The 57,671-nt window shown below is 43.3% G+C and carries 46 protein-coding genes, 1 pseudogene and 1 riboswitch (1 of these 48 running past the window's edge); of the genes and pseudogenes, 6 read left to right on the top strand and 41 right to left on the bottom strand.

Features of this window, described 5'->3' with window-relative positions:
* Nucleotides 1-256 precede the first annotated feature (256 nt).
* The 4 genes from AB5642_RS03950 to AB5642_RS03965 form a co-directional block, all read right to left on the bottom strand.
* Nucleotides 257-1,543, bottom strand: a complete 1,287-nt coding sequence (locus AB5642_RS03950; protein ID WP_173718129.1) for a diaminopimelate decarboxylase — start codon at nucleotides 1,541-1,543, stop codon at nucleotides 257-259.
* Between the two features lie 88 nt (nucleotides 1,544-1,631).
* On the bottom strand, nucleotides 1,632-3,065 hold the full coding sequence (gene pyk, locus AB5642_RS03955; RefSeq protein WP_148462834.1) for a pyruvate kinase: 1,434 nt from the start codon (nucleotides 3,063-3,065) through the stop codon (nucleotides 1,632-1,634).
* Nucleotides 3,066-3,163: 98 nt separating this feature from the next.
* Complete coding sequence (locus tag AB5642_RS03960) at nucleotides 3,164-4,021, bottom strand: rhomboid family intramembrane serine protease (RefSeq protein ID WP_148462835.1); 858 nt, start codon at nucleotides 4,019-4,021, stop codon at nucleotides 3,164-3,166.
* A 13-nt stretch (nucleotides 4,022-4,034) separates the two neighbouring features.
* A complete protein-coding gene (locus AB5642_RS03965) occupies nucleotides 4,035-4,976 on the bottom strand; it encodes a magnesium transporter CorA family protein (protein ID WP_148462836.1) in 942 nt (313 codons plus the stop codon).
* Nucleotides 4,977-5,239: 263 nt separating this feature from the next.
* On the opposite strand from AB5642_RS03965, the gene aroC reads away from it, so the two are divergent.
* Nucleotides 5,240-6,331 carry a chorismate synthase gene (gene aroC / locus AB5642_RS03970; protein ID WP_173718128.1) on the top strand — a complete coding sequence of 364 codons (1,092 nt, stop codon included), beginning with the start codon at nucleotides 5,240-5,242 and terminating at the stop codon, nucleotides 6,329-6,331.
* A gap of 119 nt (nucleotides 6,332-6,450) precedes the next feature.
* Here the strand turns inward: aroC and AB5642_RS03975 are convergent, their stop codons facing one another.
* From AB5642_RS03975 to AB5642_RS04060, 18 genes are all read right to left on the bottom strand, one after another.
* The gene (locus tag AB5642_RS03975; RefSeq protein ID WP_173718127.1) at nucleotides 6,451-7,539 is read right to left on the bottom strand and encodes a lactonase family protein; all 1,089 of its coding nucleotides are present in this window, start codon (nucleotides 7,537-7,539) and stop codon (nucleotides 6,451-6,453) included.
* A gap of 223 nt (nucleotides 7,540-7,762) precedes the next feature.
* Nucleotides 7,763-9,034 carry a glutamate-1-semialdehyde 2,1-aminomutase gene (hemL, locus tag AB5642_RS03980; protein ID WP_173718126.1) on the bottom strand — a complete coding sequence of 424 codons (1,272 nt, stop codon included), beginning with the start codon at nucleotides 9,032-9,034 and terminating at the stop codon, nucleotides 7,763-7,765.
* Complete coding sequence (hemB, locus tag AB5642_RS03985) at nucleotides 9,034-10,017, bottom strand: porphobilinogen synthase (RefSeq protein ID WP_173718125.1); 984 nt, start codon at nucleotides 10,015-10,017, stop codon at nucleotides 9,034-9,036. Before hemB ends, hemL begins: the two co-directional genes overlap by 1 nt.
* Nucleotides 10,008-12,446, bottom strand: coding sequence for a uroporphyrinogen-III C-methyltransferase (cobA, locus tag AB5642_RS03990; protein ID WP_118579976.1), 2,439 nt, complete (start codon nucleotides 12,444-12,446; stop codon nucleotides 10,008-10,010). The genes hemB and cobA overlap by 10 nt, the downstream gene beginning before the upstream one ends.
* Complete coding sequence (locus tag AB5642_RS03995; protein ID WP_148462846.1) at nucleotides 12,439-12,924, bottom strand: bifunctional precorrin-2 dehydrogenase/sirohydrochlorin ferrochelatase; 486 nt, start codon at nucleotides 12,922-12,924, stop codon at nucleotides 12,439-12,441. Before AB5642_RS03995 ends, cobA begins: the two co-directional genes overlap by 8 nt.
* Nucleotides 12,914-14,143 (bottom strand): glutamyl-tRNA reductase, encoded by a 1,230-nt coding sequence (hemA, locus tag AB5642_RS04000; protein ID WP_173718124.1) that lies wholly within the window; start codon nucleotides 14,141-14,143, stop codon nucleotides 12,914-12,916. The genes AB5642_RS03995 and hemA overlap by 11 nt, the downstream gene beginning before the upstream one ends.
* A 167-nt stretch (nucleotides 14,144-14,310) precedes the next feature.
* Nucleotides 14,311-14,667 (bottom strand): CGGC domain-containing protein, encoded by a 357-nt coding sequence (locus tag AB5642_RS04005; protein WP_148462848.1) that lies wholly within the window; start codon nucleotides 14,665-14,667, stop codon nucleotides 14,311-14,313.
* Entirely contained in the window at nucleotides 14,664-15,452 is a 789-nt protein-coding gene (locus AB5642_RS04010; protein ID WP_148462849.1) for a sirohydrochlorin cobaltochelatase, read from the bottom strand. The genes AB5642_RS04005 and AB5642_RS04010 overlap by 4 nt, the downstream gene beginning before the upstream one ends.
* A 22-nt stretch (nucleotides 15,453-15,474) precedes the next feature.
* Nucleotides 15,475-16,248, bottom strand: coding sequence for an ABC transporter ATP-binding protein (locus AB5642_RS04015; protein ID WP_019161065.1), 774 nt, complete (start codon nucleotides 16,246-16,248; stop codon nucleotides 15,475-15,477).
* A complete protein-coding gene (locus AB5642_RS04020) occupies nucleotides 16,245-17,330 on the bottom strand; it encodes an iron ABC transporter permease (protein ID WP_173716563.1) in 1,086 nt (361 codons plus the stop codon). Before AB5642_RS04020 ends, AB5642_RS04015 begins: the two co-directional genes overlap by 4 nt.
* 1 nt (nucleotide 17,331) lies before the next feature.
* On the bottom strand, nucleotides 17,332-18,324 hold the full coding sequence (locus AB5642_RS04025; protein WP_173718123.1) for an ABC transporter substrate-binding protein: 993 nt from the start codon (nucleotides 18,322-18,324) through the stop codon (nucleotides 17,332-17,334).
* 117 nt (nucleotides 18,325-18,441) lie between these two features.
* A riboswitch (cobalamin riboswitch) is annotated at nucleotides 18,442-18,639 on the bottom strand.
* 241 nt (nucleotides 18,640-18,880) lie between these two features.
* Nucleotides 18,881-21,934, bottom strand: coding sequence for a type III restriction-modification system endonuclease (locus tag AB5642_RS04030; protein WP_173718122.1), 3,054 nt, complete (start codon nucleotides 21,932-21,934; stop codon nucleotides 18,881-18,883).
* Entirely contained in the window at nucleotides 21,931-23,013 is a 1,083-nt protein-coding gene (locus AB5642_RS04035) for a YhcG family protein (RefSeq protein ID WP_173718121.1), read from the bottom strand. The genes AB5642_RS04030 and AB5642_RS04035 overlap by 4 nt, the downstream gene beginning before the upstream one ends.
* Nucleotides 23,014-23,027: 14 nt before the next feature.
* Nucleotides 23,028-24,962 carry a site-specific DNA-methyltransferase gene (locus AB5642_RS04040; protein ID WP_173718120.1) on the bottom strand — a complete coding sequence of 645 codons (1,935 nt, stop codon included), beginning with the start codon at nucleotides 24,960-24,962 and terminating at the stop codon, nucleotides 23,028-23,030.
* 16 nt (nucleotides 24,963-24,978) lie between these two features.
* On the bottom strand, nucleotides 24,979-28,620 hold the full coding sequence (locus tag AB5642_RS04045; RefSeq protein ID WP_173718119.1) for a hypothetical protein: 3,642 nt from the start codon (nucleotides 28,618-28,620) through the stop codon (nucleotides 24,979-24,981).
* 17 nt (nucleotides 28,621-28,637) lie between these two features.
* On the bottom strand, nucleotides 28,638-29,297 hold the full coding sequence (locus AB5642_RS04050) for a DUF4391 domain-containing protein (RefSeq protein WP_173718118.1): 660 nt from the start codon (nucleotides 29,295-29,297) through the stop codon (nucleotides 28,638-28,640).
* A 14-nt stretch (nucleotides 29,298-29,311) separates the two neighbouring features.
* Complete coding sequence (locus AB5642_RS04055; RefSeq protein WP_173718117.1) at nucleotides 29,312-32,542, bottom strand: helicase-related protein; 3,231 nt, start codon at nucleotides 32,540-32,542, stop codon at nucleotides 29,312-29,314.
* A gap of 25 nt (nucleotides 32,543-32,567) precedes the next feature.
* A complete protein-coding gene (locus tag AB5642_RS04060) occupies nucleotides 32,568-32,777 on the bottom strand; it encodes a helix-turn-helix domain-containing protein (RefSeq protein WP_173718116.1) in 210 nt (69 codons plus the stop codon).
* Between the two features lie 205 nt (nucleotides 32,778-32,982).
* Between AB5642_RS04060 and AB5642_RS04065 the strand changes: the two genes are divergently transcribed.
* Complete coding sequence (locus tag AB5642_RS04065; RefSeq protein WP_173718115.1) at nucleotides 32,983-33,753, top strand: inositol monophosphatase family protein; 771 nt, start codon at nucleotides 32,983-32,985, stop codon at nucleotides 33,751-33,753.
* 259 nt (nucleotides 33,754-34,012) lie between these two features.
* On the opposite strand, the gene AB5642_RS04070 is transcribed toward AB5642_RS04065, so the two are convergent.
* Both AB5642_RS04070 and AB5642_RS04075 read right to left on the bottom strand, forming a co-directional pair.
* On the bottom strand, nucleotides 34,013-34,654 hold the full coding sequence (locus AB5642_RS04070) for a TIGR04100 family radical SAM protein (protein WP_173718114.1): 642 nt from the start codon (nucleotides 34,652-34,654) through the stop codon (nucleotides 34,013-34,015).
* A gap of 151 nt (nucleotides 34,655-34,805) precedes the next feature.
* Nucleotides 34,806-35,675, bottom strand: coding sequence for a pyridoxamine kinase (locus AB5642_RS04075; protein ID WP_195391946.1), 870 nt, complete (start codon nucleotides 35,673-35,675; stop codon nucleotides 34,806-34,808).
* Between the two features lie 109 nt (nucleotides 35,676-35,784).
* Here AB5642_RS04075 and AB5642_RS04080 point away from each other — a divergent pair, with 109 nt between their 5' ends.
* Nucleotides 35,785-37,113 carry a PLP-dependent aminotransferase family protein gene (locus tag AB5642_RS04080; RefSeq protein ID WP_173718112.1) on the top strand — a complete coding sequence of 443 codons (1,329 nt, stop codon included), beginning with the start codon at nucleotides 35,785-35,787 and terminating at the stop codon, nucleotides 37,111-37,113.
* 52 nt (nucleotides 37,114-37,165) lie between these two features.
* Here the strand turns inward: AB5642_RS04080 and AB5642_RS04085 are convergent, their stop codons facing one another.
* From AB5642_RS04085 to AB5642_RS04145, 13 genes and pseudogenes are all read right to left on the bottom strand, one after another.
* Complete coding sequence (locus tag AB5642_RS04085; protein ID WP_173718111.1) at nucleotides 37,166-37,807, bottom strand: precorrin-8X methylmutase; 642 nt, start codon at nucleotides 37,805-37,807, stop codon at nucleotides 37,166-37,168.
* Nucleotides 37,808-37,809: 2 nt separating this feature from the next.
* Nucleotides 37,810-39,318 carry a cobyric acid synthase gene (locus AB5642_RS04090; protein ID WP_173718110.1) on the bottom strand — a complete coding sequence of 503 codons (1,509 nt, stop codon included), beginning with the start codon at nucleotides 39,316-39,318 and terminating at the stop codon, nucleotides 37,810-37,812.
* Between the two features lie 15 nt (nucleotides 39,319-39,333).
* The gene (locus AB5642_RS04095) at nucleotides 39,334-40,398 is read right to left on the bottom strand and encodes a histidinol-phosphate transaminase (RefSeq protein WP_173718109.1); all 1,065 of its coding nucleotides are present in this window, start codon (nucleotides 40,396-40,398) and stop codon (nucleotides 39,334-39,336) included.
* Nucleotides 40,373-40,474 (bottom strand): annotated as a pseudogene (locus AB5642_RS04100) (DUF6783 domain-containing protein); the annotation flags it as partial. The gene AB5642_RS04095 and the pseudogene AB5642_RS04100, both read right to left, overlap by 26 nt.
* Before the next feature lie 51 nt (nucleotides 40,475-40,525).
* Nucleotides 40,526-41,491 (bottom strand): adenosylcobinamide-phosphate synthase CbiB, encoded by a 966-nt coding sequence (gene cbiB, locus AB5642_RS04105; protein WP_173718108.1) that lies wholly within the window; start codon nucleotides 41,489-41,491, stop codon nucleotides 40,526-40,528.
* Nucleotides 41,488-42,990, bottom strand: coding sequence for a cobyrinate a,c-diamide synthase (locus AB5642_RS04110; RefSeq protein ID WP_173718107.1), 1,503 nt, complete (start codon nucleotides 42,988-42,990; stop codon nucleotides 41,488-41,490). The genes cbiB and AB5642_RS04110 overlap by 4 nt, the downstream gene beginning before the upstream one ends.
* Nucleotides 42,991-43,054: 64 nt before the next feature.
* Nucleotides 43,055-45,100, bottom strand: coding sequence for a precorrin-6A reductase (cobK, locus tag AB5642_RS04115; protein ID WP_173718106.1), 2,046 nt, complete (start codon nucleotides 45,098-45,100; stop codon nucleotides 43,055-43,057).
* Nucleotides 45,093-45,833 carry a precorrin-3B C(17)-methyltransferase gene (gene cobJ, locus AB5642_RS04120; RefSeq protein ID WP_173718105.1) on the bottom strand — a complete coding sequence of 247 codons (741 nt, stop codon included), beginning with the start codon at nucleotides 45,831-45,833 and terminating at the stop codon, nucleotides 45,093-45,095. The genes cobK and cobJ overlap by 8 nt, the downstream gene beginning before the upstream one ends.
* Nucleotides 45,826-46,917, bottom strand: a complete 1,092-nt coding sequence (locus AB5642_RS04125) for a cobalt-precorrin 5A hydrolase (RefSeq protein WP_173716608.1) — start codon at nucleotides 46,915-46,917, stop codon at nucleotides 45,826-45,828. The genes cobJ and AB5642_RS04125 overlap by 8 nt, the downstream gene beginning before the upstream one ends.
* A gap of 61 nt (nucleotides 46,918-46,978) precedes the next feature.
* A complete protein-coding gene (gene cobM / locus AB5642_RS04130) occupies nucleotides 46,979-47,737 on the bottom strand; it encodes a precorrin-4 C(11)-methyltransferase (protein WP_118579928.1) in 759 nt (252 codons plus the stop codon).
* 106 nt (nucleotides 47,738-47,843) lie between these two features.
* Nucleotides 47,844-48,527: a precorrin-2 C(20)-methyltransferase gene (gene cobI, locus AB5642_RS04135; protein ID WP_173716582.1), complete on the bottom strand. Its 684-nt coding sequence runs from the start codon at nucleotides 48,525-48,527 to the stop codon at nucleotides 47,844-47,846.
* 142 nt (nucleotides 48,528-48,669) lie between these two features.
* Entirely contained in the window at nucleotides 48,670-49,845 is a 1,176-nt protein-coding gene (gene cbiD, locus AB5642_RS04140) for a cobalt-precorrin-5B (C(1))-methyltransferase CbiD (protein WP_173716583.1), read from the bottom strand.
* Nucleotides 49,846-50,189: 344 nt separating this feature from the next.
* Complete coding sequence (locus AB5642_RS04145) at nucleotides 50,190-51,533, bottom strand: MATE family efflux transporter (RefSeq protein ID WP_173716584.1); 1,344 nt, start codon at nucleotides 51,531-51,533, stop codon at nucleotides 50,190-50,192.
* 193 nt (nucleotides 51,534-51,726) lie between these two features.
* On the opposite strand from AB5642_RS04145, the gene AB5642_RS04150 reads away from it, so the two are divergent.
* Nucleotides 51,727-52,617 (top strand): RluA family pseudouridine synthase, encoded by an 891-nt coding sequence (locus tag AB5642_RS04150; RefSeq protein ID WP_173718103.1) that lies wholly within the window; start codon nucleotides 51,727-51,729, stop codon nucleotides 52,615-52,617.
* Between the two features lie 82 nt (nucleotides 52,618-52,699).
* Here the strand turns inward: AB5642_RS04150 and AB5642_RS04155 are convergent, their stop codons facing one another.
* The 3 genes from AB5642_RS04155 to coaBC form a co-directional block, all read right to left on the bottom strand.
* Nucleotides 52,700-53,473 (bottom strand): type III pantothenate kinase, encoded by a 774-nt coding sequence (locus AB5642_RS04155; protein ID WP_173716586.1) that lies wholly within the window; start codon nucleotides 53,471-53,473, stop codon nucleotides 52,700-52,702.
* A gap of 93 nt (nucleotides 53,474-53,566) precedes the next feature.
* The gene (locus tag AB5642_RS04160) at nucleotides 53,567-54,217 is read right to left on the bottom strand and encodes an ECF transporter S component (RefSeq protein ID WP_173716587.1); all 651 of its coding nucleotides are present in this window, start codon (nucleotides 54,215-54,217) and stop codon (nucleotides 53,567-53,569) included.
* Nucleotides 54,218-54,445: 228 nt separating this feature from the next.
* Complete coding sequence (coaBC, locus tag AB5642_RS04165; protein ID WP_173716588.1) at nucleotides 54,446-55,645, bottom strand: bifunctional phosphopantothenoylcysteine decarboxylase/phosphopantothenate--cysteine ligase CoaBC; 1,200 nt, start codon at nucleotides 55,643-55,645, stop codon at nucleotides 54,446-54,448.
* A 322-nt stretch (nucleotides 55,646-55,967) separates the two neighbouring features.
* Here coaBC and AB5642_RS04170 point away from each other — a divergent pair, with 322 nt between their 5' ends.
* On the top strand, nucleotides 55,968-56,528 hold the full coding sequence (locus tag AB5642_RS04170) for a class I SAM-dependent methyltransferase (RefSeq protein WP_179962554.1): 561 nt from the start codon (nucleotides 55,968-55,970) through the stop codon (nucleotides 56,526-56,528).
* A 125-nt stretch (nucleotides 56,529-56,653) separates the two neighbouring features.
* Here the strand turns inward: AB5642_RS04170 and AB5642_RS04175 are convergent, their stop codons facing one another.
* Nucleotides 56,654-57,454, bottom strand: coding sequence for a peptidylprolyl isomerase (locus tag AB5642_RS04175; protein WP_226815447.1), 801 nt, complete (start codon nucleotides 57,452-57,454; stop codon nucleotides 56,654-56,656).
* A gap of 166 nt (nucleotides 57,455-57,620) precedes the next feature.
* Here AB5642_RS04175 and AB5642_RS04180 point away from each other — a divergent pair, with 166 nt between their 5' ends.
* Nucleotides 57,621-57,671 carry the 5' portion of an S-ribosylhomocysteine lyase gene (locus AB5642_RS04180; RefSeq protein ID WP_173716589.1) on the top strand. 429 nt of this gene lie beyond the right edge of the window, so only the first 51 of its 480 coding nucleotides appear in the window; it begins with the start codon at nucleotides 57,621-57,623; the stop codon falls past the right edge of the window.

Consider the following 57,671-nt stretch of genomic DNA (forward strand, 5'->3'; position numbering starts at 1 on the left):
ATATAAATCCCGTCAAGTCCTTGATTTTGCGGGATTTTTTGTTGCTCAGAATTTCAAAAAATGTCAAGGATTGTCAAAAATCTGCCCCGCATTTACCTCGCGGGTTCATACTTTTGACCATCTATCCCAAACTGTTCCGAAGAAATTCTTTCTATATAGCAAAAGAGGATCCGCCAGCAACTCAGCGGTTCCTCTTTTCATTTACACAGTCTGCAAGCCAAACGCATCAAACTGTTTTTATTTTACTCATAAGTAATTACGCCCGGTCTTCATCCTCCAGCATTTTCTCAAAAATCGGGAAGCAGTCGAAAGTTGCAAAGTAATCTCTTGGGGTCTCGGCGCGACGGATCATATCGAAGCTTCCATCTTCGTGAAGAAGGATCTCCGCAGATTTCAATTTACCATTGTAATTATATCCCATGGAAAAACCATGTGCGCCAGTATCATGAATCACCAGATAATCTCCCATATCAATCTTCGGAAGATAACGGTCAATTGCAAACTTATCATTATTCTCGCAAAGAGATCCTGTGATATCATACAGGTGATCGCAAACCTGATCCTCTTTTCCAAGAACAGTAATATGATGATAAGCACCGTACATAGCCGGCCGCATAAGGTTTACTGCGCAGGAGTCCACACCGATATACTCTTTGTGAGTGTGCTTCTCATGAATCGCTTTTGTTACCAGGCAGCCATAAGGTCCCATCATGAATCGTCCAAGCTCTGTATAAATAGCTACATCTCCCATTCCTTCCGGAACCAGAACTTCTTCATATACCTTGCGTACACCTTCTCCAATTGCACGAATATCGTTTGGAGTCTGCTCCGGGCGATAAGGAATACCAATACCACCGGAAAGATTGATGAATTTAATATGCGCCCCAGTCTCCTTCTGAAGCTTCACAGCAAGTTCAAACATAACCTTCGCAAGCATCGGGTAGTAATCGTTCGTCACTGTATTGCTGGCAAGAAATGCATGAATTCCAAACTCCCTGGCGCCCTTACTCTTCAGGATACGAAATGCATCAAAAATCTGCTCCGTAGTCATGCCATATTTTGCATCCCCAGGATTATCCATAATATCATTGCTGATCTTGAACACTCCACCAGGATTATAACGGCAGCTAATGATCTCCGGAATCTTTCCAACAGCTTTCTCTACACTCTCAATATGAGTGATGTCATCAAGATTGATAATTCCACCGATCTCATCTGCATATTTAAACTCTTTATCCGGAGTGTCATTAGAGGAAAACATAATGTCTCCCTTCTTGCATCCGATAGCTTTGGAAAGCATCAGTTCTGTCATGGATGAGCAGTCACATCCGCAGCCATATTCCTGCAGAATCTTGATCAGAAACGGGTTCGGGGTTGCCTTTACTGCAAAAAACTCCTTAAAGCCCTTGTTCCATGCAAAAGCTTCCTTTAAAGCCTGTGCATTTTCCCGGATGCCCTTCTCATCATAAAGATGAAATGGGGTGGGATATTTTTCGGCAATTTCCTGTACCTTCTCCAGTGTTACAAAAGGTGTCTTTTTCATAATAGTTTCTCCTCGTTTGTAAAATACAGCACTCGCTGCGCTTAAAAAGTAATTTTTCTATTGCAACAAATCAGATCATGTGACAGCTTTATTTGGCTTCAATCACATGCAGCATATTTGTTACAGCACCTTCCCGGGTCATATTGGTAGCAGGATCTCCAACCGTAAATACGATCAGGTCTCCTTTCTTTGCGAGCCGCTTTCTGCGGACAACGCTCATGGCCTGGGAAATAATGTGCTCTGTAGAATCCTTCTCGTATCCTTTCAGCGGTGTAACGCCCCATACAAGCTGAAGTCTATGCAGAATCGTATCATTGGGAGTGACAGCATAAATAGGAGCTTCCGGCCGGAAATTGGAAATCAGTCTGGCTGTTCTTCCTCCAAAGGTAGGAGTCACAATGGCCTTGGCCTTCAGATCTCTTGCAGTCTGCACTGCAGCCAGTCCCACAGCACTGGACACTCTGCTCTCACCACACATATTGCGGTTATGGGTATAATCCTCATAATTCAGGTGAGGCTCTGTGGTCTGTGCAATCTCCACCATCATCTTCAGTGCTTCCAGCGGATATTTACCAGCTGCAGTTTCACCGGAAAGCATGATCGCATCTGTACCGTCGTAAATAGCATTGGCAACGTCTGCCACCTCAGCTCTTGTAGGACGTGGATTACGGATCATGGAATCCAGCATCTGGGTAGCAGTAATAACCGGAACATAGTTCTCATTGCACTTGCGGATGATCATTTTCTGGATATAAGGAACCTCACTTGGAGGAATCTCCACGCCAAGATCGCCTCTGGCAACCATAATACCATCTGCGGCCTTGATGATCTCATCAATATTTTCAACACCTTCGGCATTCTCGATTTTGGCAATGATTCCAATATCATGTCCGCCATTTTCATCTAAAAGCTGACGGATTTCTTTAATCGCTTTTGCGTCACGTACAAAAGAAGCTGCAATATAATCAAACTCCTGTGTAATTCCAAACAGAATATCCTCTTTGTCCTGCTCTGTAATTCCCGGAAGCTTCACTTTCACATAAGGGACGTTGATTCCTTTGCGCTCTCCAAGCTCGCCGCCGTTTAAGACACGACAGACAATATCCCCATTCTTAATATTCTCAATCTCCAGTTCGATCAGACCATCATCAATCAGGATTTTACCGCCTTTTTTCACATCTTTGTAAAGATTTTCATATGTGATGGCGACTCTGGTCTCATCTCCCTCTATATCACCGGTAGTAAGTGTAAATTCGCTTCCAGCCTCCAATGTAATCTTCTTATGATCCTTAAGAAGCTTGGTACGGATCTCCGGTCCCTTTGTATCAAGAAGCAGGGCAACCGGAATATTCAGTTCTTCCCGTAGGTTTTTGACCATGTCTACTCTTCCCCTGTGTTCTTCATGAGAACCATGGGAAAAATTAAAACGTGCAATATCCATTCCGGCACGCATCATAGCTCTTAAAGTATTTTTCTTACTGGATGCTGGTCCCATAGTACAGATAATTTTTGTTCTCTTCATAAGCAGTCTTTCCCTCTGTCTTTTCAGTCATTTGCTGGCTGCTGCCCACATCGTTCACAGCAGCCATGCAATGTTACCGGTTAACAATTACATTAATTTCATTTCACATGTGTATGTGTAAAAAGATGGTCCTGGCAATACTCATAATTTCCATTGCATCTGGAACAAAAACGAAATTCCAGATTAGGATCATCAAGCTCAGTACGTCCGCAAATCGCGCATTTGTGCTTGGTCACACTGCCGCTGCCTGATTTCATACGTCCCTGGGGTTCCATTGCTCTGCGGAATTCATTTCTTCTGTGGACCTCCTTCGGGTTATACCGGCTGAAATCCTTTGTTCCAAAGTAAAAAATAATGAAATTCAACAGAGAAGCCACAATCGGGATCACCAAATACCATGCACCTGCCATAATGTACTGAATCATTTCATATACAACGATCACCACATAAAAAATTGCCATCCACTTCATCTTCACCGGAATGATAAACATAAGCAGAACCTGCATATCCGGATAACACATTGCATATGCAAGGAATGTGGACAGACTGATATAGTAAGTAGAAAATACGTTTCCTACCAGAACATTTCCTCCGAGAAGGAAATACAGAATGAACGCTCCCAAAATTGTAAATATCACGCCCGAAAGAATATACAACGTATATTTAAAAGTTCCAATCGTCCGCTCCAGAGAAGTTCCAATTGGATAATAAAAGAACAGAACTGCAATTGCAAACCATAATACTCCGGAAGTGCTCGGTGGATACAGTACCCAGGTCACTAGTCTCCATACCTGTCCCCGCAGAATATACGCTGGTTCCAGGCTCAGCCAGTTCAGTATGCCTGGATTCACGATCATCAGTGCATAACCGATCACATAGCATACAATCATGTAAATTGTGAGATTGGGAATACCAAATCTTCCAAATTTTCGTTCCAGCTTATCAATAAATTTCATGTAATCCTCCTATTCAGAAAAATTTCTTCTTGGACAGAATCACAGCTGCCACAATACTCACCAGTATGGACAGCAATATCACCACTAAAAATCCCCATTTGTCAGCAGAAAACGGCATTCCCGAAGGGCTCAGGTTCATTCCATATGCACTGAACACAATAGTGGGAATACTCATTACAATCGTGATAACGGACAAAACCTTCATAACCACATTCAGGTTATTGGAAATAACCGAGGCAAAAGTCCCCATCATGCTGCTTAAGATACCGCTGTATATATTGGCCATCTCGATTGCCTGTTTATTCTCAATGATAACATCTTCCAGAAGATCCGTATCCTCCGGGTACTGCTTAATGCTCTCTACCTTCAGAAGCTTCTCCAGTACTACCTCGTTTGACCGAAGAGATGTAGTAAAATAAACCAGGGATTTCTCCAGTTCCAACAGTTCCATTAGTTCCTGATTACGGGTGGACATGTGGAGCTTCTCCTCCACCTGTTCACTTTTCTTATCTATAATACGCAGATAATGCAGGTACATAGTGGCATTGCGGTACAGGATCTGCAAAATGAATCTGGTTTTCATATAGGTAAAGAAATTACGTACTCTTCCCTCCATAAACCGGGTAAGCACCTGGGTATCCTCCAGACATACGGTAAAAATCATCTTCTTGGTAACAATAATACCAAGAGGGATAGTGCCATACCAGTCCTTGTCATTGCGTTCCTCGATCATAGGAACATCTACCAGGATCAGTGTATAATTATCTTCCACTTCAATACGAGAACGCTCTTCCTCATCCAGAGGAGCGCGAAGATCATCTACTTCGATTCCGAATCTTTCGGACATCTCAAAGATCTCAGTTGCAGTGGGATTGGTCATTGCAATCCAGCAATCCTCCTGTGGTTCCTGAATCTCATGGATCGCACCCTCTATTGTCTTAAAAATCCTTACCACAAGCTGCACTCCTTCCAATCTCTTGCTTCTGTATAAAAACCAGCTGTCCCACTTTTCTGTCAGACAGGGCTCCTATCCTCAAAAATACACGCTTAATTATAATTTCTACAGGAAATTTTGTCAATTCTAATAGATTCGGTTTACAAATTTTTTGCATTTCGCTATAATGTCTTTAACATCACATTCATACTTTAATTCGGCACAGCAGTTTTCCCTCCACAACTGGCGATTGCTGCAGTCCGAAGAAGAAAGGATTTATGCCTATGAGTCAGTCAACATTTGGAAAAAAATTTACAGTAACTACCTGGGGAGAGTCCCACGGCAAGGCACTGGGCACCGTTGTAGATGGCGTTCCAGCAGGACTTTTCCTTACGGAGGCAGATATACAGACTTATCTGGACAGAAGGAAGCCTGGCCAAAGCCGTTACACCACTGCCCGAAATGAAGGAGATGAAGTCGAAATCCTTTCCGGAATCTTTGAGGGACAGACCACTGGCACCCCCATTTCCATGATCGTGCGGAACAAAGACCAGCGTTCCCGGGATTACGGAAATATCGCGCAGACCTATCGCCCTGGACATGCAGATTTTGGTTTTGACAGTAAATATGGTTTTCGCGACTACAGAGGCGGCGGACGTTCCTCTGGACGTGAGACCATCGGCCGAGTTGCCGCCGGAGCCATTGCAGCCAGGATTCTGAAAGAACTTGGTATTACCCTGCAGGCCTACACCAGTTCCATCGGACCAGTCTCATGCCAAAGCTACCACCCTGAAATAATACCGGAAAACTCTTTCTATATGCCAGATATGGTTGCCGCAGAAAAAGCAGCCAAGTATCTGGAGAAATGCATGAAAGAGGAGGACAGTGCAGGCGGTGTTGTCGAGTGCCGTATAAGCGGCGTTCCTGCTGGCATTGGAGATCCTGTATTTGGAAAACTAGATGCAGCTTTTGCCCAGGCACTGATGTCTATTGGCGCCGTAAAAGCAGTGGAAATCGGCGATGGTGTAAAGGTTTCCACCATGAAGGGTTCCGAAAACAATGATGGCTTCCACATGGAAAATGGCAGAATTGTAAAGACCACCAACCACTCTGGAGGCATTTTAGGCGGAATCAGTGACGGCGGTGAAATTCTCCTCCGCGCCCACATCAAACCAACCCCATCCATTGCACAGCCTCAGCAGACTGTTACCACTACCGGCGAGAACACCTCCATCGAAATCAAAGGCCGTCATGATCCTGTGATCGTGCCCCGCGCCGTTGTAGTCGTGGAATCCATGGCCGCCATCACACTGGTAGATGCCATGTTCTCCAATATGAGTGCACGCATGGACTATGTAAAAAACTTTTATCTTTAAAATTCGTCAAAAAGGCAGTTACCTGAATCTTTCTCTCATTCAGATAACTGCCTTCATTATTTATTATAATCTGTGAAAAAATTCACTATTCACACTAACGCGTGTTTGAAAAAATATACCTATGCCTCCAAATCCTCAATATCATTTCCATCCGGTACCGGCCAGATATTGATGCAGTTCGGAGTCTCAATCTTACGCGGCTTACCTTTCATCATAATGATGTTCTTCTCATAGTCAACCTTGAAGGTGGTAATGCTGTTGCTGGAATGGTTGGCAACGGCAATGTGCTGGTTATCCGGGAAGATTACAAGGTCTTTCGGATAGTCACCACTTACCGGAAGGACAAACTTACGCTCCAGAAGTCCTGTCTCAGCGTCTACTTCAAACATACCAACTGTATTCTCACCGGCTGTGGTACAGAACAGATGCTTTCCGTCTGGTGCAAGTGCAAGTCCGGATGCTGCATTGTGAGATACATTTCCATCCTCCTTCTTCGCCAGGGTAGAAACGCTCTGAAGCAGTTCAAATTCTGGAACATCTCCATTTCCGTTATAGCTATAAACCTTAATCTCATTGCTCAGCTCAAAAAGCACATATGCGAAACGTCCATCTGCACTGAAACGGATAATACGCGGTCCACTCTCTCTCGGGCATCTTACAATATCCACCAGCTCCAGCTTATCTGTCCGCTTATTGATACGGTAAACCTTGATCTGGTCAATTCCATTATCTACTGCGCAGAGATATTTATTATCCGGAGTAGGACGTACACAGTTTACGTGAGGACGGAAGTTACGCTCTGCAACACTTCCAAGACCAGTGTGGAAAACACCGTCCATAACACTTCCAAGACGTCCATCCTTATGAGTGTGTACAACGGTTACCTTTCCATCGTGATAACCTGCTACGTAAAGATATTTGCCATCTACGTCTGTAGCAAGGAAACAACCTCTCATGCCATCAATATCCACGCTGTTGATACGTGCCAAATCGCCATTATGATCACGCTTGAATACCGCAACGCCCTCATCCTCGATAGAATAAAGGTATTTTCCATTCTTGGATACCGCGGTATAAGACGCATTACTTACTTCCACTTCACTTCTCTCTGTGAGAGTACCTTCTTCCAGGTTCACGTCATAAACCTGAATTCCCTTGCTGGTTCCGTGAGTATAGGTTCCTACATAAGCCACATATTTCTTACCCATTTGTCTAGCCTCCTACAGTCTCTTTCTGGAAACCGTCCGTTCACGCTGTTCTTCCGATCTTTTTTACAGCGTAGCGGGTCACTGTGCAGCTCTGAATATTACTGCATTCTCTATATCAGTAAATCCTCTGCCACGGTTCATTTATTACAGCCGCATTTTATTACAGCAACTCGTATTCTGGTTTCTTTTATGTAATTGTGTCTAAATTATACCACACACATTTTCAAAGAACAAGCTTTACTGCATCCAGAGTTTCCATAATAATTTCATCTGTATGAGCCGCTGACAGGAACATGGCTTCAAACTGGGACGGAGCCATATGAATTCCCATATTCAGCATTTTTTTGAAATATTCTGCAAATGCCACTGTGTCAGAAGATTTTGCAGAAACATAATCTACAACAGGCTGTCCCGTAAAGAACAGGCTTCCAAGAGAGCCCACATAATTCATCTGGTAATTCAGACCTTTTTCTTTCACGATTTTTCCCATTCCACCGTAGAGAAGCTCTCCCTTTTTCTCCAGTTCCGTGTAAATTTCCTGATGGTCATACAAATATTTCAGCTGGGTAAGCCCGGCAGCCATAGCTACCGGATTTCCGCTTAAAGTACCTGCCTGATATACTTTTCCTGCCGGAGCAACCAATTCCATCACATCTCTTCTTCCGCCATATGCACCTACCGGCATTCCGGCACCAATGATTTTTCCATAAGTAACCAGATCCGGTGTTACACCAAAATACTGTGCTGCGCCGCCAAATGCAAGTCGGAATCCGGTAATCACCTCATCAAAAATAAGAAGGGCATGGTATTGGTCGCAAAGAGCGCGAAGTCCCTGCAGAAATCCTTCCCTTGGCGGAACTACACCCATGTTGGCTCCAACTGCTTCCACGATCACTGCTGCCACCTGGCCATCTGCCTGCTGAAAAAGAGTCTCCACACTGCCAAGATCGTTGTAAGCTGCCAGCATAGTATCCTCTGTACAGCCTTTTGGAACACCGGCACTGTCCGGCACACCACTTGTCATCACACCGGAACCTGCGCTTACCAGCATGGCATCACTGTGTCCATGATAGCAGCCTGCAAATTTGATGATCTTATTTTTCCCCGTATAACCTCTTGCAACACGGATTGCACTCATAACAGCTTCTGTACCAGAATTGACCATTCGGATCATATCCACATGCGGGATTCTGTCACAGATAAATTCAGCCATTTCCACTTCGATCTCTGTAGCGCATCCAAAGCTCAGACCTTTTTCACAGGCCTTCAGAACACTTTCCCGTATTGCAGGAAAATTGTGTCCCAGGATCATTGGTCCCCAGGAATCTATGTAATCAATATAGCGGTTGCCATCTACATCATAAATATAGCAGCCATCTGCACGTTCAATAAATCTCGGTGCTTCTCCTATAGCGCCATATGCACGCACCGGACTGTTTACACCGCCGGGGATTCTTTTTACCGCTCTCTCAAAAAGCTTCTCAGACTTTGTCATTATCCGATTCTCCCTTCCTCCATCATTTTTGCAATTTCTTCTGCAAAATAAGTGATATAAATCTGGGCACCTGCACGATAAGCTCCCACCGCCATTTCTCCAATGATCCGCTCTTCGTCGATCCAGCCCATCTTTGCCGCCGCCTTCACCATGGCATACTCACCACTTACACTATAGGCAGCTACCGGAACATTCACAGCCTTGGAGATCTCAGATACCATATCAAGATAAGACATGGCAGGCTTCACCATAATAATATCAGCGCCTTCTTCAATATCCATAAGAGCTTCTTTCATTCCCTCTCTTCTATTGTGGAAATCCATCTGATAGCTCTTGCGGTCTCCAAAAGCAGGAGCACTTCCGGCTGCATCACGGAACGGGCCATAGAACGCAGAAGCGTATTTCACCGCATAAGACATGATTGGAATATTGGTATAACCGCCCAGATCCAGTTCTTTACGGATGGCAGCAACACGTCCGTCCATCATATCGGAAGGCGCGATCATATCAGAGCCAGCCTGCGCATGAGACAGAGCTGTTTTTGCCAGAAGCTCCAATGTCTTGTCGTTGTCAACATCATGGCCGCAAAGAACGCCGCAGTGACCGTGAGAGGTATATTCACACATGCACACATCTGTCACATAATACATCTCTGGAAATCTGCTCTTTGCTTCCCGAAGTGCCTTCTGTACAATACCATCCTGAGCGTAAGCGCCGCTTCCGACTTCATCCTTATGAGCCGGGATTCCAAAAAGCATAATGCTGTTTACCCCTGCTTTTTCCAACTGCTCCAGCTTATAGGGAAGACGGTCCAGGCTGTAACGGTACTGCCCTTCCATGGAAGGAATCTCTTCCTGGATTCCATTTCCTTCCATTACAAACAGCGGATAGATAAGAGAAGATTTGTCCATTCTGGTCTCTCTCACCATTTTTCGCAAATTTGCACTGCCCCTTAATCTTCTAGGTCTCTTAATCAGTTCCATTTTTCTTCACTCCTCTTCAGTGTCTCAACCAGTTCGATCAGACTGTCGATGGTTGCTTTTTCTGACATATATGTCTGCATTCCATAAGAATCCGCCGCTGCACGAGTCTGTTTTCCAATACATGCAGCACGAACCCTGGAATAATCAAGTCCTTTGGTACTCTCCACAAAGCCTTTCACTGTGGAAGCACTGGTAAATACAGCCAGGTCAATGGTGCCCTCTTCAAATTCTTTCTTCTCATTAATAAGAGGACTGCTTACATATCCGGTCTCATAAGTCGGAACATCATCCACCTGTGCACCTGTTTTTTTCAGTTCTTCTGCCAGCTCCCTGTTTCCAAGGGAGGCTCTTGGAATCAGAATCTTTTCTGTTCCATTTAAAAGAGCGCCAAGTTCTTTTCCAAGGGTATTTCCATCATAAACAGAAGGCATGAAATCCGGATAGATTCCTCTTTCCAGAAACTTCTTCTTTGTGCCCTCACCGATCACCGCGATTTTTGCATTTCCAAGAGAACGCAGGTCGATCTTCTTTTTCTCCATTTGCCTGAAGAAAACTTCCACGCCTGCAGGACTTGTAAATACCAGCCAGTCATAGCTGCGGATATGAGAAAAGGCCTGGTACAGTCTGCTCTGATCCTCCAGAGGGATAATACTGATGGATGGAAGTTCCAGTACTTCTGCACCTTTCTCCCGAAGAAGGGCCGCAGTTCTGGAAATATTCTCCTTTGGCCGGGTGACAAGAATCTTCCAGCCTGCCAGAGGTAATTTCTCATACCAGGCAAAATCATCTGCCAAAGTGCAGACCTTTCCTACCACAATAATGGCCGGTGTCTGGATTTTCGCCTGATCAGAGGCTGTCTTTAATGTAGCGACAGTTGCCACGACTCTTTGCTGACCAGCCGTAGTACCCTTGGATAAAACAGCAGCCGGCATATCCGGATCCATTCCAGCTTTCATAAGGCCACTGCAGATATCCTCCATGGCAGTGATTCCCATGAGAAAAACAAGAGTTCCTTTCGTATGTACCAGCGCCTCAAAATCAATGTCGTACTCCATTCCCTTGCGCTTATGTCCGGTGATAACATGAACAGACGAACAGAAATCCCGATGTGTCACAGGAATTCCGTTATATGCAGGTACGGAAATCGGGGAAGTCACACCAGGAACTACTTCATAAGGAATGCCCTCCTTTGTGAGAAGCTCCAGTTCCTCTCCTCCTCGTCCAAAAAGAAAAGGATCGCCGCCTTTCAGTCGTACTACCCGGTTGCCCTTTTTTGCCTCATCAGCAAGAACCTGGTTAATCTTCTCCTGGGACATAGTATGGTGGCCAGCACGTTTTCCCACATTGATCAGTTTTGCAGAAGCAGGAATTCTGGTCAGGATTCCCTGTCCTACCAGGCTGTCATAAACAACCACATCTGCCTGTTCCAGAACCTGGGCACCTTTCATTGTAAAAAGCCCCACATCTCCAGGACCAGCTCCCACCAGCCAGACTTTTCCCGGTTCTTTTTTGTTGTCTTCCTGCAAGCCAGACTCTTTGTATTCCACTTTGCAGCGCTCCTGCAGTTCTTTTGCAAGAGAAGTTCCCAGTTTTTCTGCATCTGAAGGATTTCCTGTTTTATATCCTTTCAGATAATGTCCAGTCTTTTCTTCATAGTAAAGACCGGTAAGTTTCAACTGACCATCTTTGATTTCTCCATAGGCAGCTACCGGAGAGGTACATCCGCCATTTAAATATTTTACAAAGGCTCTCTCTGCTGTTGCAGCCTGATGGGCCTGCAGATCATCATACCCTTTCAGAAACTCATAATCCAGACCATCAATTCCCTGAACTGCAAGAATTCCCTGTCCCGCTGCCGGAATCATTTCTTCTGTATCAAAATACCTGCTGATCCTGTTTTCAAGCCCCAGACGTTTCAAACCGGCGGCTGCAAGAACTAACGCAGAATATTCTCCACTATCCAGCTTTTCCAGTCTGGTCTGAAGATTTCCACGAATACTTTTCACCTGCATATCCGGGTAAATTTCTTTCAGCTGCAGCTTTCTGCGAAGGCTGGAACAACCGATAGGCTTCAAAGGATCCAGAACATCACAGCCTTTTGGGAGAACCAGCACATCTCTTACGTCTTCCCTTTTTGAAAAAGCAAGTATGGGGAGCTTCTCCGGGACTTCCATAGGCATATCCTTCAGGCTATGAACAGAAAGCTGACTTCTGCCCTCTAAAAGCGCCCGATCCAGTTCCTTTACAAAAAGGCCTTTTCCTCCAATCTTATCCAGAGTACGGTCCAGTATTTTGTCTCCTGTAGTCTTCATAGTCAGGATTTCCACATCCATTTGCGGATGCCTGCATACAATATAATCCTTCACCATCTGGCTTTGCAGTACGGCAAGCTTGCTTTCCCTGCTTCCGATCACAACTTTTTTATTCATAACTATCCTCATCTTTTTCCAGTTCTTCCAGAAGTGCCTGCATTTTTTCTCTTACTGCCTTAGCCTTTTTGTGATTGACACCGCTGGCCGTGATTCCCACTACAATATCATCCTTCAGACAAATTCCGGGAAAGTAAAAATCGCACAAATTCTTATCACTTGCAACATTTACATAAATTCCCTCTTCTTTACAGATACGGTAAATTTCCTCATTTAACTCACTGTTATTCGTAACAGCCAGCACCATATAAGCCATAGAGAAATCTGATTTTTTCACAGGGCGGGGCTGGATCTGAATTTTTCCCAGCTTGCCCAGTTCCCAGAGATCTGCTGTCATCTTCGGCGCAATTACTGTAATATTCCTGGTAAATAATAATAATGCTTTCACTCTTCTTGTGGCAATGGTTCCCCCACCCACTACCACAATATTCTTATCCGATAAATCCACATACAGTGGGAAATAACGCTTATTTTTCATATGTTTTCTCCAGTCCTGCTACACATTCCAGAAATGCCTGTTCATTCATGCTGTCCCTGAGTCCAAACAGCATTTTGTTTACTACCTTTTCCATTGCACGGTCCACTGCACTCAACAGCTGCTCTTTTTCCAGCTCTTCCATATGAGTGTTTTTCAGAGGCTTCATAATTCTTAAATTAAAATCATTTACTGCGTTTTCTTTAATTTCCTGTATACGCGGGATCAGATCTTTCCCTTCCAGCCATTTGAAAAATTCATCCATCTGCTCACGGACGATTTTTCCTGCTGCCTCCAGATGTTCCTGAAGCTCGGCAGGCTTCTCATCCGTTTTGAAGCTGTCCATGTCATATAAAGTCACACCTTCAAACCTGCCCACCTCTGGTTCAATATCTCTTGGAACTGCCAGATCAATGAGAACAATACTTTTTTCCAGTTCCAGATTTTCAAACAGTTCCTCACGCAAAGTAAAATTCGGACTTGCCGTAGCACTGACTACAAGATCACACTTAGGCAGATAGTCCATTCTTTCGCCATAATTAATTCGTTTACATCCAAATGGAATATTCACCATTCCGCTGCGATACTGACGCACGGTTACAGTCACATCTGCACCGGCTTCCATAAGAGCCTGGGCTGCAACCTTTCCCATTTCTCCATTTCCGATCACCATGCAGACCTTATCCTGTACGCAATAGCCCTGTCTGTCAAGCATTTCTATCGCCTGATGGATCACAGACGGATTCCCATGAGAAAATGGCACCTCAGTTTTAATCTTTTTTCCTGCTGTTACAGCCATTCGGAAAAGCACTTCAAGGGCTCCATCGGTTGTAAAATGCTCTCTGGCAATTCCCAGTGCATCTTTTACCTGAGTAAGAATCTGATCTTCTCCAAGTATCTGGGATTTCAGACCGGATGCAAGGTAAAACAGATGTTCCACAGCAGCATGGCCTTCACGCTTTGTAAAATATATTTCGTACTGATCATCATTAATATTTTTCAGTTTACAAAGCTCTTTATATAAAGAAAGCTCTGCCTCATCATCCACACTTGCCCATACCTCCAGGCGATTGCATGTAGAAAGAATAATACAGCCATCTATTCCCCGCTGTTCCTTTAATTTTTCCATAGCCTCCCCTGCATTTTTTCTGGTAAATGCAAACAAGGCTCGTATATCTACGGGAGCCATACTATGGTCTATTCCAATCATAGAAATACTCATCTTATGTAATTCTCCTTAAATATCATTTTCTGCCACCGCTCATTTTACTAATTCCTGCGTATATTGTCAATAAAGCCAGGCAAAACACAGCAATAAAAAAGCTTCCAGACAGACTATTTTCCACAATCTGCCTGGAAGTTTCCCCTATACGATTTCTCTATCCTGTTTCAGGATTCTCTATGAGTTCCTCTTACCACCTGGATTCCCCTGGATTCTATCATCTCACAGATTTTGGCAATTCGTGGGCACTCTTTTTTCTCCCTGTCCAGACGACAGGCTCCCACATGCATTACCTTAATTTCTTCGCTGACCAGCCTGTCTATTTTTTCCAGAATTCCCTCATCTACATCCGGTTCTTTGGGATTTATACTTTTGCATCCATTACAGGTCATCATTGCTCCCAGAAGTGTGTCCGGAGAATATCCATCAAAAAAGTCACTGCGATTCTGAAAGGCCTTCAGGCATCCCACTCTGGCACATACATTATTGGAGTGAAGGCAGGTCAGTGTCCCAATTTTAATCATACCGCTTCCCTCGCATGTTCCACAAAGAGTTTTCGAATACTTTCATATTCCCCCAGTCCTTTCAGAACTGTCTGCACTTCATAGCCAGCTTTGCTGATGATATTTTTCCAGGAGTCTTCTTCCTCTCCTGCCATGTCATTTTTCGCATGGTCACCGGCAACGATCATAAACGGTGCGATTACCACTTTTTTTACCCCGCATTTTCCAAGCTGTTTCAGGACCTGGTCAATTTCAGGATAACCTTCCACAGTTCCTACGATCACATTTTCATATCCCATATCCTTGAATCTGTAATCCAGTGCGGCATAAACGGCATTTGCGTAGTGCTCGGTTCCATGCCCCATAAGCACAAGTGCCGTTTCCTTATCCTTAATTACAGGGAACTCATCTGCAACCGCTTTCACCACATACTCATTATCTTCTTCTGTTGTAAGCAGAGGAGCTCCGAATTTCACAGATTGGAAATGATCCGCACACGCCAGAACATCCTTTTTCATAAGGTCATTTTCCACACCGTTCATTACATGCGTAGGCTGGACGATCACCTCTGTGATTCCATCTGTTCTCATACGCTCCATTGCTTCTGTCACATTGTCATAGTGAATATGATCTCTCTTTGAAATTCTGGCAAGGATCATCTTGCTTGTCCATGCGCGATAAACTTTACAATCTGTAAAAGCAGCTCCAATTTCTTTTTCAATTGCATCAATGGTCACTACTCTGGTGTCCTCGTGACTGGTGCCAAAGCTGACTACAAGGATCCCTTTTTTTGCTGTATCGCTCATTCAGATTTCCTCCACTTTTCCTTTATTTTTTCACATGCAAAGGATGGTATGTAACATTCAGCATGCCGTATTCATCCTTTTTTACAGTTGCATCTACTTCATATAACATATGTATAAAATCTTCTGTAATGACTTCTTCCGGAGTTCCGCAAGCCACCAGACGACCGTTCTTCATGGCATAGATCCGGTCGCAGTATGCTGCTGCAATATTCAGATCATGCAAAGCACCGATCACAGTGACCCCAAGACTTTTTACAATATCCAGAAGCTGGAGCTGGTATTTGATGTCAAGATGGTTGGTAGGCTCATCCAAGATCAGACAGTCAGTTTTCTGCGCCAGAGCTCTTGCCAGAATGATTCGCTGCTGCTCACCGCCAGACAGACTGGAAAAAACACGGTGCCGATAGGGAAGCATTCCCACTTTTTCCAGACACTCTTCCACGATCTTATAATCCTCGGCATTATCCCGTTCCATGGTTTTCTTATGAGGAGCCCTTCCCATCATTACAATTTCCTGTACGGAAAATTCAAAATTATAGTAATTGTGCTGGGACACCACTGCCAGTGCTTTTGCAGAATCCTTTACCTTATATTCGTTCAGCGGTTTTCCATCCAGCATGATCACGCCGGTATCTGGCTTAAGTACACGGTAAATACATTTCAGCAATGTACTTTTTCCACTTCCGTTTGGTCCTATAATTCCTACAAATTCCTTTTCCTTTATGGCTGCGTCAATTCCCTTAAGAATCTCATTTCCGCCAAGCTCCACATGGATATCAGAAGCTGTCAGTTTCATGATTTCTCACCTCCGAATCCATAAGATCTGCGTACCAGCAGATAAATAAAGCAAGGTGCTCCGATCATGGATACCAGGATTCCGATTGGGACTTCACTCTTGGGAATAATGATCCTGGAAGCAACATCTGCCCAGATCAAGAAAATGGAACCGCTAAGTGCTGACAGTGGAAGCATTTTCTTGTGATCGGTTCCAAAGAACATTCGTACCACATGAGGAATAATGAGTCCTACAAATCCAATGATACCTGCGGAATATACCACAAAACCGATCAACAGTGCTGTCACTACAAGATACACCTGACGATATCTGTGCAGGTCAGTTCCTAATGTGATGGATACCTCATCTCCAAGCAGCATCATATTGAGAATACGGCTCTGGGTGCAGAAAAACAGGGTTGCTATAAAAACGCAGGGAATAATCACAGCCAGATTTTCCCATTTCGCGCCTGCCAGACTTCCCATCAGCCAGAAAGTAACTGTCTGGATTCCATCTCTGTCGCCCGCAATATAGACAACAAAGTTTGAAAATGCACTGCACACACTTCCAAGTGCTGTACCTGCAAGCAGAAGTCGGACTGAATTTGCCCGGCCTCCTATATTTGCAGTGATCTGTACCAGTACAGAAATAAGGAAAGCTCCGATAAATGCGCAGATTCCAATAGAGTTGGAGCCAAATACGGCTCCAACTCCAAGAAAGATTGCCACTGTTGCACCAAGAGATGCACCAGAGGAAATACCCAGAATATACGGATCTGCAATCGGATTTTTCACAATGGCCTGCATTACCACACCTGCAACTGCCAGACCCATGCCAACGGCTGTTGCAAGAAGAATACGGGGAAGGCGGATAAACCACACAATATCAGACATGGCTCCTACACCATAAACCTCCGGATCCCCGATTCCAAACACTTTATACAAAATTACACTATACACATCTTTCACAGAAAGATCTACAGAACCAATGGTAACTGCAGTCAGAATGGATATCACCAGAAGCACAGTCAGTAATATCACCGCCAGCACATAGATCGGCTTTCCATGAAAAATTCCATTTTTAAAATCCGGTTTTCTTTTCATTTTATTCGTACAGATCCGGATATAATGCTTTTGCAAATGTCATAATTCCATCATAGGTTCTGACACCGCTGCAGTATACCTCGTTCAGGTTTACAGAGAATACTTTGTTGTTCTTAACTGCAGAAAGGCTCGCATATGCAGGGTTATCTGTAATATCAGCGATTGCCTCATCAGCTGTCATAAATCCATCATAGTTGATCATGAATAATACATCCGGATCAGCTGCAATCAGATCCTCTGCACCAACGTTTTCAGAGTTCTCTGCACCAAGCTTCAGCTCTGCACCAAGTGTCTCCGGAATATTTCCGCCAAGTGTCTCTGTTCCATATACACGGAAGGAATCTCCCTCATCCTCAAGAACGGCTACGGATAACGGGTCTGTTCCTTCCACATGCTCTTTTACTTTATCAATCTCACCCTTCATCTGATCAACGATTTCCTCTGCCTTGTCTTCGCAATCAAAGATCTTGCCAAGGTTCAGGATATCCTCATATTCGTCTTCAATTGTACGTGGGAACTCAGAAGCCGGTCCCTTTGCAGAACTGTTCAGGGACATGTATGTATTTACATCTCTCTCCTGCCAGAAGCTTACATCAGAAAGCCAGTCATCACTGAAAGAAGAATACCATGCCGCAATAAAATCAGGCTCCATTGCAACAACTTCCTCTTTGGATGGCTTGGTATCCATATACTGAATCTTGTCAAATTCATCTTTTAAATCCTCACGCACATCACCGTCCAGACCGTAAGCAGCTACGATCTTATCACCGAGACCAAGTGCCAGAAGCTCTTCGATATTGGAGTTTGCATATGCAAATACTTTCTCCGGAGCTTTCTCAAAAGTCATTTCAACCGGTTCGTTCTCATAATTGTAGGTTGTGATTGTTACGGGATAATGGCTGTCTCCATCCTCCGCAAATACAGTTGTTCCCATTCCCAGGCTGAGAATTCCTGCCAGACATAACATTCCTGCTGCTGTTTTCATGTTTTTCATGCTTTTTCTCCTTATTTTTTCTTTTGTTTTTTTGTTTTTAAAAGAAAAAAGTCCGCTTCCATGAAAAAGCGGGCATCACAAAAAAACATGATACGAAAGACAGCACTTTACACGGAAGTTTCTTTCTATGAACCAAGCAGGTTTCCTGGCTTACAGCTTAAATCCCCATTCCCTTCTCACATAAAAATGCAATGGATATGAATGTGGCATAACTGAATACAGTGACCGGATCGTTCAGGATTCTCACCTGATTCCCTCTTCTGAAAATAGCACAAATTTTATATATTTTTCAGCACTTGGCACATTTATTCTTTTAAGCAGAATTATTATAACTTACCCCTTAAATAAAGTAAAGATATTTCTTTAGCAATGTTTTTATATTTCTTTAACAATGTTTTTATGAACCTTTTTTGAAAACAGGGACTACATCGCATACACATTGTTAGTCCCTGTTTTCACACCGAATTACATTCGTGCTATTCGCAGCGAGATACAAAAACTGACATACACAGCACGCCTTCCTATGATTGTTGAGGAAATATTATCCCTTAACGCCTTATCTCGTCACCATATTAAAAAGACTCTGATAGCTATCCACAACATCATAAACAACGCTGCCACTACTGATAGCCTTAAAGTGTTCCCGTGCGCAGTGTATCTTAGATTCCTCAATCAAACGCAACTGCATAGAGGACATAGAGCCTTTGGTTTCAGCTACAAAATAAATATGCTTTACCTTTCCCTTATAGAAAGCAATTGCCCAGTCAGGGTTATAATTTCCTACCGGTGTTGAAATATAGAATCCATTCGGCAATTTTACATATAAGGCCACATCTGTGCTCATATCCAGTCCTATAGCAAAATCACGTTCATTGGTGGAATCAAAAACAAGATAATCGTACAAATGCTTCTTTGTTTTCATTGCATTGACGCCCAACCTGCCTTTAATAGTGGAATCAGTAAATACCTTCATGCTGTAATGCTCATCCAAAGCTGCATAAGTAATGTGCTGGATAATGGCTGTAGCCTTTTCCTCATTAATAAGTGCAGCTGCCTTGATAATGAACTCTTCCGGATTATCTTTAAACTGATCAAAAACAGTCTTTTTGATACCACACAGAATAGCAATAACATCCTTACGAGTCAACTTTGTCTCTTCCACCAGTTTGCCAACCAAATCGTATTTCACACTACTATTGACAGGAATCCGTGTCTGCGTACCGTAAGCAGAAGTTTCCTTTGTAAAAGCTGCTCCACATTCCAAAGCTTCTTTCGATTTAATTTCTTCCATTGCACCTGATTCAATCTTAAAGAAAATCTTAGCAACTCTCAGCTTAGCATCCAGAGATGTTATTGCATTTCGGATCAGTTCATCAATATCAAAATCTACGATATAAATAGACTTTGCATTAATCTTTGACCAGAGCGCTTGAAACTCAGGCATAGCAAATTTTTCTTCATTAACCCTAAGCTCAACATTATTACTACGAGCATTTTCAGGCTGCATTGCCCTCGGGTTGTAAACCGAGTCGATGAGTTCTACAATGGATGCTGCGAAATCATTCACTTCTTCAGCAATTTGCAAAATGCCATTGGATTTGTCTTCGTAGTATTTATCAGTCAATACACCCTTCTTGTCGATATAGCGGTTAATAGTCAAATCATACATGATGGCATAGGCAGTATCCCTATCAACCACTTGTTCACGACCATCCGAATCGTTGATGACCTTTCCTACAAACAGATCAGCTGTAATAGCACGAGGCCGATCTGCCACAGTCTCTGCGATTTCACTCTGTAAGCCTTTCGCAAAGGAATCATAACTTTCACTGGCAATGACAGTCAGAATATTGACATTATGAACATCATTTCCCAAAACATTCGCATCTTGGCGTTCACCATCCTGGTTGACGCACAGGCGTAGACCACGACCAACCTCCTGGCGCTTGCGAACATCACTGCCGCTCTGTTTCAGTGTACAGATTTGAAAAACATTCGGATTATCCCAGCCCTCACGTAACGCTGAATGCGAGAAGATAAACCTAACGGGGGAACGTTTCGGATCTCTGTCCAAAAGCAGCTCTTTGTTTTTCATAATCAAATCGTAGGCGTCAACATCATCTGTTGTGGTTTCTTTACGGCCAACCTTGCTATTAATCATCTTGCCCTTTTTATCAATCGAAAAATAGCCTGCATGAGTGGATTCGGCAGAGATAGAAGCCAGATAGCGAAAATATTCAGTCTCTCCAACACCTATCTGCAAATTTTCTACAATGTCGCGATACTCTTCTTCAAACATCTCTGCAAAGATACCATTACTCGGTTTTCCGTTTGCATCATACTGTTTGTAATGAGCAACTTCATCAATAAAAAACAGAGAAAGGACTTTGATTCCCTTGTAATACAGCTGTCGTTCTCTCTCAATGTGAGAGAGAATCGTTTCTCGAATCTGAATACGGCGCAGTTGCTCCTCACTAACTCTACCGATCACATCACCAGCATAAATTTTGATACCATTCAAAAACTCTACAGAATCATCACGACCATCAATCGACTTTACTACAAAGTTATTATGATATTCTTCCATGCCGTTAGACTGATCATAGAGGTTAAATCCAATTCCTACTGTCTTAGTAACTTTCCGAATTCCAGAAGCACCTTTATAGTCAAACTGAATGGTTGCAGTCGGATCAGCTTTAGATAAGTTAATGCTTTGCAGATAAACATAGCTTTCTGTTGCCGTGCTGCCAGATTCTGTAATCCCTTTAACTGCAATCTTCTTTACAAGACGTTTGTTATAGGCTTCCATAGCGTCCAGGCGATAGATCATGTTGTAGATACTGTCATCCTTATGTGTTGCAGAATAACGCAATGTCATCAACGGATGAAACTCCCGCAGCCGCTCCTTTGTCTGCTTACCCTCGACAGACTGTGGCTCATCAATAATAAGAATCGGATTCGTTTTCGCAATGATATCTATCGGACGTCTAGAACGGAAGTCATCCAGTTCCATATAGATGCGACGCGCATCCTTTCCTCTGGCATTAAACGCTTGCGAGTTAATAATCATAACATTGATGGCACTATCAGACGCAAAGCGGTCAATTTCCGTAAGCTGAGCGGAATTATATATAAAAAAGCGAATCTTCTTTCCGTATTCTTCCGCAAAGTGTTCCTGCGTTACCTGAAAAGATTTGTAAACGCCTTCACGAATGGCGATACTCGGTACCACAACAATGAACTTACTCCAGCCATAGTGCTTATTCAGCTCAAACATGGTTTTGATGTAAGTATAAGTTTTACCAACACCAGTTTCCATTTCAATTGTCAGATTATAACCTTCACCTTCTAATTTCTGAGAAGGCGTGATTTGATAGGTTCTTTGTATTTTCTGGATTTGTTCCAAGATCATACGGTTAGACAGCTCCGGCACAAGTGGGTGGTTACGCCATCCGGTAAAGTCTTCCTCTTCATTCATACCAAACTGGAAATTACCGGTACCTCTGTCCATCATATAAGTTGGAGTCAGATATGGCTGCCCGGTAAAGACATCTACCACTGCCTTGGCAGCGTCCGCCTGGAACTTCTGATGCTTAAATTGAAGTTTCATTCTTCCGCTCCTCCGTTCTCAACTGCAATTTGCTCTTCCAGAAGTTTCTTTAAGTCTTCCTTTTTTGGAAGAACCGTTTCGTACTTGCTGGCAAATATCTGAGAATTATCTTCTGGCAGCGTCATTTCTACTACCGCATTATTTTTATCGCGACAAAGGACAATACCGATTGTTTTATTCTCATCCGGCAGTTTTACTTTGCGGTCATAGTAATTGACATACATCTGCATCTGCCCAATATCCTGATGCTTGAGTTCCCCAATTTTCAAGTCAAACAGAACAAAGCATCGCAGCAGACGGTTATAGAAAACCAGATCAACCATAAAATGTTCTTCATCAAATGTGAAGCGCACCTGACGCCCGATGAACGCAAAACCAGTGCCCAGTTCCAAAAGGAACTGCTGCAAGTGATCAATAATTCTGCTTTCCAGTTCACTTTCTGAATATTCCGGAAGCTCTTTCAAGCCCAGAAATTCAAGCACATATGGGTCTTTCACTGCATCTTTCGGTGTCTCTACTTTCTGGCCTTCCAGTGCCAGCCGATAAACCTTGTCCTTGTCCGTACTGAGAGCAAGCCGTTCATAAAGAGCACTATTATATTGACGTTTCAGTTCACTGAGGCTCCAATCGTTTTTAACACACTCGATTTCATAGAAATGCCGTTCGTCTATATTATCGATCCGCATGAGTTTCAAATAATGCGACCAGCTCAGGTAAAATTTTCTTCCTGTACTGATCGCCGGAAGATTCTCGAATTGGGTAAACACTGTTTCCCCAATTTGATCATGCGAATAGATGCTATAGAAACGCCGCATAAGTTTCAGGTTTTCAGCGGAATAGCCTTTTCCAAACATGCCTGTCAGATATGTGGAAAGTTCCTTCAAAAGCTTTTTGCCATAAGTTGCCCGATTCTCGCCATGCTGTTCTTCCTCTACAATCATTCTGCCTATCTCGTAATAGGCATAAACCATAGAGAGGTTAACAGCGGTTTTTGCATTTTTCTGGGCTTGCAGAAGAACATCGGAAACATTCTTTAAAAAATCACTTTGATTTGCCTCGTGAATCTCATTATTTTTCATCTCCGCGCCTCCCGTCAAATCACTTTTACTCTGGTATCCGGTGCAAGCAATTTAAAAATCTCTGTGACGTTAATCTTAGCTGGGCTGTTTGCAAAGCCGCTGTCGCGGAAAACAACGCGAAGTGGTTGGCGCTTGGCAATTTTCTCAACCACACTTTCAGGCACATTCTCATCAAAGCAGGCAATCAGATCACCATCATTGTAGGTGTGAACGGTGCAGCCATCGATCTGCTCAGAAGAATAGGGCATAGACAGTGGCAGCCCCCAGTCCAGCAGGCAGCCGAACAGCAGGTCAAGATCAGTGCGGTCATCCTTGATATTGGATTCCAGACCGGCAAGCAAGCCCTGGTCGTAATCATCAGGTGCATAGTAGACATCCTTCATATTGGTGTCATCCAGTTTGAGAACGCGGAAGCCAACGTCAAGATCAGCAGTTGTCAATGGGCTTTCGGACTTGATCTTTTCACCGGCACGGCGGATGCGTTCCTTTGCGAGTTCTGTCAGAAGATGTGGATGTTCCATTTCATCGAGGACGGAAACAGCGTTTTCGGCAACCCTCTTTGCATTAGCAGAAGAACTATTCACAAGCGGATCAATATTTTCAGGAAGTTGCACAAGAATAAACTTGTTTTTACCTCCTTCAAGATTAGAACGCATGACAGCCTCCGCCGTTGTCCCTGATCCGCTAAAGAAGTCCAGTACAATGTCATTCTCACCAAGTCCAAATCCTAAAAGGAATCGAATTAGTTCAACTGGTTTCGGATTAGAGAAAACATCCTTTTTGAAGTAGTCATAAACATCACTTGCGCCTGTACTTGTAGTACCACGGTCATCGATCACAGTTTCTGTTGTAAAAATACTACGCGGCGTCTTCCCAAGCGGTATTCTTTGCTTAAACTGGACTGACCACTTTTCTCCAATTTTTATAATTCTTATTTCTCCTGCTGCAATGTCAGAATCAAATCTTGCTTTTGAACGCAACCAGCTAATTGCATTTCCGTCTTCATCATATTCTAAGACTGTTCCGTCCGGGCATGTAATAGGATAGTATTGCTTGCCAGCTTTTCTCTTGAATGTATCCCAGAAAAAGCGCCCAATATTATCTTCTTCTTTGTACCTTTTGATGTAGTCGTCGGAATATGATTCATAGAACTCTCCGAGCAGTGCTATATTCTTTGCGTAAGTAAGGATATATTCATGCTCAATAGCTATGTGCGTAGAATCATTGCCGCCTCCTTTTTTATTTTGCCATATTAGTTGTGCGACAAAGTTTGCCGCTCCAAAAACTTCATCACAAATATTTTTGAGATTTTTTACTTCGCTGTCGTCAATAGAAATAAAAATCACGCCATCATCTGTTAGGAGATTCTTAGCAAGATGCAGTCTGGAATAGATCATGCTGCACCAGTCAGAATGAAAGCGCCCGTTGGTATCGGTGTTCTTGAACAGACGGTCACCGTCCTCGTCGTACATTCCCATCTGCTGGTTTTCTTGTTCCTGTGAGTGCATGAAATCGTCGGCATAGATGAAGTCGTTGCCTGTATTGTACGGCGGATCAATATAGATCATCTTGACTTTGCCGAGATAGCTCTCCTGCAAGAGCTTCAACACTTCCAGATTGTCGCCTTCAATATAGAGGTTCTCGGTGGTGTCCCAGTCTTTGCTTTCCTCTTTGCAAGGACGCAGCGTCTTGCGAATGGGTTGGTTTGCCTCTACAATAGCAGCCTTCTTTCCCACCCATGTAAACTCATACCGCTCATTGCCCTCCACCACATCAGGCGAAAGCATCTGCTTCAACAGCTCAAAGTTGATTGCCCGCTTGTACACCTTCTTTTCCGGCGTGCTGTGTTCTTCATCCAGCACCTCTGTGACGCAGTTTGGGAACAGTGCGGCAATGCGGTCTACATTCTGTGCCGTCATATCCGGCGATTCCATTCTCATCTTATCCATTCAGTTTTTCCTCCTCTTACACTTTCTTGACACGCAGCTTTAAGAATTTTTGCGTTTTCTTTCTTTCTAAAGCAGGATCAAATTGAGTTTCTGTTTTTTCTTCCTTACTTGTGATATATCCAATCTTCTCCAAATATTCAGCCAGCAAGTAATGTTCTTGAGTCGCTGATAGAAGAACCTCATGGCGTTTTGTACGGTCTACAAGATCAGCATATTGTCCACCAAGTTCATTGAATTTTCGTGGGAGATCGTCAGCACCATATACATCGATATTTGTAAATAGAATTTCCGCTTTATTCTTCTGATCTACACAGTTCATTGCAATATCCACAATTTCTTTTGTAACCGGCAATTTTAATACAACCATTTTCGTGGCCACACCTGCTGTCATGTAGCTTTCGGCATATTCAATAAACAATTCATCTTTATATTCCTTCTGAATGCTTTCACTAAGCATGAGGCTTTCAAACAAACTATCAGATATAGGAATACTGTTTTTTGTCGCCATAAAATCAGCCTGATTCTGCGTTATGAAAGCTACACCGAGAGCAGGTGAGATTGCCGTAACATCTGTGTATCGGTTAGCGGAGAATGCAAAATATCTGCAATCGATCATGACCTGTAATGTGAATGGATCTATCGCCGAAATATCCATATCAAAGTCATTCATCTTCAGCACAGGGATGAGCTTTCTTTGAACTTCTTCGTCGAATTTGGAACTTATGAATTTCCTTATAAACGCATCGCTTACAACCGTAGTATCGGCCTTTTTCAATACATCGACCTGAGCGGATACATATTTTTTCAGCGTATCTGTAAGGCTGTAAATCTTCCAATACTCAATGATATTATTCCAATCAGGCTCAATAATATTTTCCTTCAGAAGCTCATCCCAAATAGCACTCCATTGTTCTTTATTTTTTCGAGCCAAATCACCTGCACAATCTTCAATATTACTTAGTGCAAATTGCTCCTGCCGAACGATCTGAACCTGCAATTCCGTCATACCATCCAAACGCCTGAGCAGGTCAATAATATCCTCTGCACTATCCTTCAAAGCTTCATTCGTCAAAACAATTTCACGAACATACAATTCGATGTTGTCTTGAACATACTGGAGCAAAGGCAAGTATTTTAGATCGATCAGTGTAGAATATGGACGAGTGGTCAAATTGCCAACCATGCTGCTATTTTTATACCCTACTATCGTTTGGATCATTTCTTGATTCAGAGCAAAAAATTTTCCATCGAAAACTGCATCTAAAATATTATTTGCAACATTTTCTATTAGCAAGCGAGTAAAGTGAACATTCAGGCACTGGATCACCGAAATGATTTTTTCATTTTCGCAAGATTCTAACCCCTGAAGGATGTCTTCATGCTGTTCAAAAAATGCCGTCATACTATCGTCTGCATTCAACTCCTCAATTACAGAAATTGGAGAAGTATTCATGATTTCGCATAGGTATTCCAGTTTGTGAGCATATGTCATTGTTGCATCTGCACTGATATGCGTCCACATTCCGGTCCACTTTTGGGACAACAATTGAATAAATTGTTTTCTTTGCTTGGTACAGCTGAAAAACTCATCAATAAAGTGCCAACTGATTTCTCTTTCATCAGATAACTGGTTAATAAAAGCACTTAGCTTTACTGATTCACCTTCTGATAGCAATTCTTCAAGTAAGGTAAAATTATAAATAGCCTTTTCCTCAAATTCATATTCTTGAAGTCTTTGAAGCACCATTGGCGTCTTAGTCAGCTGATAGTCAAATGCAAGTGGCTCTTGATTCTTCACCGAAAGAATAAAATTCATATCATCTTTAGTAATGCTTGCGCCTTTAAAGTAGTTAATATAACTGGCATACTCTTCGTCAATATAGGCTCTGCGCAAGAGGAATACAAGCAATTTGTTCCGTTTGACCTTTTCTGATAATACTTCCTCTGGTGAATAATCTTCCAACAGCTTAGCAAGTGAAAGACCCGAAAGATCATGCTGCTGCATTCTAAGTTCTTGCAATTTTTCCTGTATTTCCTGCAGCCCGATTTTCCTTATTCGATTGATTTCTTTCCACCGTTCAATGTAGGATTTGAGCGTTTCTTTATTTATTGATGTTTGACCAGAATATCCACTTCCATAATAATAATACATTTCGGTATAATTTTTGTTGAGTATTTTCACTAAATCAAATTTATCATCCATGATTTCACTTGCGGAAATTGCATCCCACCCAGCTCTCAAAGACTCTGGTGTTCCCAATTGCCCCATCAACTCACCAAACATTGCGAATTTAATTTCCCTCACCGATTTCATGCTGTCCGCTTTGTATCGCTCTACCGTGGTTTTATAGTCATCAATTTCTGCTTGCATTTCCTGTTTCTTGGCCGAAATAAACCTTTGTTTATCCTCAAAAGCTTGTTTAATAACGCCCGATTCGCTTTGTATATCTGCAAAATCACTCGGATGGACATTTTTAAAGATGGTCATTGCAAGCATTTGCTCATCCGACAATGAAAGTTCCTGCGTTGTCCTTAATGTATCTTTGTATATAACAAACTCATTATATATATTTTGCAGAACACGCATATCCGAAATATACGGAGAAACATCCAATACAAACCCCTGTGATATATTGTGCTCAATGGCTTTCCCTTTTGCCTCTTGAAGCCGCTGAAGAAGAATCTCCCCAGAGTTCGTCTCATTGATTACAGGAATGATAGGAATGATAAAATCAAAAAACTTGGTTCTATCTTCTTTTGAAAAAATATCATCTCTAACAGCATAAACAAAAACGATCGGCTTTCGTTTAATAGCGTCATCGTTATTAAGAAGGTTGTTCAGCTCTCTAAGGTGAACAAAAATCTTTGGATCGTCCAAACGATCCAGGTCTTCAAAAAACACGATTCTGTATCCAGTAGCTTCAAAGAAGTACATGATTTCATCAAGATTCTTATTGAAAACAGAATCCGATTCTTCTCTGCCGCTTTGAATGGTTGTATCACTGGGCAGCTTTACTTCTTTTATCCTGAATCTCGAAATCACTGTGCGATACAGATAAGCAATTATGCCAGATGTTACCGTGAAAAGTATTCCAATAAAAAAATATGTATTGATATAGGGCAGTTTTTTTCTTGAAAGGAAGTTACTTACCGTCTCAACAAAGGTACTAAACTTTTCTGGCACAAAAATATCAGACAGAATAGCCGTAAATATCATTACAGCCAAAACACCTACAAACACTGGAAGAAATTTTATTTTATGTATTTTTCTATATCGACTTTGCGGGATTTTACCTGGTTCTACTTTGTAAAAAAGCTGCTTTAAGATTCCCTTTTCAACCTCGTCAGCATCTACTTCAATTTTTTCTCCTGATTCATCATTTTCCAAAACCTTTCCCTTAAAGAATGTGGCCATAGAGATTTTAAGAGATTTGTTTCTGATGGTATTAGCACGAAAGGGAATGCCCTTGTTATTTTTTTCATCATCCTGCGCAAGAAAAGTTTCAATAACGCTGCTCTTGCCTGCACCATAAGGGCCTGTTAAAGCAATATTCTTAACTTTCTTATTTTGAAATGCCCAGTTAAGGGCTTCTATATATTTGTCGCCGTTTTCGATATTGTCAATTGGTGCCAAATCTCTGTATTCAAAATTCCCCACCAGTTTCACCTCTTTTTCTATCTGACCATCTTGGTTAAAAGATTTCTCAATTTCTTCAACTCCGCATTCATTTCCATCTGTTTATTCAGCTGCTTTTCTTTTCGTATCTTTGCCTGCAAGGCTTCGATCTGTTTTTGAAGCTTTGCTTTCTGCTCACTCCGCTGCACAGCTTCCTGCAAAGTCTCCTGCACGCCTTCTGTCTGCTCTAACACGGCACCCGCCAGCTGGCGAACAAAACTCTCATACACCGCATCCAGATTCAAGCCTTCCACTTTTAATGAAAGCTCATCTTCTGCCAGCCAATCCGTGTGATAGTAACGTTCCACCTTGAAAGCATTATTTCCAGCAGTCGCTTCTTTGTATCCGATCCAGGCCTGATACTTGCCGCCATATTCCATCAGGAATAAAATGTGATACGGGATTTCACGGTCAATTTGTCGCAGTATCGCTTCATTCACAGTTTGCGTGTTCCACCTGATTTCAAACACTTCAATTTCAGTCACCATTTGCCCCGCTGCCAGATTCATCGTAGACGCAGCAATCTTATTACGCCAATATATAATCCGAATATCATCAATAACCCTCTTTTTCAAAGCAGGTGTAATGGTAAGGTTCTCATAGAACTTCTGCTTGGGCAAGCGCTTGTTAAATTCTGTCGACTTAGGAAGTCCTAACAAAATAAATTCCTCCTTTACTTCACGACCAGGAAGCAGATCAGCTCAAAGTCACTCAGTCCGGAAATATCCGACATCAGAGCCGATGTACCACCAGGCGAGAACAAGCTGTCAATATCGCTTTCTTCTTTAGTATCTATAATAGAATCAATGGCCATGCTCAAAAGTTCCGACATCTCTGCCATATTCCGGCCATCATCTGTTTCTTCATTGAACTTTGTATAAACTTCTTTGATTGGTTCCGACTTACCACGGCAGAGAAGCCGCACATCATCCAAAAGCTGCTTGGGATTCAGGTAATCGCAGATCACATCTTCATCCCGACCGATATAAACCATGTAAAACGGATGGATGCGGTTCTGATTGTCTATATTCACGCTATTGTTTACATTCCGCAACACGAAGATCACACCTTCCGGCAGTTCCTCCATTGCCGACACCACAGCATGAAGACCGCGTGGCTTTCGTTCCATGTCTGGATGTGTTTTCAGGTATTCCAGCAGATCGAGGCGGAATTCATTCAGCCCCAAATCCATGATTGAGATTCCCTCCGACATATCCTCGATGTCAACCACTTCCTCCTGTAACCGTTTCAGCTGTGCCTTACGATATTCTAGGTCGCCTTTTTCTTCTGCGTTGATCAGATCATCATCACCGGTAGCAGTCATGACTGAAATTTTCATCCTAGTTTCTACACGGCTTTTCAGATTGATATACTCATCCAGATTCATATCGGGCCAGAAGTTCACCAACTGGATATATTCATTCTTACTGCCAATACGGTCTATACGTCCAAAACGCTGGATAATACGCACGGGGTTCCAATGAATGTCGTAATTCACCAGATAATCACAGTCTTGCAGGTTCTGACCTTCCGAAATACAGTCCGTGGCGATCAGAATATCAATATTAGCTGTACTGTTCGGCATAAGCGCTGCCTTGCTCTTGCTGATAGGAGAAAAGCAAGTCAGAACATTGTTCAGTGTTGCTTTCAGCTCTTTAACAGTAGTCTTTCCGTCAACTGCTCCGGTAATAAGAGCGGTATCCAATCCATATTTCTTTTTTACAAATACACTGACATTCTCGTAGAGGTATTCTGCCGTATCTGAAAACGCTGAGAAGATCATGATTTTCTTGTTGTCTTGATTGATCGGATGCTCAATTTTTTTGGAGATCAGACCAAATAATGTTTGCAGCTTCGTATCGTATTCCGGTGTAATGTCAGCGATCATAAGTGTCAGTAGTTCCAGAATATCAGCATCGGTCTGAAGCTCCTCTCTCCATGTGCGATAATCCATATCCGCAAGATTGATTTTTATTTTCTCGCCCACAGAGAAGAAATCTGTATTGCCGTCATCCATATCAAAGTCATTATCAGACGCTTCAGACATATCCAGATCAGATACACCATATTTTTCAAAACGATTGATCGCATCGATTGTTTTCGTGATCAGCTCGCGAATACGGCTAAGCGTCAGGTTGAATGAAAACACAGAACTTTCCAATCGCTTCAGTAGGTTGATACTCATCAGTCTGCGAATTCCTTGCTCACGACCGCGCTGGGTAAGATTGATGCCCTTGTTATGCGTCAAATCCATGTACTTATCCAGCTTGCTTGGAAAGATATAGTTGGACGGCGTATAAATGCAAAGGCTAAGCTTCATCAGCTCTTCATAAATCTGATTGTAGTTGATTGCCGACTTTAAGTTGGTAAGACTCGGCCGCAGTGAAATTGGCTTCAATCTCTCCGGAAACTTGCCAATTTCTGCTGTGCTATAATACTTGGAAATGTGCTTTCTGGAGCGGGCAATTGTTACGCTGTCCAGCACTTCAAAGAAATCAAAATCCAAGGTTCTTAAAAGCGCATCCGTTGTGCGGTCTTCCGGATCAAGCTTGCACCAGGCATTGTATGCTTTCTGTGCCTGACGAAAAATATCATCGATAGATTTTTTTGTTGCAAGCTTACTGTCGATTTGCTCACTGTCTCCCTCATAAGCAATAGCCAATTGATTGCGCAAATCCACAAATCGGTTATTGACCGGAGTTGCAGATAACATTAGAACTTTCGTCTTCACACCGGTGCGGATGACTTTCTCCATCAGCTTCACATATCGATTTTCTGTTGTATTCGCATGCGTGCCGACGCCGTTGCGAAAGTTATGAGATTCATCAATGACAACAAGGTCATAATTCCCCCAGTTCAGGCGATCCAGCTCAATGCCATTGGAAGTACCGCCTGTTCGTGATAAATCTGTATGGAACAGCACATCATACCGCAGACGATCTAGCGCAATCGGGTTGTTCATATAGTTTCCCTTATAGGTATTCCAATTTTCCGCCAGTTTCTTAGGGCACAAAACAAGAACCGACTTATTTCTATTTTCGTAATACTTCACAACGGCTAAGGCTGTGAAAGTTTTTCCAAGACCAACACTATCCGCCAGAATACAGCCATTGTATTTTTCAAGTTTGTTGATGATTGCGAGAACAGCATCTTTCTGGAAATCGTAAAGTAGGTTCCAGATCTTGCTTTCTTTGAATCCTGTAGATTCGTTGGGAAGAACATCTTCCGAAATATCCGCCAAAAACTCGCTGAATACATGATACAGAGTCATAAAATAAATAAACTCTGGAGAATTTTCATTGTAAGCAGAAGAAATATTCTCAATCACCACATCTGTAACATCCTGCATCTTACTGCGATCATTCCAAATTTTCTCAAATAGCTGCATATACTGAGTGGAAAATGGTGCTTCCATTCGATTGGTCATATTATAGCTGTTGTTGCCTCGTTCACATCCTATATCAACTGTTGTGAACCCCGTCATCGGCATATAGGCGACTTGTTCTGTCGAAGACTCCACGGTCATAAAACCCTGCATGTTTTCACCTGTAATATTAGATTTGAAAACAGCTTTCCGCCTGATCCAATCTGCACATTCTTTTGCAATCGACTTCTGCGTCATCTCATTCCGCAATTTGATTTCAAATTCCGTTCCATACAAACTGCTCTCACGGTTCAATCTCGGAATATAGAATTCCCGCTTTTCTTTTGAGGCTTTCTCAGTTGTAAAAGTAGGTGAAGTGAATATAAAACGAAACTCACCCACGCCTTCTAACTGTTTTTTCAGTTCTTTATACGCGTACATGGAAAAGCAGGCAGCTGCAACAGACACCTTACTTCCTTTTGCAATTGTAGTGGTCATGTCGTCACGCACAATTTCAGAAATATTATCAAAAATCTTCATTTGTATGCAGCCTCCTTAGCCCTTGTTATTCCGAAGCCTCAGAACATTTTTTGTTCTTTAGATATTTTCCTGACTTAATGCGGGCATCAACGGGCTTTTCTGCATCGTCAGGTATAATCCATGAGTAGCCAACTTTTTTAGCTCCGGGGATTCGCCCTGTTGAACACAGAGTTTGAATTCTTCTTTTTGAAATCCCCCATTTTTCTGATAATTGTTTAATCGATAAATAATCCATAGTTAACCTCATTCTTCATGTTGCAATCTACTCTCAGCGGAACATAATTAATCAAATTTATTATACGCTAAACTGCGAATAAAATCAATCTATGTATTTTTACACTTTAATTTTCCATTTGCCCTTTCTTTCCGTTTATGGTAAATTTTCTCTAGGCCATACAAATTGTTGAAATTTTTTGACATACGTTAGGAGGTATATTGATATGAATAAGGAAAACCAAGCCAGAATCATAGAACTGGTCAAGCAGGCCAAGCCCTTGATTCTCCAGGAAATGGTCCACGAAAAGGTTACCGAAAAAGGGGCTGCCGATTACGTTACCAACGTAGATGTTGCCGTACAAAATTACCTGAAGGAGGCTCTTGGAAAAGAATTTCCGGACATTGCACTGATTGCTGAGGAAAAAGAAAACCTTGGACTGAATTCCCGGAAATCTTACTGGATTCTGGATCCCATTGACGGAACCACCAATTTAATCCGGGATTATCATTTAAGCGCAGTTTCTCTGGGGCTTTATGAAAATGGGGAAATCACTTTCGGAGTGGTCTATAATCCCTTTACCGAGGAACTCTTCTACGGTGCCAAAGGGGAAGGTGCCTATCTGAACGGAACTCCTATCCATGTGTCCGACCAGCAGGAATTCAAAGATGCTGTGGTGTCTTTCGGCTCCTCTCCTTATGAAAAAAACAGGGCAAAGGAACTGTTCCCGGTATTTTACAATATTTTTATGAACTGTGCAGATTTCAGGCGCACCGGCTCTGCTGCCCTTGACCTTTGCTATGTAGCCTGCGGCAGACAGCACGCTTATCTGGAACAAAATCTGAAGCCCTGGGATTACAGCGGGGCTACCGTTATTTTAAGAGAAGCTGGCGGTACCATCACGGACTGGGAAAATAAAGAGCCGCCTTATCTTGAGAATTCGGATATACTGGCCTGTGTACCCCAGTTCCGGGATATTTTGCAAAGGCTTATATAAAACAGGTCTGGCATGTAAAGCGGACATAAGCATCCCCCTCACCCGCCGCTTAATGCTCCGCGCACTTGAAGCGGGGGGAATGCTTATCTGCGTTCAAATACTTTGTAAATGCTGAAAAACAACTTACAGATATCAAAAGACACCACTGCAGATTTTTCCATATTTCATAAAATCTCATAGATAAATCCAGCGCACGTTTGAAAACGGCTCCAATTGATTTTATGAAGCATCTGCATTGATGTCTTTTTTCACCTCAATTTTATTCCGCCGTATACTCCCGTACTCTCAGCGGAATTCCAAGCTTCTCTGCCACTTTACGGCTTTTCTCAACGTTTTCTTCCCCGATACAGTCTACAACCGTGAATTTCACATTTTCTGTATATTTTTTGCAATCCTGCGCAAATTTCAGCATGGCATCAAAGGCTTTCTCGCCGTAAGCCGGGCGTACCACTTCGTTGTAGGACTTGGCATCTGGCATATTTAAACTGATGGAAACAATATCAACTGCCTGACAGACCTCTTTCGCTATAGAGCGCTTATTGATCAGATCTCCAAGACCGTTGGTGTTCAGACGAAGCTTGATTCCCGGACAGGGCTTCCCATCGCGATCCAAATGTGCCGGATATTTGCTTCTCATATACTCACTGACAGCGATCAGCTTATCCAGCGCCATAGTAGGCTCTCCATAGCCACAGAAAACCGCTTCCTTGTATCCTGAAAAATCAAAAGCATCAATTGCTTTATAAATCTCCTCCATTGTGGGTTCCTTGTCAAACCATAAAGTTTTTGCCTCTCCTACCGAATTCCCATTGTTGCGGATGCAAAAGGTACAGTTGCAAGGACACTTATTTGTCAGATTAAAATATACCTCATCATTATAACAATATACGATATCTGCCATTATTACACTCTCCTTCTCATCTATATTGCGGTTCGCAGACATTACTTTGCGGCACTATAACTTTCTTTTCCGAAATCATTCGCTATCTCAAAGCACCTTGCGTAACATTGCCAGTGGATATTATCCTTTTACAGCAATTGTTATTCTCTTATCAACTTTTACATAATTCCCCAAGATACGCCTCGAAGCAGACTCCGTCATTCCGGTCTGTGCCTTCCTGTACCGTCTGGGCAATTGCCTTGGAAAGAAAATTCACAGCCAGCTCTACACAGCTCATCATGGACATCTCTTTCACCAGACCGGCACTAAGCACCGAGGCAAACAGGTCTCCTGTTCCAGAATAACTGCCTCCTATTTTTGGGGCAAAGCACCAGGAAGAATGACCATTTTCTACTACCAGATTTCCCATCTGATGTACACACAATTCTGCCTGAGACTCCACGCCTGTAATCACAGCTGCCTGTAAGCCATATTCTTTTTTCAGCTGCTCCCCAATCTTTCCGATCTGTTCCAGCCTTTTCCTTCCATCCAGTTCCAAAAGGCTGGCATATCTTTTTTCCATCCCTTCTTTCCCATATAAAAGAAGCAGAGCTTCCGTAAGATTGGGCGTAATCACATGGGCGTTTCCCACCAGCTGAAGCATCTTTTCCCGCAGACCTTCTGTATAAATTCCATAAGCCCTGCCATTGTCTCCCATAACCGGATCCACCAGCACCATTGTGTTCTCCGTTCGGAATCTTTGAAAAAAATCCAGAATCTTATCTGCCTGTTCTTCGTCAGCCAGAAAGCCCGTATAAATTCCATCAGGGGAAAACTTCCGTTTCTCCCATTCTGTCATGATCTGTTCCATGTGCTCTGTATAATCATCACAGTAATAGGAAGGATAACCAGTCTGGTTGCTGAGTACTGCTGTTGGCAGCGGTACCGCCTGCACACCCATCACCGAGATCACCGGAATTGCCGCTGTCAGGGAACATTTTCCAAGCCCTGACAGATCCTGGATTACCGCTATTTTTTTCAAATATATCACTCCTGATTTTTATTGTAAATTTTTCGTTTATATTATAAAATATCACCTAAGTGTATGTACAGAAATATCCAAATTCAACTTTTTTAGAGGGGACAGTTTTATGTTAGACATTGAAAAAAATCAGAACCGCACTACGCATCTTTATATGGAAGTTTACGAATACTACCGCAAACTGATCCTGGATGGGAAAATGGCCCCCGGAAGCAAAATGCCTTCTCTTCGCAAGTGCTCCCAGGAGCTGAAGCTTTCCCGGACTACTATTGAAACTGCCTATCTTCAGCTTGCCGCAGACGGCTACATTATGGCAAAAGCCCAAAGCGGCTACTATGTCACAGAAATTGCCTCCCACCAGCATATAAACAACCAGCCGGGTACTCACAAAGAAACTTATTACCGCTATGACCTGGCATCTTCAGGTGTGGATAAAGAAAGCTTTCGTTTTGACCTGTGGAGCCGTTACATGAAAAGCGCCCTCCGGCAGAATGAACGCATGCTGACCTACGGCGAACCCCAGGGGGAAGCGGATTTCCGGGAAACTTTGTCAGATTACATCCGTGAGAGGCGGAACATTCTTTGTTCACCGGATGATATTGTAGTAGGCGCCAGTTTCCAAAGCCTGCTGCAGATTCTCTGTCCTCTTATCCATGAAGTATATCCGGAATTTCACCGGGTATCCTTTCCAACCCCTTCTTTCGTTCACGGAAGCACAGTTTTCGGGGACTATGGATATGAGATCTGTTACCGTAACAAAGACTGTGATGTGGTCTATGTTTCTCCTGCACACATGACAAAGTGGGGCGAAATCATGCCGGTAAAGCGCCGTCTGGAGCTTTTGAAATATGCAAATGAACGCCATCATCTGGTAATCGAAGATGATTTCGAAAACGAATTTGTCTATTTCCAGAAGCCTACACCCTCCCTTTTCGGACTCTCCGGAGGACAGGGCGTAGTTTACATTGGTTCATTTTCCAGATTGCTGCTGCCTTCTATCCGTATCAGCTTTATGATCCTGCCTCCTGAGCTTCTCAATGCTTATAAAAAGAAAGCCGGATTTTACAACCAGACTGCTTCTAAAGCAGAACAGATTGCTCTGTGTCAATTTATCCGGGACGGTCATCTTGCTGCACAGACCAGAAGGCTGAAACGACTTTATTCTTCCAAATTAAAACAGCTTCGCAGATCAGTCCGTCAGGTATTTGGCACTGGCTGTCAGATTCAGGTGGGCGCAGCCGGTACCAGTCTGGCTCTTACTTTGCCTTATGAAAAAAGCGGGGATGAATTAAAAAAACAGGCTTCTGAAAAAAGCCTGCATTTACAAATTTTAAAAGAAAGTGAAAAAGATGTGACGGTACTTATGTCCTGTTCTTCCATGCCAGTACAGGATTTCATCCCGGCCTGTGAACTGCTGAAGTCTGTAGTTTTTGACTAAACAGACAGCGTATACTTTGCCATTTACCACAGACAGAGTATACGCCGTTTTTTTATCCCCGATTGTTGTCAATCATATACAGCAAGGCATTACAGATGCACGCTGCGATATTTGATCCACCCTTACGCCCGCGGGCTACAATGTACGGTACATCTGTATGCATGATCAGTTCCTTGGACTGCACTACATTCACAAACCCCACAGGCACACCGATGATCAGCTCCGGATCCAGCTTTTTCTCCTCGATCAGCTCATAAAGGCGAACCAGTGCTGTAGGTGCATTTCCAATAGCAAAGATCAGCTTTTTATCCAACCCGGCCGCCTTGTCCATGCTGGCTGTGGCACGAGTGGAACCATTTTCTTTCGCAATCTTCGCCACATCCTCATCTGACATAAAGCAGTAAACCTCACCGCCATACCTTGCAAGGGCGCGTTTATTGATTCCTGCTTTTGCCATCTGGGTATCGGTTACAATACAGGCGCCATCTTTAATTGCCTGAATCGCTTTTTCCACTGCATTTTCGGAAAAACAAAGATTTTTCGCATAATCGAAATCAGCGCTTGTGTGAATACATCTCTTTACCACCAGCTCTGTTCCCGGGAGCAGAGGGGTATCACCAAGCTCCTCTGTGATGATCTCAAAGCTTCTTTTCTCTATGTCCATTGGTTTTACATTTTCCAGTTCTACCTTCATATTTATACCCCCTCTTCCAGGATTTCATATATTTTCTTCATATCCAGATGTTTCCGGAGCTCTGCTGCCAGGATATCATACTGGGTTTCCTTAAACGCCTGGAAATCCATACCAGTCATTCCAGATACATCCAGTCCTTTCTTTTCTCCAATGATCTGTACGATTGCCTCAGCTACTGCCTCTTTATCAAAAACACCATGTACATAGGTTCCGCACACATTGTCAAGATAAGCACCATCCGCCTTTCTCTCTCCGGTTACGCTATCCTGAATACTGGTAGATGGCTTTGCATCTCCTTTCAGGGCAGTCTCACCCATATGGATCTCATATCCTTCCAGAGCAGTATCACTAAGCTTTGCAAACGCACCAGTCAGCTGGCCGAAAGAGCCTTCCACTCTGGTTCTGGTCTTTTTCCTGGCAAAAACGGTATCCATTGGAAGAAGGCCCATACCTTTGATCGTTCCGCCAGCTTCCACTCCATGAGGATCGCTTAAAGTCTCACCCATCATCTGATAGCCACCGCAGATTCCAAAGATCAGCTTTCCTTTCGCAGCCTCCTTCAGGATCAACGCTTCCAGGCCATTTTCTCTCATCCACAGAAGATCTTCCATTGTATTTTTGGTTCCCGGCAGAATGATCATATCCGGATTGCCAAGCTCTGATGGATTTTTTACATAGCGAAGGGAAACTCCCTGAATACTCTCCAGCGGATTAAAATCTGTGAAATTAGAAATTCTGGGCACTCGGATCACCGCAATGTCAATCATGTCTACTGTCCGTTTTGTCTCAAAACGTTCCGTCAGGCTGTCCTCATCCTCCACCTGAATATTCAGATAAGGAGCTACGCCTACAACCGGAATGCCGCTTCTCTCCTCCAGCATTTCCACCCCAGGATCCAGAATGGTTTTGTCTCCACGGAATTTATTGATGATCAGACCTTTTACCATCTCCTTTTCATCTTCTTCCAGAAGCATGACAGTTCCGATCAGCTGGGCAAAAACACCGCCACGGTCAATATCTCCCACCAGAAGAACCGGAGCCTTTGCCATTTTCGCCATACCCATATTTACGATATCATCACTTTTCAGATTGATTTCCGCCGGACTTCCGGCTCCCTCTATAACAATAATATCATTTTCTGCTGCAAGAGCATTGTAAGCCTTCATAATATCCGGCACCAGTTTTTTCTTATATTTGAAATAATCTCTGGCGCTCATGTTTCCCAGAACCTCACCGTTTACGATCACCTGGGAGCCTACATCGTTTGTAGGCTTTAAAAGAACAGGATTCATCAGAACAGAAGGAGCAATTCCGGCTGCTTCTGCCTGCATCACCTGGGCACGTCCCATTTCCAGACCTTCTTTTGTGATAAAAGAATTCAACGCCATATTCTGGGACTTGAAAGGTGCCACACGGTACCCGTCCTGTTTAAAAATTCTGCAAAGGCCTGCTGCCAGAAGGCTTTTTCCGGCATTGGACATTGTCCCCTGCACCATGATTGCTTTTGCCAAAATGTGTTCCTCCTTTTATAAAATCACATTTTCAACTTTGGTTCTATCTATTTCTTTCAATGCCCTGACAAGCTGCTGATTTTCTTCATGTTTCTTCACCGCCACCCTGTAATATCCTTTGGAAAGCCCGGTATAATTACTGCAATCGCGTATCAGGATCTTCTTCTGCTCCAGCTTCTCATACAAATCCGCCGGACCTGTAAAAAACACGTAATTCGCCTGAGAAGGATAAACCGGATAGCCAAGCGCCGTCAGTTCTTCTTTCAGATATGCCAGTTCCTGAAAGGTCACCTGTCTTCCCTTTTCTACATATTCTCTTTCCTGCAAAGCCGCCAGACCTGCTGACTGTGCCATGGAAGAGACATTCCAGGGCTGACATACACCTTCTATTTTTTCCAGAAGTCCTTTATTTCCGCAAAGACCATAGCCAAGTCTCACACCTGCCATAGCATAGCGCTTTGTAAAAGCTTTCAGAAGAAACAGATTGTCATAGGTTTCCAGATATTCTTTTAGCGTATATTTTTCTGGTGATGGAACGAAATCCAGGAAACATTCATCCACTGCCATAAGAATATTAAGCTCCTGACAACGCTTCAGAATTTTTTCCAGCAACGGTTTTTCCACCAAAAGCCCGGTTGGATTATTGGGATTACACAGGAAAATAATGTCAATCTCTTCTGTCAATGCCTGTAAGAAGTTTTCCTCCAGCACAAACCTCTTTTTCCCATTCAGGAGAAAAAACTCTACCTGGCAATCTACACTATATAATGCCTGCTGGTATTCTGCAAAAGTCGGAGCCGGCACCAGAGCCCGTCTTGGATTCACCGCCCGGCAAAGGGAAAAGATCACCTCTGCAGCGCCGTTTCCGCAGATCACCTGATCCGGCTTCGTATTCTCATATTCTGCAATGGCTTTTTTTAAGGGAGTGCAGCCTACCTGGGGGTAGTCATTTATATGCTCCAGACTTTCAATGATCGCTTTTTTGATTCCCTCCGGGGTACCAAGAGGATTGCAGTTTGCTGAAAAGTCAATGCACCCCTGATGATGATACACATCACCGCCATGTATGTGTTTTTCCATTGTTGTCTCCATTCAAGTAATTACATGATCTAAAGCGTGTTTGAAAAAGGCTTTCTGTAAGATGTGCGTCACAATTTTAAAACATACTTTAATCTTTTATTTGTTGCTGTTTTTTCAGCAAAATCCGCTATAACACAGTTTTCAGAAGAACACTCAGCCCGAAGAATAAAATTGCTCCCACAATACAGGTTGCATAAAGCAGCTTATTCGCTCTTGGAATATCCTCGATTTCAACCGGGCGGATCGGATCCCCGATCGTCGGTTTTTCATATAGCTTACCAAAATAATAAGCATTTCCTGCCAGCTGAACATCCAGTGCTCCTGCCATAGCCGCTTCTGTCTGGGCAGAATTGGGGCTTGCATGATTGCGGCGGTCTCTTCTGTATATTTTCACTGCATTTTTGGTATCCATTCCAACAAATACTGTGGACAATGCCATCAACCAACCGGAAATTCTGGCTGGAATATAATTCGCCACATCGTCAAGTCTGGCTGCACATCTTCCAAAATACAGATATTTATCGTTTTTATATCCAAGCATAGAATCCATAGTGTTGATGCCCTTGTACAAAAACATCAAGGGAATTCCACCGATTGCCATATAAAACATAGGGGCAATAATTCCGTCAGAGGAATTTTCCGCAACCGTTTCCACAGCTGCCTTCGTCACTCCGATTTCTGAAAGTGCCTGTGTATCACGTCCCACGATCATGGAAACGGCATAACGCGCTTCCTCAATGGTTCCGTTTTTCAGGCGGTCATATACTTTCATACTTTCCACTTTCAATGATTTTGTTGCAAGCAGCTGTCCGCACCAGAAAGTCTCCAGTGCAAAACCCAGCCAGAAATTCCATTTATAAAGCAGATAGATCACACCGTAAGGAATAAAAAAGGTAATAAGACAGACAAAGACAACCTCCAGAATGCCTCCTGCCCGCTCACCCTTATCTGTTTTCGGAAACACCTTTCGTATTCCTTTTTCCAGTCTGCTGATCAGATTTCCTATGAGACATACCGGATGATATAGCCATCTTGGATCTCCCATAAGCAGGTCAAGAATAAAACCTGCCGGAAGAGTTAATAATCGTATCATTTTTGTAACTCCTTATACTCCAGACACTTTTTTAAAAATGCCTGCGGAATTTTCGGATTTGCGTAATAATATAAATGAGGAAAGCCCGCTAACAAATGATCGGTGCCGTGCATGCAGTCCCACCCGCGTTTACTTTCCGGTTTGGAAGCATGAAATGCAGTTCCACAATTATCCGAATCAAAATAATGAAATTCATGGGCAGGACTTACTCCAAGATCTGACTCCCCAAGAATCGCTGTTTCCTGTTTTCCATGGGAAATCCCCTTATTCTGCCTCAAAGTAATATAGCCAAACCGGGTCAGTCTGGGTGTGCGCCATACCTTACCCGGAATAACGCCTGCCATTTCATAGAATTTCCCATCCATTCCCTCCATGCTTTCGTGGAGATACATGAACCCACCGCATTCTGCAAGACAGGGCATTCCATCCTTTATGGCTGCCGCAATTTCCTGCCGCATAGAAAGATTCTCCTCCAATGCTTTTCCATTTAATTCCGGATATCCACCATAGAGAAGAAGTCCGTCCAGATTTTCTGGTAAATGTCCGTCATGTACAGGCGAAAAGGCCACCAGCTCGGCACCCATGGAACGAAGAAGATCCAGATTGTCTTCATAAAAGAAGCAGAATGCCTCATCTTTCGCAAGACCGATCTGAAGCTTCTTTGGGCTTTTCCAGGTACACACCTGACTCATTTCAGTCAATACATCCACTTCTCTTTTCACCTTTTCAGCTATTGCACTGGTTCCAGATGGCTGACATAGGGATCTCTCATCTGTCTTTTCCAACAATGGATATTCCAACACTGGTGCCTCATTGGCCAGTTTTAATATCTCTTCTATTTCCAGACTGTTCTCCAGCACTTCTGCCAGCTTCAAAAGCCGTCCCTTCAGTTCCGGGATTTCTTCTGGCAAAATCAGTCCCAGGTGTCGGCTCTCGATCACACAATCTTCCACCCTTGGCACATAGCCCAGTACTTTGATGCCAAGCTCCTCTTCCACCAGTTTCTTCATTCTGGGATAGAGCATAGGGGACATCTGGTTAAAAATCACGCCTTTTATGCGGCTGTCTTTTTTGTATTCCAGAAAGCCTTTTATGTAGGCAGCAAGAGAGACACTCATTCCCTTGCTGTTCACGATCAGAATAACCGGCGTATCCGTAACTCGCGCCAGATCATAAGCACTTGCCAAAGTAGTGGTTCCTGCCACTCCATCGTAAAAACCCATAACGCCTTCCATCACTGCTATTTCACAATCAGCACTGTTTTTTGCAAGAAGGTATCTGGTAATCTCCTCTCCTGTAAAAAAAGTGTCCAGATTTCGGGATTTTGTACCAATTACCTGGGTATGGAACATGGGATCAATATAATCCGGTCCGCATTTAAAGGAGACTGTCTTTATTCCTCTGTTTACCAGTACCTGCAGCAGACCACAGGTGAGAAGTGTTTTTCCGCTTCCGCTGGCTCCTGCTGCAAGCAAGATCCTGGGTATTCTTTTTTTCATGATAGTCCTCCTCTTCTTTCCGCGCCAACAGCCTTTTTCTGCACTCTTAAGAAAACCACACCTGTCATATCTGCGCCCGGGGGCTCTGGCAGGTAATGATATAAATAGGATTTTCTCCCATCATTAGATGGTATCTTCCAATCTCTTTTGATCTGGAGGCTGTAAGCTGCACTGCTTCCTGATCTGCGAAATCGTATTCTTTCAATATCTCCAGTGCCTCACTGATAGTCTCCAACGTAATGCAGTTGATCACGATCCGCACATCCTGGTTCTTTTCTAAAAGCAGGGCAACGATTTCTTTCAGATTTCCTGATGAACCGCCGATAAACGCATGAGTTGGAACCGGCAGTTCTTTTAGTGCTTCCGGTGCCTCGCCCTTTATAATTTCCAGATTATCCGCTGCAAACCGCTGTTTGTTTTCGTAAAGAAGAGCCACCGCGTCATCCTTTTTCTCAACAGCGAAAACCTGTCCCTGATCTGCGCGAAGAGCCATTTCCACAGAAACAGAACCTGTTCCGGCACCTACATCATAACAGATGGAATCTTCCTGAAGACGAAGCTTGGAAAGGGAAACACATCTCACCTCTTCTTTTGTCATAGGTGCTTTTCCACGGATAAATTTCTCATCTGGAATTCCATGAGTGGAAAATGCCGGTCTGGCTTTTTCATTGTAAGCACAGACAACGCTCAATGCCTGACCCGCATAGGAAGTCAGTTCACTGGCGTTCGCCTGGAATATTTTTTCATCTGGATAGGAAAGATTTTCTCCAACATAGAGAACCACATCTCCCATCTCATATTCCACCAGCTTCTGTGCAAGTTCCGCAACTGCACTTCCTGTTCCCAGAATGGAAAAAACCTTCTGATTCTGCTTGATCATGGAAACCAAATTGCAATTTTTGCCGTGGGCACTAGTAATCTTCGCATCATCCCAGGATAAACCGATCTGGGACATAAAATAAACCACAGAAGAAATTCCGCAGATAATCTCAATGGAGACACAGCCATTCTCTTTTTCACTGTGCTCCTGCCCTTCAAAATCATCTGCTAAAACACCCTCTGGTTTCCTTCCATTCAACACATCCAACAGCTTCTTCGCTCCGCTGTAGAATCCCACATCCCCGGACAAAGCTATCACAATATTCTCATATTCCGGATGGCTCTTAATATAAGCTCCAATCACATCGCTGCGGTATTCATACACCACCGGCTGTCCCGGCTCCCGGATGGAATCTGCCATACGCCTGGCCCCAATGATCAGATCAGCTCTTTGAACTGCCCTTTTTCCCTGAATTGTAAGGGTTTTCTCACTTCCCATCCCAATTCCCAGGAGTGTAACGTGAGGTTTCAGGGTGAGTCCGAAATGTTCCGTTAGCATATGTTTACATTCTGCCACAGAAAGGCCCTCTTCCTGCAGCGGTCTTCCAATTATAACAGGAATCACATCGCACATAAGTGCAGCATCAATTTTCTCCTGAAAACCACCTGCTTTTCCTGTATCCTTTGTCACAAGATATTTGCAGTCATACTGACGAAGCATGGCTGCGTTTAATTCCATGGAAAAGGGTCCCTGCATACCGATCAGATGTTTGCCCTCAAAGCCATACCCTTTGCAGGTTTCCATCACAGATGGCAAAGACAGAACACGGGCATAAATGCGTTCTCCTGCATCAGATAAAGCTGTAAATTTTCCAAGCTCCTTGCTGCCTGTAGTTAGCAGGATATTCCCCTTAGTGTCTTCCAGAAACCTCACTGCTGCCTCCGTGTCTTCCACATATACAGCTTTATCCTGATACGCGCCCTTTTCACGAAGTACTCTCTCATAGGAAAGCCCTGTATTTTTGCAGGCTGTCCGAATATTCTCCGTTACCTCGGCAGCATACGGATGGGTAGCATCCAGCACCAGTCCGGGACTGAGTTCTTTCAGAAGATTTTCCATCTCCGCCCCATTCAGGCGGCCAGCGTGGATTTTCAGATATTCTCCCTCTTTTAATGATTTGCTGCCGTAATCGGTAGCAACACATGCAAACACACTTACTTTATTTTTTGCCAAAAAGCTGCAGATTTCACAGCCTTCTGTGGTGCCTGCAAAAACAACAACATCAGACATTTTTATATCCTCTTGGTGTTACCATTTTTCCATCAATATTTCTGGTCTGTGAATTTCCGATAAATACAGTGGTAAACATATCTACCTGTGTTTCTTTCAATTCAGCCAGAGTCATAACCCTGGCAGTTTCACCCTCGCGGTTAATGTTCTTCACGGTACCGCATACTGTTTCCGGAGATTTGTGTTGAAGCATAAGTTCGCAGGCTTTTTTCAGATAATCGTGTCTCTTGTGACTGGACGGATTGTAAAGAACAATCACAAAATCAGCTTCCGAAGCCAGAAGAAGACGCTTCTCGATCTTTTCCCATGGTGTGAGCAGATCACTGAGACTGATCAGACAGAAATCGTGGATCAATGGAGCACCAAGAACTGCTGCTCCTCCGGTTGCTGCTGTAACACCTGCAACTACTTCCAGCTCCACCTCCGGATAGTTTGCGCCGATTTCATACATAAGACCAGCCATTCCGTAAACTCCCGCATCACCACTGCAGATCATGGAAACTGTCTGGTCTTTCATAGCCTCATCAAAAGCCATTACACAGCGGTCTACTTCCTTTCTCATAGGTGTAGTGAGAAAAGATTTTCCCGGAAAATGGTCTTTTACAAGATCAATATAAACAGTGTATCCAACGATCACATCACTTTTTTCAAGAGCTGTAGCTGCAGCTCCTGTCATTCCTTCATAAGAACCTGGTCCGATTCCTACCACATAGATTTTCTTTTCTTTACTCAAAACGTATCCTCCAATCTCCAAGGACAAGAGCCGTTGTCACGCCCTCTGCGCCCCGTTTTCTCTGTATAAAATGAACGCCAGTATAATTCTCTGCGGCTTTCACCGCGCTTCGCTCACACACATTATCCACACCTACTGTCTTACTCACAAAAGAGGATGATGTGAATTCACCCTGCACAGACAGAAGTTCCTCACTGGAAAATGTTTTGAAGGGAACTCCCAGCTTTTCTGAAAGAGCCTGAAGCCCGGGTTCTTCTTTTTTTACATCAATGCTTGCTAGAGCTGCAACTGCCTCCGGATAAATGTCATTTTCTTTCAGGCAGCTGAATGCTGCTTTTTCCACGGCTTCTGATTCTTTATTTTTCCGGCAGCCCATTCCAAGCGCAGCAGCTGGTGGAACTACATGCGTCGTTGAGGCAAAGGGATGACAGCTTTTATGTACGGTCACGGCAATCCCCACCTCTGGAAGTGGTGTGCCATCCACAGTTTCATACTGTATTTCAGAAAGTGATATGCCAGTTTTTTGACACCAGATCAGTCCCTCTGGCAGTTCTCCCTCCCAGGGAAATTCGCTGTAGAATCCCACCTTCTCACCTGCCAGCAGCGCGGCAGAAACCTCTTTCGCCTCTTTCATTCGAAAAATGTGACAGTTATTTTTCTTTGCAAACACATCCACAGCAAATTTTCCCTCAAGGTCTGTGGCAGTTGTGACTACAGGGATTGCCTGTAAAATGTCTGCAGCCAGACAGGCAAGTTCATTTGCCCCGCCAAGATGTCCAGACAGCAGGGATATCACAAATTTGCCCAATTCATCTACTACCAGCACAGCCGGGTCTTTCTTTTTGCTTTGTATAAAGGGAGCAATGCTGCGCACTGCGATTCCGGCTGCTCCAATGAAAATGATACTGTCTGCAGTTTCGAACTGTTCTCCCGTCCATTTCCCGCAGCTTCCCTTTATAGAATCTGGAATGTATTTGCTCTTTGTGAAAAAAGAAACTATATTTCCTTCTTTTTCCAGTCCCTTTTTTAGTTTCTCTCCTGTCTGCTGCCCTGTCAGGGTGTAGCATATCATGGAAATTTTCATCCGTTTTCCTTTCATCTGGAACAGGCTCTAACCTAAGCTGCCATATCAAATAACCTTATTCTTATTTCGTTGCTTCACGGAACTCTGTTGTAAATCCTGGATCGTATAACTTGGAACGGTCATAATGAGCGGCATTTACACAGTCTCCAATGATCATAAGTGCAGTCTTCGTAATATGATTCTCTTTCGCAGTCTGCGCCAGGGTTCCTACTGTGCACACAAATTTCTTCTCATCCTCCCAGGTTGCCTTATACACAATCGCAGCAGGAGTATCTGCCGTATAACCGCCTTCGATCAGTCTTCTGCTCAGTTCTTCCAGCATTCCTGTACTGAGAAAAACAACCATAGTTGCCTGATGGGCAGCAAAGGACTGAATGCTTTCCTTTGGCGGAACCGGAGTTCTTCCTTCCATACGGGTGATGATCACGCTCTGGGAAATATCTGGCAGCGTATATTCCAGATTTAAAGCACTTGCCGCACCGCAGAATGCACTGACACCAGGACAGTAATCATAAGCAATTCCCTTCTCATCCAGCACATCCATCTGCTCACGGATGGCACCATAAATACAGGGATCACCTGTGTGGAGTCTTACTGTTGTCTTGCCTGCTGCTTCTGCCTTTTCCATAACAGAAAGCACCTCTTCCAGTGTCATCTTTGCGCTGTTATAAATAGTACAAATATCCTTTGTGTACTCCAAAAGTTTTGGATTTACCAGAGATCCTGCATAAATAACTACGTCTGCTTCTTCCAGATATTTCTTTCCTCTTACGGTGATCAGATCCGGTGCTCCGGAACCTGCTCCTACGAAATGAATCATGGCTTTCTCTCCTTTTTCACTATAATTTTTATTATGCGGCAAAGTTTTATAATTCTTGCTTTAATAAATTTTTACTCTGCCTACATTGGTTTTCATTTACATTATCTTACTTTTCCTTCACAATGATCAACGAATAATAACCTGCATCATCTGGAATTTCTTCCACACTTCTATAAATTTTCTCATCTGGCATTCCGCAATTTTCGATCATCTCGGCTTTGTTACCAGATGCTTTGATCTGTGCTTTTACTTCCTGCATTTTTTTGCCGGTTTTCATCAGAACCTTCGTTCCTGGAAGCTTTAATGCTTCTTCTATCTGATAGGAGGCAGGGATTACATGAAGCTGCTGGGATTTTTCCACCAGTCCTTCATTAAATCTGGCACTGACTGCGCAAAAGGATGTAATGCCGCTGATGATTTCCGTTGCATATCCCAGCTGCTCCACCCTTTTATGAACATAAATGTATGTAGAATATACGGTTGGATCTCCCAGGGTAAGAAATACTACATTTTTTCCTTTCTCAAGCCATTCTGCAATTATTTTTGCTCCTTCATCATGAACACGTTTCAGTTCTTCTCTGTCTTTGATCATGGGCATTGGCAGGGAAATCATCTGTTTGCTGTCAATTTCCGGATACGCACCTTTCATGATCCTGTATGCTACAGATTCTTTTGGGTTTTCCCCTGGAAAAGCCAGTATATCTGCTTCCTTTGTAAGTCTTAAGGCCTTTAAAGTGATCAGCTCCGGATCCCCTGGGCCAACTCCTACGCCATATAATTTTCCTGTCATAGATCTCTCTTTCTGAAATAGTTTTTAAACATAACTACTCTGTTTTTATTTTTTGCTCTCATAAACTGAACATATCTTTATTCGTAAAAATGCCCTGCAACATACTGTCCATGCCTGCAATCTGCACACTCTATCATCCCGCTTACATTTGAAGTTTAAGCATTTCATCCTGCTTTTGAATTTCCTGAATCAGTTCACCGGCATCTCTTGTTTTTCCCAGATATCCATATACATTGTTAAAAACAACCGCACCAAGCTTAATTTGTTCATAAGAACGGTGATCCAGATAAAACTGGATTCTTTCCATAATTTCTTGCATTGCAGGCTCTAAAAGGCCTTTTTCGTGCAAAATATCAAGGGCATCATCTGTGGTATTGCAATTCAGGATATCTCTTGCAGTATCTCCATCCGCTCCCACTCTGAGGGCATTGGCTGCAAGCACTTCCATACGGGCATCTGCACTGTGGGAATGGGTGTTCATAATTCCTGCTGCTACCTTTACAAACTTGCCAATATGGGCCACAAACAGGATTCCTTTCACTCCCATATCCACAGCCATATCAATGGTTTCTCCCACATAATTGCTGCACTTAATATTTCGTTCGAAAGGTAAGGTCATGTGCTCACGCAGATAATCTGCCCCATAGTTTCCCGGAGTCACAAGAAGGTACTTCTCGCCTTGGGTAAAGTGCTGCTTCATTTCCACATGAATGCTTTCTACAAGAGCTTTTTCACTCATAGGCTCCACAATTCCGGAGGTTCCAAGAATGGAAATTCCCCCTGTGATTCCCAGCCTGGGATTAAAGGTCTTCTTGCCGATCTCTACACCTTCCGGAACAGAAATCACAACCTTCAGCCCTCCCTCATAGTCATGGGAAACTGCAGCTTCTTCTGCTTCTCGAAGGATCATGGCACGAGGAACAGAATTGATCGCAGCTTCTCCTACTTTCTGGGAGAGCCCGGGTCTTGTAACTCTGCCTACGCCCACTCCGCCATCTATGACGATTCCGGCAGTATCCGTCTTCCACACTGTAGCATACACAAGAATGCCATTTGTTGTGTCCGGATCATCTCCGGCATCTTTTTTCACTGCACAGGTAACCTGATTTTCACTGATCTGAATGTCATGCAGTTCCAGGTCAAGGAGGATTCCCTTGGGAGTCATAAGCGGTACAGATGTTAACTTTTCTTTTCCAAGAAGCATCAGGCAGGCGCCCTTGCAAGCTGCTGCCGCGCAGGAACCTGTAGTATAGCCAAAACGCATTTTCTTCTGTCCGCGAATCACATAATAATCTTCCAATCCTGTCTTATGTTCCATGTTTCTTGCCTCCAAAGCTATGAGGAACCCGCTATGCGGGTTTCCGGGATTGTGACGGCAATCTTCACGTCCGCCCCATCTGTTACGTAAATAAAAGAAGCCCTGTCCTGACAACAAAGCTTCTTTCCTATCAGTCTTATCCCGGTTGCCGCAGGAAATCCTGTTTCTGAAAAAGCAACCAGTATCTGACTGTACAGTAACGGACTTGTGCAGGAATTACACCTGGCTTCCTGATCATGCTTTTCCCTGTTTTTATCCGTTACATTATATAATTTTGCCATTTAAAAGTCAATAAAAGGGGATCGCTTTCCTTATCTTTTGCAGTTACCTTTTGCAGTTACCTTTTACACAACTTTATGTTCCATCCATTTTCCACTCTTAAACCGCAGACCAAACACGATCGCACGTACCGTCCAGTCTGTGAACATTCCGATCCAGACAGCCATCGGTCCCATGCCACATACCCGGATCAGATAAACGCACAGGCAAAAGCGGAAGGTCCACATAGTAATGCAGGAAGTAATCATGGAAAACTTCACATCTCCTGCCGCACGCATGCCGTAAGCCGGAATAAACGCAAACATCCATACGATTGGTTTCACAATGGTGATCCAGAACATCATATCAAGACACATTTCAGCGCTTTTAGCTTCCATTCCACCAATCATGGTAATCGGCCGTGCAAGGACATATACCACTGCACAGCAGGCGATGAGAAAGACTTCGGAAAAGATCATCAGTTTCTTCATATAATAAACTGCCTCGTCTTTTTTTCCGGCTCCAAGGCTCTGTCCCACTACTGTCATAAGTCCGATTCCAACACCAATTACAGCTGTTCCATTTAACATCTCCAGCATATTGGTCATAGCCTGGGCTGCAATTGCAGTGGTTCCAAGCGTAGAGACTGTAGACTGGATTGCCAGCTTTCCAAGCTGGAACATGCTGTTCTCTATACCAGAAGGAATACCAAGAGCAAGAATCCTGCCAATCATTTTTCCATCCGGACGGATTTTCAGATAATCACGTACCACAATTGGCTGCCTGTCTTTTCTAAGCTGATAAAGCACTACCACTGCACAAAAAATTCTGGATACCAGTGTAGAAATGGCGGCTCCGGCAACTCCCATATGAAATACCCAGATCAGGATTCCATTTCCCACAATATTCATCACATTGGAAATAATGGAGATTACCATCGGTCCTCTGGTGTTTTCCTGTGCACGGAAAATGGATGCTCCGGCATCATAAAGCGCAATAAAAGGATAGGACAGCACAGTATAAAAGAAATATACCATGGAATTCTTCATAACATCCGCGTCTACTTTTCCGAAAATAAAGCTAAGAAGCGGTGCACGGAAAGCAAGTCCAAGCACAACGATGAAAACAGAAATAGCCGTTATAATAAAAAGTGCCTGCCTGGCTGATTTGTTTGCCATCTCGTGATTCTTCTGGCCAAGATACTGGGTACAGATAATGGTACCTCCTGCTGCCAGTGCAGAAAAGGCCTGAATGATCAATACATTGATGGAGTCCACAAGAGAAACGGCGGAAATGGCCGCAGAACCTACATTGCTGACCATCATAGTATCTACCGTACCCATCAAGGCATTTAATAGCTGTTCCATAATAATAGGAACAAGAAGCGCCCGGAGCATTTTGTTTGTAAAAAGATGTTGCTGTTGTTTCATATGTTTTCTCTTTTTCCTTAAATATATAAATAGTTCCTGTCGCATGGATGTATATCTCATAAAACTGCTTCAGATACTTCCATGCAAATATTTTCTGTGCTATTATACACCTTGAGCGAAAAAAATACAGTATTTAATTACGCACAATCCTTATGTTTCAACATAATTTTAATACAATTTCAGGAGGAACACCTTGGACAGAATTCTTACATACACGATACAGCCAGAGCAGGAAGGAATGCAGCTTCTTGATTTTCTCAGGAACAAGGGCTTTTCCCGGGGAATTTTATCTTCCATGAAGGCAGATAAAAATGCGATTCAGCTAAATGGTGAGCGGGGATTTGGGAAATCAGTTCTTCAGGTCGGAGATTCTCTTCACATACATATTCCGGAAGCGGACAACACTGAGAATATCCTGCCTGTGAGAATGGACCTTTCTATTCTATATGAAGATGAAGATATTTTAGTCATAAATAAGGCGGCAGACATGCCTGTGCACCCTTCCATTGGAAATTATGATAATACACTGGCGAATGGAGTTGCCTGGTATTATAAAGAAAAAGGACAGCATTTCGTCTACCGCTGCATCAACCGTCTGGACAGAGACACCACAGGAGCCCTGATCCTGGCGAAAAATCCTTATAGTGCAGCAGTTCTCTCTGCCCAGATGAAACAGCGTCAGATCCGGCGTACCTATCTGGCAATTGTACAGGGAATCGCACCAGAGCAAGGAACTATTGATGCGCCTATCGGGCGCGCAGCAGATTCCACCATCGAAAGACAGGTGGATTTCGCAAATGGGGAAAGTGCGGTCACACATTATGAGCGATTAGACACCTATCATTCCTACTCTCTCATCGAGCTCCATCTGGAAACCGGACGCACTCATCAGATCCGTGTGCATATGAAGTACATTGGACATCCGCTGCCAGGAGACTTTCTCTACAATCCAGATTACAGAATTATAAAAAGACAGCCCCTGCACTCCTTTCAGCTGGAATTTGCTCACCCTGTTACAGGAGAAAACATGTGTATGACTGCCCCTGTCCCAGAAGATTTTGCAGATGCCTTTCATCGTTCCTAACGGCAACCGAATTCGGGCAAAACAGGTCAGAACCTCATAACCGTGAAGTTCTGACCTGTCTCATTTTTCATTCTCAGAAAGCTTATAATTCTTTTCTGTTCTTCTCATATATAATGAGCAAACCTTTTAACAAAAGATCCTCATCCAGCAAAATCTTCCGCTTGCAATGTGGGATAATCTTACGGGCAAGACCACCAGTTGCAACAACTGTAATTTTCTGACCAAGCTCTTCTTCAATTCTGTCAACAATTCCGTCAAGGGCTGCTGCATTGCTGTAAATCACACCGCTTTTCATGCATTCAATGGTATTTTTTCCAATGATGCGCTTCGGTGCTTCAATACTGATTCCGCTAAGCTGAGAAGCACGGGCAGTAAGGGCATCCAGGGACACTCCCATTCCGGGAAAAATCATGCCTCCCACATAATGCTTCTTCTCATCTACTACGCTTACCGTACTTGCAGTTCCCATATCAATAATTGCCAGTGGAAGAGAATATTCATGAATTCCTGCAACTGCATTTGCTACAAGATCTGCTCCAAGCTGTCCGGGATTATCCATCAGGATATTCAGTCCTGTTTTTACACCTGGTCCCAATACCATAGGTTCTTTTTTCAGAACCTTTTCAGCTGCAAGCTTCACGGCATTGGTAATCTGCGGTACTACAGAGGAAATAATGCAGCCTTCAATATCAATCCGCTTAATATGATATAAATCCAAAACTGTCTTCAGGTCAACTGCGTATTCCAGTTCTGTTTTTGTACGGACAGTGGAAAGTCTCTCAATGAAATAGGTTTGCTTTGAATCAATGCAGCCAACCACAATATTTGTGTTTCCAATATCAATTGCTAAAATCATTTTTTCCTCCATGATTTCTCTATCATCAGCCAGACTGCTTTCAGCCGCAATCAGCGGCCATTTTTGCAAACAGTCTGTCTGTTTTCAATTTTCTTAAACTTCTGCTGTTTTTACCACTTTCTCAGATTTCTTCTCTGTTTCCGGAAGAAGCCTTGCCTTGTAAAGGGCTGCACCTACAGCGCCTGTGATAACGGTAGCGGAAAGCATTTCACATACTGCGTTGATTCCTACAAATGTACAGATGAACAGAATCACGTTTTTTCCACCCATAAGTCCCTGTACATACTCGGTATTTCCAAAAAGGCAAACCAATAACCCCATAAAAAACAGAGTATTTAAAAATGCGGAAAGAAATCCTGTTACAGCACAGGAAAGATAAATATTTTTTGATTTCCTGCGGACTCCCCGGAAAATATATCCAAGAAGAAGTCCGTCAACCAGTCTTGGAATAAATCTCTGAACAAACGCCAGGAATGGATTGATTCCGAATAAGGTAACACCCATAAGGCTGGTACCTCCAATGCCGATACACTGACCAAAGCTGGTAAGTCCGAATACGGCTCCCGCGATGGCTCCGCCTACAGGTCCCATTGTAATTGCGCTGACGGCAACCGGAATAATATTAAAGGTGATTGCAAGAGGCCCGATATTCAGGTATCCAAGAGGTGTGTAAGCCATAAGAAGCAGAATTGCGATCATAAGGCCCAGTAAGGTGATTTGAGATGTTGTAAATTTTTTGTTCATATTGTCCTCCTTGTTATCGTTCCCTATATTAGAGCCTGTTCAGACCCAGGGATACAATACGGTATGGAACAGCGGGCATGTTTTTTTGGTATTTACCCGCCACTCTGAAAAATGTGTTATCCTCTGTCCAGATTTACAAAATACAATCTGCGAATATAACACCAGTGCCACTGCCTGCGGCTTCGCAAAAGATTTATAAATGCTATCAAAATGACAGCCTGTAAATAACTATCTGCGAACTCTCTCAAGCAGTATTTTATCCAGGATCTTACCGGCTGCATCCTCCTTGCTCATTAGCGGGAGTGATACTTCCTCATCCTGTGTAATCAGAGTCAGAACATTGGTGTCCCCCTGGAATCCGGCACCTGCCATTTTTACATTGTTGGCAGCTACCATATCCAGATTTTTCCTGGTAAGTTTGACTCTGGAATTACCGATCATATTCTCTGTTTCCATGGAAAAGCCACAGAGAAACTGTCCATCCGGTTTGTGCTCTCCAAGATATTTCAGAATGTCATCTGTTCTCTCAAGGGCAATGGACATGTCATCGTCTTTCTTTTTGATTTTCTCATCGCTCACACTGGCCGGACGATAGTCTGCCACTGCTGCTGCTTTAATGATAATATCCTGTTCCTGACTGACAGAGGTTACAGCTTCATACATATCTCTGGCTGTTACCACCGGAACCACTCTTACAAATGGCGGCGGTGTAAGTGCAGTACGTCCACTCACCAGTGTGACATCTGCTCCGCGCAGCATAGCCATTTTTGCAATGGCATAGCCCATCTTGCCGGAAGAATGGTTGGTAATATAACGGACAGGATCAATTGCTTCCTGGGTAGGACCGGCGGTAACCAGCACCTTCAGCCCTTTCATATCCTTCTCACAGGCACACTCTCTCAAAATATAGTTTAAAAGAGTCTCCGGCTCCGGCATTTTTCCTGCTCCGGTATCGCCACATGCAAGATAGCCCACAGCAGGATCGATCACTTCGTATCCATAATGCTCCAGGATTTTTAGATTATCCTGAACAATGGGGTTCTCAAACATATTGGTGTTCATCGCCGGAGAAATAAATTTCTTGCATCTGCATGCCATAATGGTGGTTGTAAGCATGTCGTCTGCAATTCCATGAGCCAGCTTGCCTATCACATTGGCACTTGCCGGTGCGATCATCACAACGTCAGCCTTTTTCGCAATGGACACATGCTCTACCTGGAACTGAAAATTCCGGTCAAAGGTATCCACAAGGCATTTATTCCCGGTAAGTGTCTCAAAAGTAATGGGATTAATAAAATTAGTGGCATTTCTGGTCATTAGCACATGAACGTCTGCCTGCTGTTTCTTCAGCATACTTGCAAGATATGCGATCTTATATGCTGCAATACTTCCAGTAACTCCCAGAAGAACTGTCTTTCCCTCTAACATTATCTTCCCTCATCTCTCTTTGAAATCTTTTGGACAAAATTCATCTGTTATTTTATACCTTTTGTCCGTACCGCTTATTATAATGCAAAGAGACGTATGAATGCAATGTATTTTTTATATGTTCAGCTTTTCATACATAATTTACCTTTATATGCATCTTTTCTTTGTTTTATTATCTGTTATAATAGCCTTGGACTTTTAACAGCCATTCCAGAGCATGTAAAAAAATCCTTCCCGTAACGTGCACACCCCACTTTGCGGGAAATTTTGCCATCTGTTTTCGTCTTTGATAATAAGGATACTACAAAAGAAAGGAACCATTATGAACTACCAGATCACACAGTGGTGCGCCCACTTTATCTCAGAGCATGTAAAAGAGGGAGAGCTTTGCATTGATGCCACCATGGGTAACGGAAATGACACTCTGCTTCTTTCCCGTCTTTGTGGGGAAAAAGGGCATGTACTCGCTTTCGATATTCAGGAAATGGCACTTGCCAATACAAGAGAGCGGCTTGAAAAAGAAAATGCCCCTCACAATTATGAACTGTTTCTGGATTCCCACGTAAATATGGGAAAATACGCAGAGCCTGTGAGTGTAAGCTGCATTGTATTCAATTTCGGCTATCTGCCGAAGGGCGATCATACTCTTGCCACAAGGGCAGAATCCAGTATTCAGGCACTTACCGTATCCCTGTCCCTTTTGAAAAAGGGCGGGATCCTGATGCTGTGTATCTACAGCGGCGGAGATTCCGGGTTTGAGGAACGGGATGCACTGCTGAAATGGCTGAAGGTGCTGGATTCCAGGAAATTTCTGGTTATTAAAACAGAATATTACAACCGGCCTAATCATCCGCCTATGCCCGTACTTGTAGTCAAACTGTAACTTGTATACAAAAAGCAACAACTTTTTCCCATGTATTTACTCAAAAAACACCCCTTAGACAGACTACAATTATTTGTGTCTGCCAAAGGGGTGTTTTATCTTCGGTATTCTCAAACTGTACTTTATCAATCTATAATGGTAACGCTTGTCATCACCGGCTGCTCATCTGCAGAAATAGTTCCATTGTTATCTGTAGGCTTTGCAGCCTTGCAGATCTGGTCAACAATGTCCATGCCTTCTGTCACATGTCCGAAAGCGGCATACTGTCCATCCAGATAGGTACTGTCAGACTGTACGATAAAGAACTGGGAGCTTGCACTGTCCGGGTCTGAGGATCTTGCCATGGAGATCACACCTCTCTCATGGGAAATATCGTTCTTTACGCCATTCTCAGAAAACTCGCCCTTAATAGTCTCATCAGAGCCTCCTCTTCCGGTTCCTTCCGGATCTCCGCCCTGGATCATAAATCCATCAATAATACGGTGGAAAGTAAGTCCGTCATAGAAATGCTCCTGTGCCAGTTTCACAAAGTTGGTTACACTGATAGGTGCTGTGTCCGCATCCAGTTCCACCTTAATGGTGCCGTAGTCCTTCACCTCAATCTCTGCATGATGAAGACCGGTAAGAGGCTCTGAAGTATCCAGAACAGTGCTGGTATCGTCTGCTGTATCTGTATCTTCTCCATCCCCGGAACCGTCTGTAAAGCCGGAAACTTCTTCCTCCGTTCCTTCTGACTGGTCAGCACTCTCATCTGTACTTTCCTCTTTTGTTTCTTCTGTGTCTTTATTTTCTTCTGTGCTCTCTTTAGTATCTGCTGCTTCTGTGCTCTTGCTTTCCTCTTTCGTATTATCTGAACCACAGCCTGCCAGCATTCCTGCGGAAAGAGCTGCCACCATCAGCATTGCCAGAATTTTTCTTTTTTTCATGATTTTATGCCTCCAATTCTTGATGCCATCTTTTTCTATTATAACGAAAATCACGTAAAAAACAATTGTTTTCACAGATTGTTCAATTTCTTTTTCTTTGTCTTGCCACAGCTTGTATTGTCTGCTAAAATCAAGAAAGAATTTATCAGAAAGCGAGGTCTTTTTTATGGAAAAGATTACCAGTTTCACAATAGATCACATCAAACTTCAGCCAGGC

Origin of the sequence: Ruminococcus sp. 1001136sp1_2201st1_G3_2201SCRN_220225 (genome assembly GCF_040924365.1) — a bacterium.
In the GTDB taxonomy this organism is placed as follows: Bacteria; Bacillota; Clostridia; order Lachnospirales; family Lachnospiraceae; genus Blautia_A; species Blautia_A faecis.

Coding starts and splice junctions, on each gene's coding strand:
- AB5642_RS03950 (WP_173718129.1), bottom strand. CDS start 1,543: ATGAAAAAGACACCTTTTGTAACACTGGAGAAGGTACAGGAAATTGCC.
- pyk (WP_148462834.1), bottom strand. CDS start 3,065: ATGAAGAGAACAAAAATTATCTGTACTATGGGACCAGCATCCAGTAAG.
- AB5642_RS03960 (WP_148462835.1), bottom strand. CDS start 4,021: ATGAAATTTATTGATAAGCTGGAACGAAAATTTGGAAGATTTGGTATT.
- aroC (WP_173718128.1), top strand. CDS start 5,240: ATGAGTCAGTCAACATTTGGAAAAAAATTTACAGTAACTACCTGGGGA.
- AB5642_RS03975 (WP_173718127.1), bottom strand. CDS start 7,539: ATGGGTAAGAAATATGTGGCTTATGTAGGAACCTATACTCACGGAACC.
- hemL (WP_173718126.1), bottom strand. CDS start 9,034: ATGACAAAGTCTGAGAAGCTTTTTGAGAGAGCGGTAAAAAGAATCCCC.
- hemB (WP_173718125.1), bottom strand. CDS start 10,017: ATGGAACTGATTAAGAGACCTAGAAGATTAAGGGGCAGTGCAAATTTG.
- cobA (WP_118579976.1), bottom strand. CDS start 12,446: ATGAATAAAAAAGTTGTGATCGGAAGCAGGGAAAGCAAGCTTGCCGTA.
- AB5642_RS03995 (WP_148462846.1), bottom strand. CDS start 12,924: ATGAAAAATAAGCGTTATTTCCCACTGTATGTGGATTTATCGGATAAG.
- hemA (WP_173718124.1), bottom strand. CDS start 14,143: ATGAGTATTTCTATGATTGGAATAGACCATAGTATGGCTCCCGTAGAT.
- AB5642_RS04005 (WP_148462848.1), bottom strand. CDS start 14,667: ATGATTAAAATTGGGACACTGACCTGCCTTCACTCCAATAATGTATGT.
- AB5642_RS04010 (WP_148462849.1), bottom strand. CDS start 15,452: ATGAGCGATACAGCAAAAAAAGGGATCCTTGTAGTCAGCTTTGGCACC.
- AB5642_RS04015 (WP_019161065.1), bottom strand. CDS start 16,248: ATGAAACTGACAGCTTCTGATATCCATGTGGAGCTTGGCGGAAATGAG.
- AB5642_RS04020 (WP_173716563.1), bottom strand. CDS start 17,330: ATGAAAAGAAAACCGGATTTTAAAAATGGAATTTTTCATGGAAAGCCG.
- AB5642_RS04025 (WP_173718123.1), bottom strand. CDS start 18,324: ATGAAAAACATGAAAACAGCAGCAGGAATGTTATGTCTGGCAGGAATT.
- AB5642_RS04030 (WP_173718122.1), bottom strand. CDS start 21,934: ATGAAACTTCAATTTAAGCATCAGAAGTTCCAGGCGGACGCTGCCAAG.
- AB5642_RS04035 (WP_173718121.1), bottom strand. CDS start 23,013: ATGAAAAATAATGAGATTCACGAGGCAAATCAAAGTGATTTTTTAAAG.
- AB5642_RS04040 (WP_173718120.1), bottom strand. CDS start 24,962: ATGGATAAGATGAGAATGGAATCGCCGGATATGACGGCACAGAATGTA.
- AB5642_RS04055 (WP_173718117.1), bottom strand. CDS start 32,542: ATGAAGATTTTTGATAATATTTCTGAAATTGTGCGTGACGACATGACC.
- AB5642_RS04060 (WP_173718116.1), bottom strand. CDS start 32,777: ATGGATTATTTATCGATTAAACAATTATCAGAAAAATGGGGGATTTCA.
- AB5642_RS04065 (WP_173718115.1), top strand. CDS start 32,983: ATGAATAAGGAAAACCAAGCCAGAATCATAGAACTGGTCAAGCAGGCC.
- AB5642_RS04070 (WP_173718114.1), bottom strand. CDS start 34,654: ATGGCAGATATCGTATATTGTTATAATGATGAGGTATATTTTAATCTG.
- AB5642_RS04080 (WP_173718112.1), top strand. CDS start 35,785: ATGTTAGACATTGAAAAAAATCAGAACCGCACTACGCATCTTTATATG.
- AB5642_RS04085 (WP_173718111.1), bottom strand. CDS start 37,807: ATGAAGGTAGAACTGGAAAATGTAAAACCAATGGACATAGAGAAAAGA.
- AB5642_RS04095 (WP_173718109.1), bottom strand. CDS start 40,398: ATGGAAAAACACATACATGGCGGTGATGTGTATCATCATCAGGGGTGC.
- cbiB (WP_173718108.1), bottom strand. CDS start 41,491: ATGATACGATTATTAACTCTTCCGGCAGGTTTTATTCTTGACCTGCTT.
- AB5642_RS04110 (WP_173718107.1), bottom strand. CDS start 42,990: ATGAAAAAAAGAATACCCAGGATCTTGCTTGCAGCAGGAGCCAGCGGA.
- cobK (WP_173718106.1), bottom strand. CDS start 45,100: ATGTCTGATGTTGTTGTTTTTGCAGGCACCACAGAAGGCTGTGAAATC.
- AB5642_RS04125 (WP_173716608.1), bottom strand. CDS start 46,917: ATGAAAATTTCCATGATATGCTACACCCTGACAGGGCAGCAGACAGGA.
- cobM (WP_118579928.1), bottom strand. CDS start 47,737: ATGATTCATTTCGTAGGAGCAGGTTCCGGAGCACCGGATCTGATCACC.
- cobI (WP_173716582.1), bottom strand. CDS start 48,527: ATGACAGGAAAATTATATGGCGTAGGAGTTGGCCCAGGGGATCCGGAG.
- cbiD (WP_173716583.1), bottom strand. CDS start 49,845: ATGGAACATAAGACAGGATTGGAAGATTATTATGTGATTCGCGGACAG.
- AB5642_RS04145 (WP_173716584.1), bottom strand. CDS start 51,533: ATGAAACAACAGCAACATCTTTTTACAAACAAAATGCTCCGGGCGCTT.
- AB5642_RS04155 (WP_173716586.1), bottom strand. CDS start 53,473: ATGATTTTAGCAATTGATATTGGAAACACAAATATTGTGGTTGGCTGC.
- AB5642_RS04160 (WP_173716587.1), bottom strand. CDS start 54,217: ATGAACAAAAAATTTACAACATCTCAAATCACCTTACTGGGCCTTATG.
- coaBC (WP_173716588.1), bottom strand. CDS start 55,645: ATGTTAGAGGGAAAGACAGTTCTTCTGGGAGTTACTGGAAGTATTGCA.
- AB5642_RS04170 (WP_179962554.1), top strand. CDS start 55,968: ATGAACTACCAGATCACACAGTGGTGCGCCCACTTTATCTCAGAGCAT.
- AB5642_RS04175 (WP_226815447.1), bottom strand. CDS start 57,454: ATGAAAAAAAGAAAAATTCTGGCAATGCTGATGGTGGCAGCTCTTTCC.